This is a genomic window from Clostridium moutaii, assembly GCF_041205085.1.
GTDB classification, from domain to species: Bacteria; Bacillota; Clostridia; order Clostridiales; family Clostridiaceae; genus Clostridium_B; species Clostridium_B moutaii.
In genome coordinates this window covers 1-57,671 of the sequence record NZ_JBGEWD010000015.1, presented here as the reverse complement: position 1 = coordinate 57,671, position 57,671 = coordinate 1, and the positions used below count along the sequence as shown (strand labels likewise).

Genomic DNA, 57,671 nt, shown 5'->3' with positions numbered 1-57,671 from the left:
TGGCTTTGTCAGATTGCTAAAAACACTTACTTCTCGCTTTCCAAAAAACGAAATCAGGTGTCTCTGGAAATAGATACAGATTTTACATATACACCATCAGATTTAGAAAGAGATTATCTTGATAAAGATGCGGCAAGACGATTGCACGTTTTGATCCATAATCTAAATGAGCCATACAAAGAGGTTTTTATTTTACGGGTGTTTGGAGAAATGTCATTTCTCCTAATCGGTGAGTTATTCGGGAAAACCGACAACTGGGTGGGGGTGAAATTTATGGATCGGTTGGTAAAAACGGATCTGGTAAAACAACCCTGTATCGTGTTTGAAGATAAAAAAGATAATTTCTATTCTATTGTTAGATAAAAACTAGTTGACACAAGTATGAAGCAATGTTACTATAAACGTGAATGAATATAAAATTTAATTCATTCATAGCAAAGTAAGGAGGTTTACCTGTGAATGATAAAAAAATGGATTTAGATAAGGCTGCATATGAAGTGTTTTTAGAAAATGGATATAAAAATACAAATATATCTGAAATCGCAAAGAAAGCGGGGATAGCTGTCGGTTCGTTTTATAAATATTATCAATCAAAAGAAGAAATATTTTTAGAAACGTATATAAAGGAGAATGAAAGGGTAAGGAAGCAACTGATTGATAAAGTTCATTGGAATGGAAAGCCTGTAGATGTAATTGATGAACTTTTTACCTATACTCTGGAATCTGTCTTAAACAATAAGATTCTTGCAGAATGGAATAATCCTACAATATCAGAAGTATTACACAAGTATTACTATTCGGAATTAGGAACAACTAATTACACATTTCATCAATTTTTGTTCAATATTTTTAAGGAACGTTTAAATCAAGAAGGATATGACGCAGACGTAACAAATAAAATATTAAAAGTATATGAATTCATTTATTATATTGACTGCCATATCACAGACAAAGATTTTGAGGACTATAATGAAACACTAAGGATACTTGTCAAATATTTTATAAAAGGAGTATTTTCCTAAAAATATGTATTCAGGGAGGGAATTTGAATGGTTCCCTTTAATTTAACCCAATCTATGAATGAATTATAATTTTAATTCATTCATAGATTATATAGATAGTGTTATTGCAAAAAATATGGTGTATGGAGGAGAATATAATGAACAGAAAAGGAGAATTCAGGATGAACGGTCTCACAATTTTGGGAATATGTTTAATCGTAGTATCCATATTTTCAATTGTTTATGGGGCAACGTTATATCCATTTAATTTTTTGAACTCTAATTTTATGAGTTTTGTTGTTGGAGGGGTACTCTCTATTACGATTGGAATGTGTATCATCTCTGGAATGCCAAATGAGTCCAAACTAGTTGCTGTTTGGATTTCAGCATTGAGTTTAATGGTGTATGTATACGGATTTGAAATGGAGTTAATTCTTACGTTGATGAGCTTTGTTCCTATTGTTGGATTAGCCTTATGGATTACCACTAAGTTATTTAAATAAAGGAGATTAGTCATGAGAAAAGTAAAAGTGTGCAAGCATTGTTCTAATTTTGATGTAAATGAAATAAAGGCATATGCAGAGGAGGCGTGTTATGTTAAAAATAATTTTAATAAATACTATAACATTGTTGCGGATTCCTCTTTCTGTTACATTTTGTGCCATATTATTTTCGGATAATTATAAAATTACATTGGGTAGTATATTATTTGCAATTATTGCAATGACAGATTTTTTTGATGGGAAGATGGCTCGTAAGTTTAAAGCCCAGACCAAATTGGGAGCAGTTTTTGATGTAGTATCTGATTTTTTCTTTATTATTACTACAAGTTGTTCGTTGTATTTTCAAGGGTTATTTCCCTTTGGAATGTTGGTAATTATTATACTTAAATTTCTGGAATTTTGGATTACATCTTTTCTTTCAGCAAGCAACGAAAAAAACGAAAAGGTTTTTATATTTGATACAATAGGGCGGGCTGTGGCAATATCATTTTATTTGTTGCCAATGATAATATTGATATTTCAAGTTTTACTTTCTAATGGTCAGCTTAGAGTTGTTACTACTACCATTTATATAGTAATTACTACGTTTGCGTTTATCTCGTCCCTACTTAGAATTTTAATGAAAAGAATAAAAACAGAAAGCCACTGAATGTTCTACAATTAGAAGCAGTCTTGTTGATAAGATACATAAACAACACCCCTTATCATGAGTAAGCGTAAGGAAGATTAACGACTGCTTGTTTCTTGATGACGAACAAACGCCAATTTATCTAGATGAACGGTACAATCTACTTGTTGAAAAATTGAAAGGGAAATTAGGTGAGACAGATGAATGCCATAAATATAGAAAGTCTTAAAAAATCCTATGATGGAAAGGTCAATGCTTTAAGCAGTGTAAGCCTGAGCATACCAAAAGGTGAGATATTCGGCTTTCTCGGTCCCAATGGCTCGGGGAAAACCACCACAGTTAGAATCCTAAATGGGATTCTTTCAGCATCATCAGGACATGCTGAAATTCTGGGGATACCTGTAGGGAAAAATAATATCGAGATTCATAGATTGTGTGGAGTTATGACAGAAAGCGCTTCCTGCTATGAAAATCTTACTGCCAGACAGAATCTGATGTTCTTTGGAAAAATGCATGAGATGGAAGAAAAACTTCTTGATGAACGGGTGGACTTTATATTAAAAAGACTGGAGCTGTCAGATGTAAAAAACAAAAAGGTGAAATCTTTCAGTACAGGAATGAGAAAGAGGGTTTCACTGGCTGTAGCATTAGTTCACAATCCTCAGATTTTATTTNTGGAGCTGTCAGATGTAAAAAACAAAAAGGTGAAATCTTTCAGTACAGGAATGAGAAAGAGGGTTTCACTGGCTGTAGCATTAGTTCACAATCCTCAGATTTTATTTCTTGACGAACCTACTTCTGGTTTGGATCCGGAAAATGCACTGAATGTTACAAGACTCATAAAAGAACTTGCAGAGGAAAATCAGGTTACAATATTTCTCTGCACACATCAGTTAAAATATGCTGAGGATATTTGTACGCTATACGGCTTTATAAATAATGGATATGTCCTTGGTCTGGGTACATTCGAGGAGCTTGCCTCAAGGAAAAATGCAGCTCTTCAATTGAAGATAAGAGGAAAGAATATTCTGAAAAGATTTGGATTCATTTATGAAGGCAATGGAACATACAGCAAGTCTATTTCGGGAGACAAAGATGCGAATACTCTAATACAAAATATACTGGCAGGCGGCGGGGAAATCTATGAGGCAATACAGCAGAAATGGTCTCTGGAACAGCTGTACTTTAAATATATCAAGGGTATATATGATGATATAACACTATAAGTTTGAGGTGACTTGAAAAATGATTAATAAAAGTGAAAAAGCGTTGATATATAAAGATGTAAATGAAATAACAAGTTCAAAACGGGTTATTGTTCCCATGGCTATTGTGCCCATTGTCCTGATTGTAATTATACCTCTGGCAGTACTTGTAGGTGCGAATTTCATTGGAAATGATTCAAGTACGTTTACAAAAATGGCTCCTCTTTTAAAAAAGCTGCCTTCAGAATATAATGCATATACCCCTGCCCAGCTTTTAATAAAAGTATCGCTGAACTTTATGTTTCCGTCATATTTTCTTATAATTCCAATAATGTGTTCAGGAGTTATCGGAGCCAGCAGTTTTGTGGGAGAAAAGGAACACAATACCATGGAATCTCTGCTTTATACCCCGATATCTATGGAACAGCTGCTAAGGGCCAAGATTTTAGGTGTCTTTATACCATCTTATATAATTACCTTTATTTCATTTATAATCTTCGGCATTATATTTGACATTGGCGGTTTCATATATTTTGGAAAACTTATTTTCCCGGATATAAAATGGCTCATAATCATATTTTGGATTGCACCTGCAGTCAATTTATTATCGCTGACATTTACTGTTATGGTATCTGCAAAATCAGAAACTTTTCAGGAAGCACAGCAGGTAAGCGGATTTCTTCTCATTCCAGTAATTCTTTTACTGGTGGGCCAGATGACAGGCGTACTTTTACTCAGCAAGTCTGTAATGCTTATAGGAGGCACCATTCTGCTGATACTTGATTATATATTGATAAAGAGAATTTCCTCCAGGTTTATTCCTGAAAAGCTGATTTGAATGTTTCAAGCCGATTTAAAATACTGAATTTCAAATCAAATTGTATTACTGTGCCCAACCAGGCAGAAGTAGTTTCTTGTTTACAATCTTCTTTTGTATAAATTAAGGTTGTACAAGAAAACAAAGATAATTCTCTTATAGTAGAGGAGCAAAAAAAGACAGGATTTACGTTGGTGACTGGTATATAATATAGAAAAGCTCAGAAGAAGGAGTTGATCTTGGATGAATTATAATGTCTGTATTAGAAAATCCATTGAATATATAAATGATAATTTGGATAAAAAAACAGGGCTTGAAGATATTGCAGGGAAAGTGTTTCTGTCGAAGTTTCATTTTCATAGAATCTTTCATGCTGTTACAGGGGAATTCGTAGCCGAATATATAAGAAAAAGAAGACTTGAAGAAGCTGCAAAGGATCTTGTAAATACGGATAGCAAAATTGTGGATATAGCATTGAAATATCAATTTAGTTCACAGGAAGCTTTTACAAAAGCGTTTAAAAAGCTTTATGGAACACCTCCCAGAAAATTCAGGAAAAATCCAGACAATGGTATTGCTTTTATGGCAGCATAAATACAGTAAAGTGGTGGTTTGATGAGATATGTGCCAGTTGTTGTTGACCATACAAATTCAGGACAGCGTTCTTATGATATATATTCCAGACTTCTAAAGGACAGGATAGTGATGTTGAATGACGATGTGACGGATGCAACGGCAAGTGTCATTGTGGCAAAGCTTTTGTATCTTGAATCCGTTTTCCAAAACCCGTTATTGCATGATTAGATAAAAAACATAGGCACTATCGGCATTGTAAAAATAGGATACAGTGATGACAGTGCCTGTATTTTATTCAAGTATATATATCTTTATTATCTTCTATGATCCAATCCTTAAAATACTGAAGTAGATTAATAACATATATGAAATCAGCATAATTGGCAGCATTAGAAAAGATACTATTCACTGAATCCTCATTATTTACCGCTGGCACCATAATTTGTTAATACTCTAGCACTGGGATCATCTACGTCACAGCCTTCCCACTCTTTGTTCGGCATCCAAAAGTCTACTATCATTTCTGCTTGTCCTGGATAGTATTTTTCAAAAATTTCCCTGTATAACAAGGATTCTTTTGTGAATGGTTTAACGTGATATTCATAGTTCCTGCATAGTTTTTCAAAGTCTTCATCAGAATAATATGTTTCTGCATATTCTTTTAAATAATCTACCATGGAATGCCCTACAGCATCACTAAATGCTGCTTTTTCGCGATATAAAATATCATGCGGCAGATAATCGCCTTCAAATGCGTGTCTCAAAAGATACTTACCCTTGTTGTATTTGTTCAATTTCTTTTCAGGGTCGATGGCCATGACGTATTTTACAAAATCCAAATCTCCGAATGGTACCCTTGCTTCTATAGAATTTGAGCTGATACAACGGTCTGCACGAAGTACATCATACATATAAAGCTCTCGGATTCTCTTTTGCGATTCCTTTTGAAATTCTTCTGCATTTGGAGCAAAATCAGTATATTTATAACCAAATAATTCATCAGAAATTTCACCGGTCAGAAGCACTCTGACATCAGAAATCTCGTGTATCTTCTTGCAAAGCAAATACATTCCCATACTTGCCCTTATCGTGGTAATATCGTATGTTCCAAGAATTTTGACAACCTCATCAAGTGATTCAATCACTTCCTCTTTTGTCATATAAACAACGGTATGATCACTGTGAATGTAATCTGCAACTTCCTGTGCATATTTTAAGTCAATTGCATCTTCAGTCATACCTATGGCAAATGTTTTAATTGGTTTTTCAGGATTCATTTTTTGGGCAACTGCACATACCAATGAACTGTCTAGACCGCCACTTAACAAGAAACCTACAGGAGCATCGGCATCCATACGTTTTTCTATAGCAGCTACCAATTTATCATGAATTTTATTGCAAATAACTTCTAAGTCATCCTTGCAATATTCACCTTCTGTTGCTGCAATATCACAATAGCATGTAAATTTACCGTCAGCATAATAATGTCCTGGTGGAAATGGCATAATCTTGTCTGTAAGACCAATTAAATTTTTCGCTTCACTTGCAAATATGATTTTACCTGACTTAGAATAACCATAGAATAGAGGACGAATTCCAATTGGATCTCGTGCTGCAATGTAACTGTTCTTTTTCCCATCGTAGATAATAGTTGCGAATTCTGCATCTAATTTTGAAAACATATCTAGTCCATATTCATAATACATGGGAAGTAATATTTCACAATCACTATCAGAAATAAATTTGTGTCCCTTTTTTATTAGTTCCCTTTTGATTTTACGAAAACCGTAAATTTCGCCATTACAGATAGCTGCATCCATCTTCCTTGTGAATGGCTGCATTCCGCTAAAGCTTAAATCCATAATAGAAAGTCTTTGAAACCCCAAAATACCAGATGGCAAAGTAAGAATCTCCATCATATCTGGCCCTCTCGACTCGGTTCTCTGCAATGCTTTTGCAAATTTTTCATATTTCATGTCTGTTCCCGTATAGCACATAATTGTACACATATTAATAGTCCTCCTTAGATATAAAAACAGCGTCAACTCGTCTTAATAATAGGACGAATTAACGCTTATCCGTGGTGCCACCTAATTTACCATATCATATTGGTCTCTTTCCAGCTACTACTGGTATCCAAATAACGCATGGAATACGACGCCCCTACTTTATCTGAAACTGTCTTAAACCTTTGGTTTAAAGTACAGTTCACAAACATTTCAGTTTGCAACTCCGGAGTGTTATTCAAAAAAAATCTGCCACCGGGTTCACACTATCCCCAGCTCACTGTCGGTGAAATATTTTTTTACTTGTCTCCATTATCGCTTTTATTTGATGAGTTTAATTTTAAACTGTGTATATTTTTTTGTCAACACCTTTTACTCTAATACGACAAAATTATGTATTTAAGTAATTGTGGATAACCACGATAAATTAATTAGAAATACAGAAAATAAAAGCAGGATGCGGCAAACATCCTGTAGTATACAATATATTTCAAAAAAATATATTGATACGTTAGTTACCTGTATTTTCAGTTGTTCCACCTGTATTTCCAGTTGATCCACCAGTTGATGAATTTGAATTTGTATTTCCAGTTGATCCACCAGTTGATGAATTTGAATTTGTATTTCCAGTTGTTTCACCAGTTGATGATTTTGAATCTGTATTTCCGGTGGTTCCACCAGTTGATGATTTTGAATCTGTATTTCCAGTTGCTCCACTAGTTGATGAATTTGAACCTGTATTTCCAGTTGATTCTCCAGTTGATGATTTTGAATCTGTATTTCCAGTGGTTCCATCTGTTGATGATTTTGAATCTGTATTTCCGGTGGTTCCATCTGTTGATGTATTTGTATCTGTATTTTTATTCGTTCCACCTGTTGATCCTGTTGTATCAGTGGATTGTTTGTGAACGGTAGTTTTTACAGCGGGAGTTATTGTATTAGTAGATTTCCCTTTTAAATAAGATTTCCCTAAAACTCCAACAATCATAACTAAAATAATTGATACAATAATTATCATCGCACGTTTATTTTTGCTAGATTTCTTATTTTTATGGATAATTTCTCTACTTTCCTTATTTGTTGTTTTTTCAGCGCCTGATGCCTTATTTATAACCTTTGTAAGATCATCTTTTTTATTGGGAACTGTTGCTTCGTTTTTTTTCATTATTTTCGATATTGCCTGATTTATATTTTTAGGTATATTAAACAATAAGGATAGGATTCCATTTTGTTCTATAGAGTTTATCCTCTTAAAATTTTCAGGTGATCTAATTATAATAACAGGCTTGCTAGGTACCGCATATTGATTTTCTACATATAATGTAACTGAAAATTTATCACCATTACTTAAAAAAGGTATATAGACATCTAAAATATTATCTTTTATTGAAGAATCAAATTTTAAACCTTTTGTTATCTTGGCATCTGTAATTTTTAAGTTATTTTGCGAGCTTTGTATATTTAGATTTAACTCATGAATTATTTTATTCGATACGTTGCTAACAGTAATAATATATGCAAAAATTCTTTTGTTATTTATTGCCATAGGTATACCATTTCCTATAGTACATAATATTCTAGGTGCTAAATTTTTATAATAATCTAACAGTAACCCAGATATAAATGATATTACTATAGTTATAATTGCAGTTTTGATAATATTTATCATATTAATTTTCGCTTCCTTATTCTCTCTGATTGTGTAACTAAATTATAAAGTAGATAAATATTTGTGTCAAACTTAAAAATTAAGTATAATGGACTAAAAAATTCAGAATCAAAGCACCCATTAATGTAAAGCATTGGCAAAATGGGTATATGAGAATAACATGTATCTTGAATGAATCATTCATTTGGTACTGTAAAAAATAGGATACAGATGTTGATAATGCCTGTTTTTATTCAAGTCTATATATTGTCTTTAGTATTTCTAATGATTTTTAGCTTTCAGATAATATAACAGTTCTTTTAGTGAAAGCCCGGTAGGTAAATAGTAAGACATTGTATAAGATGATATAATCACTTATAAGTTAATGCATAATAGTAATAAAATGTGAAGTAATATAGTTTATTAGGTAGGTGTGTTTGTGTGAAAATTATAAAGCCGGGGAAAAATAATATTAGAAAGACTCTTGAGTTAGTGTGGACAGTATTTCAAGAATTTGAAGCACCAGATTATTCAAAGCAAGGTATTGAGGAGTTCAGAAAATTTGTATCATACAATTCTATCATTGAAAAATTTGATAAAGGAGAAATATGCTTTTGGGAATGTATAGATAATGATAATTTAACAGGGGTAATTGCAACAAGAGGAATTAATCATATATGTATGCTGTTTGTAAATAAGGAGTACCATAGGCAAGGTATAGCAAGAAGTTTATTTGAAACAGTTGAAAAGGTATGTGAAAGTAAGAATAATATTACCAAGATTACAGTAAATTCTTCTCCGTATGCAGTAGAAGTTTACCATCGTCTTGGTTTTTTTGATACAGACAAAGAGCAAACTGTAGATGGTATTAGATTTACCCCTATGGTATATTTATTAAAGTAAAAAAGCAATATTTGTAATTGAAGCTAAGACAGAATTAATTTAATAATTTGTATGCAGGCTGATTTATCTATAGGAAAAAGTGGAATACTAAAAGGCAGAAATGCCTTTTTAACTTCAAAATAATTATTTAGGAACAAGTGGCATAAAAATATCATCAACGATCTCTTTAATTGTCTTATCAGATATTGGCTTATGAGTAGTAAAAAGTTCATACCGTAACAAGTCCATAGGCAATGAAATAACTCTGGGACTAATTTTTTCAAGGTTGATTTCACCGCGCATTTCAGCATTCTTTAGAATCAAAATCATGGCTTTTGTCGTTTTACATTCATTTCTTGGATGCATTATTTGAGGAATTGAAGAGATAAAATTTTTACCATTATTGTTAATGGAGCTATGCTGGTACTTCCACTATACTATCAGCAAGTACGCGGAAAAAGTGTTTTATTTACCGGATTTTTATTGATTCCACAGGGAGTTGGTATGTTATTGACAAGAAGTTGGATTGGAAGACTAATTGACAGTATTGGTTCACGTATAATTGTTGTAACAAGTCTTGTCATCACAATTGCTGGCACGATTCCATTTGCTTTTGCAGACGCTAATACCAACCAAATTTTGCTGGCAGTGGCACTTGTCATACGAGGAGCAGGACTTGGCGGATTATTTATTCCAATTATGGCTTCTGCGTATATAGAGGGCTAAATAGAGAACAAATACCTCAGGCCAGCATTGCAACAAGAATTTTTCAAACTATAGGTGGAGCATTTGGATCGGCAGTACTTGTAACAATCATTGAACATCAGTTGTCTGCTAACTCAGTATTAAGTGCTCAAGCAGTGGCAAGTGCATATGATGTTGCATTTTGGTGGTCCATTGGATTTATGGTGATTTCTATTATACCAGCATTATTACTGTCAATGAACAAAGATAGATTAGTTGGATAGTCTACAATAAAATTTGCGGAACGCATTCAAAAGCTTCCCGAATCGAAAGTTTTCTATAAAAACCAATATCGCTTGTTAAATTTACTTGATAAATAAATACCCCTGGGCAAAATTTATTGTTGTACTGGCATCACGATATGGCAAATATAAGATACCCGGGATTTTTTATTTGAGAATAAATTATAATGTTCTATAAAATCATGAAAAATCATATTCCTTTTATAGAAGATATAAATAATTGAAAGTCTGATGAGAGGTATGATATGATTAGTAAGTTTTTTTACAGATTGATTAATTGTTATGATGAAGTAAAAAAGAAGTATTTTCCACAAGTATCAGGAACATTTATTCAACCGGATATGGTGATGAACTGGAACGATTTAAAATGGCAGAGAGAGCTTTTCTATTTAAAAGAAGTCAAAATGAAATATATTGTTATGAATACTTTTATTGTCCAAAATCAAAACATTAGGAGAATATATAAAACTTCAATAAAAGATGAAAGTGAGATAGGATCATACGATGTAGTAGATATGTGTCTAAGAAACTGCGAAAAAGCCGGGTTTAAAGTATTCCTGGGAATTGATTATAACAGCATGTGGTGGAAAATAGGACCTAGAAAACCAGAATGGTTATATAACCAGATGAAAAAAGGAAACCTGGTAGTACAGGAATTATATGAAAAATATCATGAAAAATATAAAAACGCTTTTTATGGGTGGTATTGGGTATATGAAGTGGATAATCTTAATTTTAAAAATCGAAGGGATTTTAAGATATTAGCCAATGCTGTTAATATAAATTTAAATTATATGGACAATAATAGTACAAGGCTCCCACTTATGATATCGCCTTTTATGAACTCAAAATATTCAATTCCACAAACTCATGCAAATAATTGGAAGCATTTTTTTAAACTGGTTAATTTAAAAAAAGGAGATATCTTCTGTCCACAGGACTCAGTTGGTGGAGGTGGTCTCGATATAACAGAGGTAAAAGATTGGTTTAATGCTCTTAATAAAGCTGTAAAGTCAAAAAAAGGGATTTTATTCTGGGCCAACGTGGAAACCTTTGATCATACTGATTGGTCTAGTGCCCCCATAAAGAGATTTATAAATCAGATGAGATTTGAGAATCCATTTGTAGATGACATGATAACTTTTGCCTATAGCCATTATTATAGTCCAAACAATATAAATAGCGGTTTTCATAGAGCATATAAAAGATATTTGTATCAACATGAAATTTATAATAAAAAACCTGATGTACCTCAATGGATTAAAATTAATAAAGTGAATAATAAAACTTTGATTCAATGGGAAATAGCTAAAAATGCGGCAGGGTATAAATTATATTGTAATGGAAAAGAAATATATTCTCCTTCAGTTCAGAGAAAGTATGGTGGAAATAAAGAACAATCATTAGGAGAATTTATATGCAGGAATAGTTCAAAAAAATCCAAGTATGAAATAGAAACTGTTGATTTTTGGGGAAATGTATCAAGAAAAATCACAGTTAAAAAAAATGGCGATGTTAGCTCATAAGTTCTGTATGCCAGGGAAGTTACAATTTATACTGCGCTTACAGCAGTAATTTACATCTATAAATTAATTATGTATAAATATAACATTAATATAGGAAAGGTATATAAAAATTGTGGCAAAGTCTTAAAACTAGTGCCACAATTTCAATTAATATTTTGTGCCTAAATTATTGACATGGATTTATTTGTTCTTGCTATCGTAGTATTGTCTTGTTTTCGATCTGATAATTCGGATACTGGATTTGGATGTGATTCTGAACGATAATCTTCATCTTTCTGCTTCTGATGTTGATGGATTACCACATGACTAGCTACTGCGGAAACGTCATGGTTTACTTTGTTTTGATAATAGAAGAATTTATGATCTGAAGGAAGATCATGAACATTTTTGAAATCTTCTTTATCCGCGGTCAGTTCAATTTGATTTGCAAGAACGTTTCGTACATAGTCCCTAGTGTCATGAAATTTAAGCAATTCTGGAAAAGCACCAGGAACAACCTGCTCCCACTGTTTGTTTTCATATTTGGCGAGAAGATCGGATGCTTTGTGTAAATGAGATATTTCCTGCTGTAGATGCATCTCCCAAATGGATTTTACATTCATATCCACTTCATCCTGATAGAAGGAATAATAAAGATAGCATTCCATATATTCATGCAGCAATAAACTTTCCAGCCATGTGCAGTTCGGGTCAATAAGTGATCCGTATTGGCTTACATGCTGTTCTTCTATCATAGCAATTTCCATATAAAGCTGGCGTCCTACATCGTTGTAGTATGTATTGCCTAGGTTCATGTAAAAATTCATTGTCTGCTGTTCTCCTGCCGTAATTATCATGGTACTTAACTTTGTACGGATATCTGCCATTTTAAAATCAACAAATCGCTTGGCTTCCTCTTCCGGATAACGGTGTTCTGCAATGGTTGGACGTCCCGGAGTAATATCCACATATTTTTTTACCAATTGCTGTGAAGGAATGTTTTCATCTAAATCCAATAGATTTGAATAACGGTAAAGATGATCGAAATCCTCTAGCAATGCAAAATCAAGTGCCTGTTTCACATAAGAATTAGGTTCATTTTGTGCTAGCCAGGCGGTCAGGTCCACAGCAACATGCTCGTATCCGATAGTTGTTTCAAGCTGTGTTTCATCAATGGGTTTGAGCCAGTTAATGTGCTTTTGCTGCTGCTGTTCAACTCGGCGCAACATCGCCAATTCTCGGCGCAGGTCATTGTTGTTGCAATGACGATGAAATTGATGAGAGAAAAGAGCTGCTTCCACTTCAATTCCATTCATCAAAATGATACGAACTCTTGTATAGGGATCAACATTTTGTTTTGAATATGACTTTGGATACATGGTTTTCCAGTCCATGATACCATCTTCTAGGGGTATGGGCTTTTGGTCAAACGGATTAAACATTATTATCACTCCTTTTTTCTCTATTATGCTCATTAGGTTATCTAAATATGTATAAGTCTTTATTCTTTAAACATATGGAATTTGAAATAAGATTCACTGATCCTAAAACAGGAGATTTATACCAATATGGAAAAAATAAAAAAATTCTATTATTAAATTGGTTTTTTGTGATATTATTATAATAAGGGTATTTTATATTTTAAGGAGGAATTTTTAATGGAATTGCAACCTGAGCCCGCGTCACACCATAATATAAGGGTGACAGGAAAGGGAAACTGCTAAATTATGATTACTTTAATAAATATTATTGTCATATGTTTGCTTGTATTCATGAATGCTTTTTTTGTTGCTACAGAATTTTCCATTGTAAAGGTTAGGAAGTCTAGAATAGAAACATTAGTGCTTGATGGAAATAAAAGTGCAAAATTTACTTTAAAGATAATACAGGATTTGAACTCATATTTATCTGCATGTCAGCTGGGAATAACTTTGGCATCTTTAGGTTTGGGGTGGGTGGGAGAACCTGCAGTTTCAGACATGATGATGCCGCTATTTAATTTGCTCCATGTTCCTGAAACTGTTATACACTCAGTCTGTTTTGTAATTGGATTTGCAATTATAACTGCCGTTCATATTGTGTTGGGGGAGCTTGCACCTAAATCATTGGCAATTGTGAGTACAGAAAAAATAGCCATGTATACGGCGCTTCCTCTTATTATATTTTATAAAGCAACTTACCCAGTAATGTGGACTTTTAATCACAGTACAGATCTTGTTTTAAAAATATTTGGAATTTCACAAGTTAATGAAAATGATGATGCTTATACAGATGAAGAAATAAAACTACTGCTTGAAGAAAGCTACAGACATGGGCTCATAGATAAAACGGAGCTGACTTTTGTGGATAATATATTTGATTTTTCTGATAAAACTGTAAAGAATATAATGATACCACGTACTGACATGTCCTGTATTTATGTAGATGACTCTTTTGAAGAAATTGTAGCTTTTGCGTTGGAACATCAACATACAAGATATCCAATATGCATGAACAGTAAAGATAATATTATTGGGTTCGTGCACATTAAAGATTTATACAAGCAAAAAATTGAAGGCAAAATAGAAAGTATAAAAAATATTATCCGTCAAGTTAAGTTTATTCCAAGATGGATTTCCATAAGTGAGCTGCTTAAAGTGTTCAAGAAAGAAAAAACTCAGATGGCAATAATTATAGACGAATATGGAGGAACTCTTGGACTTGTGACTGTTCAAGATATTTTGGAGGAAATTGTTGGTGAGATCCAGGATGAGTTTCATGAAGAAAGCAGTGAAATAAGTAAGACTGAAGATGGAAATTATATTTTAGATGGTAAAATTCTTCTTGAGGATGTAAATGATCTGCTTAAAATTAGTATTGAAAGTGAAAATATTGATACTTTAGGTGGATGGATTTATTCACAGCTGCTTTCATATCCACATGTTAATGATAAAATAACTTATGAAAACTATGAATTTATTGTGCTACAGTGTGATAGAAAGAGAATAAGCAAGGTATTGGTTATGATTGCTAAAACTTAGCTGGTTGCCAAGGGCTAAAGATTAAAATAGCTTGCTTTATATAATAAACAATGTTATTCTTATTAAGAACTTAAATTAATAGCTAATAATGAAATACAAATCATTTAGAGAAGGTCAAAAAGATATTAAGCAGGAAATATTTCTAGTATATAATTAATGAATATTTTGCCCTTTAAATAGTTAACCTATTTGAGGGCTTTTTAGTTGTCTATAATTAGATTTTAAGACAAGATGGAATATTAGCTAAAATAAAAAATATGTAGAAAATAATAAGCAGGGCCGTCAGTTTGATTGAATTCAATAAGATATAAAAAATTGGCAGTTACTTACAAAGGAGAAAAATGTTATTTCAGAAATTAAATATTATTGACCCTATTTTAAGGGCTCTAAAAAACCAGGGATATACCGGTTCTACTCCTATACAGGAACAATCTATTCCAGCTATACTTGAAGGAAATGATTTTGAGGGGTGTGCCCAGACGGGTACTGGAAAAACAGCAGCTTTTGCTGTTCCTATATTACAACTTATTTATAATAGTCAAATAGTTCAAAAAGAATCTTCGAATATTAAGGCATTGGTGTTAGCTCCCACCAGGGAATTAGCTATGCAGATTGGAGAAAGCTTTACTTCATATGGAAAATATACAAGACTAAAAAATACTGTTATTTTTGGTGGAGTTTCACAAAAATCGCAGACGGATGCATTAAAGTCAGGAGTAGATATTTTAATTGCAACACCCGGTAGGCTGCTGGATTTAATGCAGCAAAAATATATAAATCTACAACATATAAAGTTTTTCGTACTTGATGAGGCAGACCGAATGCTTGATATGGGGCTCGGACATGATGTGAAAAGAATTATAGTAAAACTTCCTAAAGATAGACAAACCATGGTATTTTCGGCCACTATGCCTCAGAAAATTTCAAAATTAATAGATTCCATTCTAATAAAACCAGTAAAGGTAGAAGTTACTCCTGTTTCATCTACTATTGATACTATTAGGCAGGCGGTATATTTTGTTGAGAAAAGAAATAAAAGGTCTTTGCTTATTCACCTCCTAAGGGATAAATCTTTTGAATCTGTTCTTGTATTTTCTCGAACGAAACATGGTGCAAATAAAATAACAGGAGATCTTGTTAAAGCTGGGATAAAGGCTCAAGCTATTCATGGGAATAAGTCACAAAATGCGAGACAACTTGCATTAAGTAACTTTAAGGAAAAGAAAATACGAGTGTTGGTAGCAACTGACATAGCTGCAAGGGGTATTGATGTAGAAAAAATATCTCATGTAATAAATTTTGATTTACCGGACGTACCAGAAACCTATGTTCATAGAATCGGACGTACTGGAAGGGCAGGATCAAAAGGAATTGCGCTTTCATTTTGTGATGCGGAAGAAAGACAATATCTCATGGATATTGAAAAAATTATATCAAAGTCAATACCGGTCATTGCAGAACATCCATATACTGTGAATAGTTCAAGTGTGGCTATAGGCACTTCAGGTGTAGTGAAAAATAAGGACATAAGAAAGAAAACATCTGGTGGTAAAAATAGCAAAAACAGCTATTTTAGAAAAAACAAAAAAATAATAGCAGAATTTAAATAACCTTAAATTTAGTCTATGGAACTTGTTTGTTCAAGTATAAATAGAAAATCAAAACAGCACTGATATCGCAAATGAGAATAAGTGCAGCCATTGGTACATAAGTGTAACTTCCACCAACACCTACCAATGGAGAGAGCAATCCGCCAATTAAGTTCATACCAAGCCCTAGTATTGCAGAAGCACTTCCAGCTGATTTTTTTTGATTTTGCATTGCTAAAGAAAAGGAAGATGTGCTTACCATACCCACCATTGATACAATAAAGAACAGTGGAACAGTTACCATTAATAAATGCCTTGGTAAAAATAAGCTGCCAAATAAAGCGATACTTCCTAAGCCAGCAACGGAAATACCTGTTTGCAATAATAAATTTTCTCCGAATCTACTAGCTAATCTACCTGTAATTTGGGACATTAAGACAATACCTAGACCATTAATTGCAAATACCAAACTGAAGCCCTGGGAAGATAAACCAAACATATTTTGCAATACAAAAGAAGAACCAGAAATATAACAGAACATTGCGCCCATAACCAATCCCTGTATTAAGGCATAACTGATAAAGACCTTGTCACTAACTAAAGACTTAATTATGGTAAGCGGATGTTGAGATTCGCTTTCTGGGGAATTATCAATTGTCAATGTTTCTTTAAAACAGAGAAGTGTTGCTAAAAATAAAATTGTGCCGATAATGCCTAAAACAATGAAGATACCTTTCCAGGTAGTAAATTTTAAGATTATACCTCCAAAAATAGGAGATAAAACTGGGAATACACCATTTACTGCCATCAATAATGAAAAGAATTTTGTCAATTCTGTACCATCGTATAAATCTTTGGCAATTGCTCTAGAAATTACTAAGCCCGCTGAACCAGATAATCCTTGAATAAATCTTAACACAATTAATATCCAAATTGAAGTGACAAAAGAACATAGGAATGAGATGACTGTAAAAATAATTAGTCCAACTACCAGAGGTTTTTTTCGCCCGTGCTTGTCACTATAAGGTCCGATTAACAATTGACCTACTGCAAGTCCGATTAAACAAGTTGTAATACTCATTTGTGTCAAGGAGGCACTGGTGTGCATTTGCTCTTCAATTAATGGCAGTGATGGTAGGTACATATCCATTGAAAGTGGACCAAAGGCACTTAAAGTTCCTAATAGTATAATGAGTCCCACAGGTAATTTTTTTTGATTGTTTTTTATTTTAAATACCAACTAATTTTCCTCCCAAGTAAAAGCTCTAATTGATCATGAAATTCAAATTATTTGCATATACAAATAACTTGAATTATAACACCAGCTGGTTAGATGTGCAAGTCTTCTTGATAATTTTTTTAAGCTGAGGCTGAGGACCAATCGATTATAATATAATTTTTATGAGATAAAACACAATCCTAAAAATGAAAAGCATAATCCTTTTTGAAATGGGTTCTGTTAGTTGATTTAAAATAATAAAATGTGATATAATATAAAATATAAAATGAAGAATAACAGGGTGCTGCTAACATCCTGTAAGTATAATATAATCTAGTTGCTTAGGCAACTAATATTACTATTAATTATTTAGATAAACTAGTAGCCAACCATTTGCACAGGGGGCTATTATTTTTTTGAGATTTTTTCTATAATTAACATTATCAATGGTTAATTATAGAAAATTAAAAAATATTTTTAGATCCTAAATATAACTATAAAAAATTAATATACTAGAAGGTGAAAAAATTGAATAATACAAACAATAAAACATATGACAAGAGATGGATAATTTTATTTACTGTTGTCTCAGCTACATTTATGTCAACGCTTGATGGAAGTATTGTAAATGTAGCTTTGCCGGATATGTCTGCTAAATTACATGTTGCTATGGCAGGTATAGAATGGGTTGTTACCGGATTTTTGATAACAATTTTAGCCACTATTTTGATATTCGGAAGGCTGGGTGATATAAAGGGAAAGACCAAAGTATTTAGATTTGGCGTTATATTATTTACTGTAGGATCACTTTTATGTGGGTTGACAAATTCACTGCCATTTTTAATAGCAGCAAGATCTATACAGGCAGTAGGGGCGGCTGCCACTATGGCAACCAATCAGGGAATTATAACTCAAGTTTTTCCAGCAAATGAGAGAGGAAGTGCACTTGGAATAATAGGAACATCTGTTGCATTAGGTGGAATGACAGGTCCTCCATTAGGTGGATTTATCGTTTCGGCTGCTAGCTGGAAATATATATTTTTAATAAATGTGCCAATAGGAATAATTGTGTTTATAATGTCCATAAAAATATTTCCAAAGTCAGATAAAGTACTTGATGAAAAACTTGATGGTAAAGGTTCATTTTTATTTATGATATCTATTATATTGATGTTTGGAGCGTTGGTTCAAGGTCAGAGCATAGGATACAATAACCCAATTATGATTTCTTCATTTATAGTTTCACTTATAGCTTTTGTAATATTTATTATTGTAGAAACTAAAATAAAATTACCACTGCTTCAATTGGGAATTTTTAAAAATAGCTTATTCTCCATAAGTATAATTTGTGGATTTATTTCTTTTGTTGCAATAAGTGCGTCTAATATAATATTGCCATTTTATTTCCAAGATACCATGAAGCTTTCTCCGGCCTCCACTGGATTGTATATGATGGTATCTCCCGTTGTATTATCTATAGTGGCTCCTTTAAGTGGACATCTATCAGACAAAATTGGTTCAGAGGTGCTTACATTGATTGGGTTGTTTTTCACAAGCTTGGGATTATTTTTTATATCCAGTTTGAGTGAAAAGTCCCCATTAATTATGATAGTGATTTATATAGTGATTATGACCATAGGAAATGGGATGTTTCAATCACCTAATAATTCATTAATTATGTCTACTGTGCCAAGAAATAAGTTAGGTATTGCGGGAAGCGTGAATGCACTTGTCAGAAATTTGGGATTTGTTGTGGGAACTTCTTTTTCAACTCTTCTCCTGTATAATAGAATGAGTTACAAAATGGGGTATAGAGTAATTGATTATGTAAAAGGAAGAGATAATGTATTTATGTATGGAATGAGATGGGTATACATATCCGCTGCCATATTGTGTTTGATAGGTGCTTTAATAACTGCATTTAGACTATACACCAGCGAGAAAGATAAGAAATGTTACCTTGCCTGATTCTTAAAATTATTTTATTATAAACGGACAGTATAGATCATAATTCCTCTATGATAATTATTTTTAGAGCATGAAGGTGAATGAGAAACCTTCATGCCCTTTTTAATAACTAGTTTATTTGTACTTTACGTAATTCCTTTCAAATTTATTTGCACAATTATCACTGCAAAAATAATACGCCTTGCCATTTATATATCTTGATATAGAATTTCTTTTTGATACCTTCATGCCACATACAGGATCCTTCACGATATCTGCGTTAGCAATTTCTGAATTTTCAATATATCTTTGATGATCCATATGCCCACCATTACTATGAGAATCATTGTGTTTGTTGTGATTCCCATGATCACCTCCACAGCAACCTCCTCCCCGAAACATCATGTATACCATTGTCACAAATATTAAAATATAGAACCAGTTTTCTATTAAGAATCTCATTATAAAAACCTCTTTTCAACTAAAAAATATTAAAATTTAATTATATTATTTACGGATAATATATAACAAAGTTATGCAGATAAAATGAAGAAGTTAAACAAGTATAATTGTTCTTTCGTCTACACTTATATTTATAAAGAATCTAATAAGCTCTTCATATCTTCTTCATAGGAAGTCTATATAATAAAACTTAAAACTAGCAGTATTGAAGATTAATTTATAAGATACTATGTAGTTTTAAAAGAAAAATTATATAAAAATAAACAACTTACCTATAACAAAAATTTTTATAAATAAGGAGTTGGTGGTAATTTGCATAGTTTAGTTTGTGTAAAACAAGTACCAGATACTACAGAAATTAAAATGGATCCGAAGACTAATACTCTGGATAGATCAAGTGCACCTACAATTTTTAATCCCTATGATGCGCATGCACTTGAGGAAGCTGTTAGAATTAAAAAGAAATTTGGTGGTAAGATTTCCGTTATTTCAATGGGTCCACCTCAAGCACAAGAAGTAATTAAAAAATGTATTGAAATGGGAGCAGATGAAGGCTATCTGCTTTCAGATCGTTCCTTTGCTGGTTCAGATACATTAGCAACAAGCTATATACTTGCAATGGGTATAAAAAAAATAATGGAAAAGGAAACTATTGATATGGTATTTTGCGGTAAGCAAGCTATAGATGGAGACACTGCTCAGGTTGGACCTGGTATTGCTTCCAGACTTCGTATACCTCAGTTAACTTACGTTGAGCATATACAAAATTTAGATTTAAAAGAAAATGTTGTTATAATACACAGGAAAATTGACAATGGATATGAAGTTGTACAGTCAAAGCTCCCTTGTCTGATTACCGTAGAAAAAAGTATTAACGAGTTAAGTTTTTCCCCATTACCAAATATGATTAGAGGAGCACGTTATAAAGCAAAAATTTTTGGAATTAATGATTTTCATGCTGATTTAAGTCAATTAGGACTAAAGGGATCTCCAACATCAGTTCGGCGTATTTTTCCACCAGCACAAAGAGCTGGTGGAAAATTGCTGCAGGGCAGTACTGATGAAGTTGTAAAAATGCTTGTAGATAAATTAAAGGGAGGAATAATTAAATGTCAATCATAATTGGAGACTCTTGTATAGGCTGTCAATCCTGTATTCCAAATTGTCCAGTTGAAGCTTTAGAAATGAATGACGAGGATAAGTTAACAGTTAACGGTGAAAGATGCGTTGATTGTGGAAAATGTGTTTCTATATGTCCAGTGTCAGCTTTAAGCACTCCTGCTGGTAAAAAAAATAATAAAGTTGATTCACATGAAGAAATAAAAAATAATAGTAACAAAAAATATGCTTTAAAATCAAAGCCTGAGTTATGTGATAATACTGCAGGTGTGTGGGTTTTCGCGGAACAATTAGAGGGAGAGCTTGTTTCTGTTACCCTTGAGCTAATTGGAGAAGCAAAAAAACTTGCTTCAAAATTAAATGTATCGGTATGTACTATTTTGTTCGGAGATAAAGTGGAAGATATAATTCCCATACTTTTTGAGTATGGTGCTGATAAAGTATATATAATAGATAATCCAGCATTTCACTTCTACAGAGCTGAGACCTATAATAAGGCATTCTGTTATCTAATAGATAAGTATAAACCAGAAATATTACTGATAGGTGCTACTACAACAGGAAGAGATCTAGCTGGTGCAGTTGCTACTGCTATGAAAACAGGGCTTACAGCTGATTGTACTAGACTTGATATTGATTTGGATAAAAGAATATTACTTGCCAGTAGACCTGCTTTTGGTGGAAATATTATGGCTACTATAGTATGTAAAGATCGTAGACCTCAAATGGCTACGGTTCGTCCAAGAGTTATGCAGATGCCGGAACCAGAGTCAAATAGAACAGGTCTTATAGTGAAAGAAAATTTTAATATTGATAAAGATTCTTTACGAACTAAAGTTTTAGAAATCATTAAAGAAAAATCAGAAAATGCAAGACTGGAGGATGCTAAAATTATAGTTTGTGGAGGACGAGGAGTACAGAATGAGGAAGGGTTTATACTTCTAGAAAAATTAGCGAAATTACTTGGAGGAGTTGTAGCAGGAAGCCGCGGTGCTGTGGATAAAGGTTTAATAGATTACAAACGCCAAATTGGACAAACAGGTCAGACGGTATCACCAAAACTATATTTTGCAATAGGAATTTCTGGTGCAATTCAACATATTATTGGAATGCAAGGAGCTGAAACTATAGTAGCAATTAATACAGATAAAGAATGCCCAATGATGAAACTTGCTACATATAGTATAGCTGGGGATTTATTTGAAATACTACCAAAAATGATTGAAGGATTTAAACAAGTATTGCCAAATATTTCTAAAACAAATACCGATAATTTACATATTGCTGTAAAGGGGGTAGACAAAATTGACTGAAAAATTTGACGCCATTGTCGTTGGTGCAGGTGTTGCAGGTCTTGCATCAGCATATATAATGGCAAAGGAAGGCCTTAATGTAATTGTTATTGAAAAGGGGAAATATCCTGGATCAAAAAATGTTATGGGAGGAGTATTATATTGTCACATGATGGAAGAAATTATTCCTGATTTTTGGAAGGATGCTCCACTGGAACGCCCTATTGTTGAACAAAATTTTTGGCTTTTAGGGAAAAAATCTGTAGTTAAGACAGGATATAGAGGTATGGAATGGGAAAAATCCCCCTATAATAATTTTACAGTATTCAGGGGAAAATTCGATCATTGGTTTGCTAAAAAATGTATTGAAGTTGGGGCATTAATTATTAACGAAACCGTGGTAAAAGAATGTATAGTAGAAAATAATAAAGTAATTGGTGTTAGAACGGATAGGCCGGATGGTGATATTTATGCTGAAGTAGTAATTCTTGCTGATGGTGTAAATTCACTTTTGGCTAAAAATCTTGGATTCCACAATGAATGGCGTAAAGATCAGGTAGCTCTTGCTGTTATGGAGGAATTAAAAATGCCTTCAGAAAAAATTGAAGAACGTTTTAATCTTGATAAAGGTATGGGAGCAACTATAGAGATATTTGGAGATGGAACATTAGGTATGGTGGGTACTGCATTTATTTATACAAACAAAGAGCATATATCTATTGGCTGTGGAACTTTACTTTCACAGATGTGCAACAGAAATGTAAAGCCCTATGAATTATTAGAATATATAAAGCATCATCCTATTATTAAACCTTTAATTGAAGAGGGAGAGTCATGCGAATATTATGCTCATTTAATTCCAGAAGGTGGATATAATAGCATACCGAAGCTTGTGGGTGATGGGGTTATAGTAGTAGGAGATGCTGCCCAATTTGTAAATGGCATTCATCGTGAAGGTTCAAATCTTGGAATGACATCAGGGCGTTTTGCCGCAGAAACCATGATACGTGCTAAAAGGATGGATAAATTTGATGCGAAAACACTTTCATACTATCAAGATCTTGTGAAAAATAGTTATATTATGAAAGATCTGAGAAAATATAAAAATGCTTCTAATACCATGGAAAGTAATCCACAATTCTTTAATCACTATATACCAGCAGCTAATAAAGTTATGAGCGAAATGTTTACGGTTGATGGCATATCTAAATCTAAGAAGCAGAAACTAGCTATTAAACATGTAACTTCTGGTAGATCAATATTTAGTTTGGCAAGGGACGGATTAAAGATATGGAGGGCTATGAAATGATGGATGATATTAAAAATAAAGTGAATATTGATGATAAATTATTTTTGAATAGCTATAATGTTGATACAGCTTCACATCTGGCTATTAAAGATACTGCAGTGTGTTTAGATTGTAATGAAAAAATTTGTACTTTTATCTGCCCAGCTCATGTTTATGAATGGAAGGATGGTCATTTAACAGTTGATTATGAAGGATGTCTTGAATGTGGAGCATGCCGCATCGGATGCAGTCATGACAATATCGACTGGACATACCCAAGAGGTGGCTTTGGTATACAATTTAGATTGGGATAATTGAGATTAAATTTAAATAAAATTAGGGGGTGGGGATAGATTCGTGTAAAAATCTATCTCCATTATTTTAGTATAATGAGATAAAAGATTTGGAAATATGTTTATAAAATAATAGAAAACAGCAGGCTGGATAACCTGCTGTTTTCTATTATTTAATTACTAATTTTTTTAATATTTGTATTTATTTTGTCCTTTATATTATTATGGGGTTTATCCTTTTTAGAATGCATAAACATCATTGGTATCATCAGAAACATCATTATAGGACATATAAAAGGTGCTACTGATGCGAGCATGATTTTAAGTCTTGGTGATACTCCTAAAAAAGGTAAAGATGCAACTAGAAGTATTGGAATAGCGCAGCAAAGAACCATCATAAGCATATGACCTATTCCACTATGTCTTCCTTTATTCTCTTCATTTGAATTATTTCCATGACAATTCATATAAATGCTCCTCACTAATTTTATTTACTTGATAATATCTTATTATTGTGCAGATATTATGAAGAAATTAAAATACAATATAATTATTTAATTTCAATAGGCTTTGTACCATAGTGTATAGAGGCTATACCTCCAGACAGAGATTTATAGTTAACTTCATGGAAACCTATGGATTCAAAGGTATATTTTAATTCAGCTTTCGTCATAAAGTTATTTACGGAGTCTCTAAGATAGGAATAGGCGATTTTATTACCGCTTCCTATATATCCAATGATCGGCAGAATATTATTAAAATATAATCCATATATCTGTCTAAATATAGGCATTTGCGGAGTTGATAATTCTAAACAAATCACCCTTCCACCTGGTTTTAGTACTCTGTAAATTTCAGATAATGCTTTTGTCTTATTGGGAATATTTCTTAACCCAAAAGCGATAGTTACACAATCAAAGCTGTAATTTTCAAATGGAAGTTCTTGAACATCACCTTTAAGTAATTTGTATTTATAATTATTCATATTTTTATTAAGACGTTTATAACCTACGTCAAGCATAGCTTTATTGAAATCTAGACCTATAACTTCAGTGTCTCTACCAACTCTTTTGCAGGCATAATATATCATTTTGCCAGTACCACAGCATAAATCTAAAACTCTGCTGTTTTTTTTCATATTTGAAATATTGACAGCTTTTTTTCTCCAAAAACTGTCAATATTAAGAGTTAGTATTGTATTTAAAATATCATATTTTTCAGCAATAGATGAAAAAATACTTTCAACATTAGATTTTTCACTTTTCATATTTTGACCTCCATTTTATATTAGTGGGAATAAAACAAATATTGTAAAATCCCAAAGCGCATGTGATATAATTACTGGTATAAGAGATTGTCTTTTCTTATAAAGCCATCCCCAGTATAATCCACATACCAAAGCTGCTAAAACTAACATAAAGTTTCCAGTAATAACGTGTACTAATGAATATAGTAATGCTGATAGAACATACCCTTTATTTTCTCCTAATATTTTAGCTAAAGTGGATTGAATAAAACCCCTCCAGTAGATTTCTTCTCCAGGACCAATCAAGAAAAGAAGTAGTGCGCTTATAAGTTTTAAGTCTCCTTGTGCCTTATTATTGTAAACTGATAATATTTCTGTGTCTTTGAATGAAAATAAATATCCGGATATTATATTTCCAAAATAAAATATAGCATATAATACAATGGCCGAAAGAATACCTAGAAGTATGTCACTAGGTGTTATTTTTTTGAATTTAAAAACAATATTTTTTGAAAATGACGAAATGATTATCAGAATAAGTATAGAAACGCTCATTTGTATCCAAAAATTAAAGGGCTTAACAATAAACAATAAATACCATAGAACTGATGCTAAAATTAATGTAAAGAAAACATAAGTTAAACTTTTCTTATCTTTAGTCAAAATGCTACCTCCTTTAAATGTTAAAAATTAATATTAGCTAGTTTAAATAAAATACTATTTGTTATATGAAATTAGTGTTAAATTATATAAGAAAGAACAATAGAAACTATAAGTATTGTTCCAAATTGAGCTTGAAGTTTAGCAGTTTCTTGATCAATAGTTTTCAGCCATGCGGTAGATATTTTTGACATATGTATTGATCGTATATTTTTAAGAGCATTTGGTAATGTTATAAGACAAATCAAACTTAATAATGGAATAAACTTAAATAATGTCAGAATTAAAATTATAATATATGGAGACAATATTAAAATAAAATATATTTTTTCTGAATTGCGTCTTCCAACTATAATAGATAAAGTTTTTATTCCTGCTTTTTTATCGTGATATATATCTCTTAAATCATTTGCGTGTAATATAGCAGTTGTTAACAGTCCAAGAGGAATAGATATCAAAATTGAGATACTGTTTATTTGTTGAGTTTGTATGTAGAAAGATACTAATACCAATAAGGGACCAAAAAGTAAAAATACTAAAGGTGCACCTAATCCTCTGTATTTTAGTGTAAGTGGTTTTCCAGTATACGAATAACCACCTAGGGCACCTATAATTCCTAAAAAAAGGATAAATTCTCCTTTTTTAAAAGCCAAGAATAGTCCTATAAAGCATCCTAAGATTAAAAATATTAAGCCGGCTTTTTTTATCTGTTTAGCATCTAATAATTTTTCAGTGATAACACCACTGGATCCATAGGAATCAGGTGTATCTATATTATTTACAAAATCATCATGATCACTAAGTAAGTTTATTGATGTGTGTAAAAATAATACATCTAGTAATGCAATCATAAAATATTCTAAATTAAAATTGGTATATTTACTTGCCAAAACTGCACCAATTGTGACTGGAATTACAGATCCAGTTAATGAAAAGGGCCTAATTGCCCTAAGCCATATTTTAAGTTTATTATTTGTCATTCTTAATCCTCCCATTAATGAATCTTATTTAAGTTATAATTATAAATATAGTATAATAAATCAGCATGAAAATTTTATAAAGAGAGACCATATCATTATTTATGAAAGATATGGTCTTGGAATTCTAATTACATACGCATTTCCATTGGAAGAGCAAATAATATAAGATTCACAACTGCTAAAAATACTATCAAGATTGTATAAACAACAGAGGTTTTTATAGAGCCTTTGTCTCCATAAGTATGTTTTGCAATCCTATGTATAGTATATATTGAACCTAAAGCCCCAATAATAATCAATATATATTGAAGTATTCGTATAGTTTCATTGCCTAAGATAGCCGTTGATCCACTCATGTTTATTCCAAAGAGTTCCATAAAAGTGAAAATTACAGATTTACCTTCTGCTAGTAGATGAAATAAGTTATGAGCTATATGACCTGACAAATCTAATGGTATAATAGCATATCCAAATCTGGTAAAGTTTTGTTTAACTGAATCTCCATTAAATTTCTTCGCAATTAATCCTGCTGTAGAAAGTAAAATAATAGGAATTAGCATTGCAATAATAAAAGTTATGGTGAAGGTTACATAATAGCTTGTAGTCCCAGTTGCACGTTCAAGCCAATTTAAGATATCTTTCCATATAGCTATCATAGTAATATTTTGGACAAATACAATACCCATAATTACAATAGCGAGAAATGATTCTGCAAGCTTTGGTCTGCGAATAAACCATAATTCTTTAGTAGGTACACGTGGATACACTTTAATAGAATCATTAGGGCAATTCTTTACACAGTTACCACAAAAATTACATTCGGCATTGGTTTCCATGGCTCTTGGAAATTCAAACATTGGGCATCCGGCAGCTTTTTCACCACCTTTATAGCAGGCAAGCACTTTACATTTAGCACACTTTTCTGGAGTTGCTCTTAATTCCATTATTCCTACTCTTGTGTAGTTACTGGATACACCACCAAGGAAGCATAGATATCTGCACCAGGTTCTGCGTTCAAAGAATGCACCTGAAAGAATAACTCCAGCAGTAATAATTAGCAGTACAACTGCTGAACCACGAGGTGATTCAACAATTCCCCAGACATGGTCACTCCAGGTTATCATTATAAACATTGCGTCTATAATCCATATTCCATATTTTCTTAAAAATTTGGGAACTGGACGATTGTTACCAACAAACTTTTGAACAAGGTCATTTATTAAGCCAAAAGGACATATAGCACACCAAAACCTGCCAAGGAGAAATAAGATAATTGGAAGTATAGGCCACCATAATACCCATGTCCCAGCTGTACCAAAGTTATCATGGGCAGTAGATGGACCAACTAATAATTCATAGACGATAAAAGAAAAAACTATTAAAACCGGCCACTGGAATATACCAGGATACCATTTACTTTTTATAAATTTCTTAAATGTTTTGTTTCTAAGTAAATTTACATTATTTGTATTAGATGAACAATTGGGATTTTTTTTATCTTTATATTTATTTTTTTGTTCCATGAAAACAACTTCCTCACTTTCTATGCTGCTGAAGCTTTTTTCTTATTTTTCGATATTCCAGCAACAATAATAATTAAAACGACTGCTCCTAAAAATCCACCTATGATAAACCAATTAGGACCGGAGCTAACTACTTTTACATCAAAATCAGCCATTTTTTCTTGGCTTTTCACAGTAAAGTCTGTTTTGATTTTCCAATTACCCTTGTCTGAAAAATTTATGTTTCCTGTATATTCGCCCTTTTCATGTCCTGCTTTAAAGTCAAAAGTTTCAGGTTTAGAATCTTTCATATTCATAGAATCCATATTATTGCCCGGCATATCAGCAGTTACTTTAACATTTGCATTTTCTAATGGTTGTCCTTTTTCATCATAAAGTTTAATTGTCAACATATTATCACCGGTTTTGACTGTATCACCGCTTAAAATTAAATCCACTTTTATTCCATTCACATCTTTTTCAATTTTAGTACCACCACCGCTGTCCGCCAGTGCAGTTGTGAATGATATAAGTGTAAAAAGTAATGTTATAGCCAAATTTTTAATCATCTTTTTTCCCATGTTATAAATTCCTCCCAAATATAATTAGTTTAATAAATTAGGTTATGTACAAATTCCATTAAGATTTTAACTGGTGACTTTCAAGGTTTAAAACTTATTATGCATATTCATCACATTTTTAATTGTAGGTTTATAGGAATCCAATACATAATCTACCAGACTAACTAGGCTTTCAACATAAATAGAATCTTTAAGATTTTTAATGGAATCTTTGGCATTAGATGCAAATTTAAAGGCCTCTTCAATGCTTATATTTTTTATAGCAATTGGATCTTTATCAATATAATCATCTAATATTTGATATGCAATACCCAAGTTATGACCGTAATTCGATAGTATGTTAAATTCTTCTTCGTTTCCACCAGCTAGAGTGACTCCAAGACCGCAACATACACCCATAAAAAATGCTGTTTTTCCTTCAACTATTTTTAAATATGTTTCACGATTTACAGTTGAGAGTTTAGCATTTAATATTTCAGATATAGACATAACTTCTGTAACTTTTCCAATAGCTTTCGAGAAACTTTTGGGTAGTATAGCTGAAAAAATAAAAAAGGCCCTGGAATATAATGTATCTCCAGTCAGTATAGCTATTTTATTTCCATAAATTTTATTTAGTGTTTTTTGATTACGCCTCATTGGATCTCCATCAATGATGTCATCATGGATTAGACTTGCACTATGAATGAGTTCAATACCCACACATAACTGTGTTAATTCCTCCTCTACACTTTCAGGCAGTTGATTATTTATGGCTTTGGCTGATAATAACGTTAATATGGGACGCAGATATTTTCCTGTACTTGAGAAAAAGTATCTGAAAATTTCTCTTGTTGAAATATCACCTAGATCTTTAGTAACAGTTTTTAATTCAACGTCTACTTTATAAAGTTCTTTGGTTATTGGCAAATAAATTTCACTAAATTCCATTTGGTATACACCTCTTTCTATATAATTTGTCAATCTAGCTATATTGAACAGAATGGCATAAGTATATAAATTTTATATGAAGATACTATGAAGGTGTAAGATAAAATTAGTAAACTATAGTCTTCATAAAATCAACATATCAAATTGATAAAATAATTAAGAAATTTATAATAAAATTAATAGTAATAGAGCCTGTGTGTATGTTCGGAGATGATATTTTTGCAGAGTATTAGGAAAAGATTGAGTATAATAATTATTTAAGGAAGATCTGCCTTATATTTTTGAAAGATTATACAGAGGGGATAAGAGCCGGCGTGAGACAGAAGGAAGTGGAATAGGATTAACTATTGTAAAGAAAATACTTGCTCTTCATTCTGCGGCTATTGATGTTGAAAGCATTACTGGCATAGGAACATCTAAAGTAACAACACTTTCATATGATAACGGAAAACTTAAGATTGATAAAGAAAAAAGAAGTGTGCAGGTAAAAGGAGAAGATACAATTTTGACTCCAAATGAATTTGATATCTTATATACTCTTGCATCAAATGGAGGTAAGGTTCTATCACGGGAACAGCTTATTCAAAATATATATGGTATTGATTTTGAAGGATATGATAGAACTATAGATGCTCATATTAAAAATTTAAGAAAAAAAATAGAGGATAACAGTAAGTCACCTAAATATATAATTACTGTTATTAAAGCAGGTTATAAATTTGGTGTTGAGGAAGATACATAGGCGATTAAAGTATTTTATGAAAGAAGATTAAAAGGATTTTACAGAATGGAGGGAATAAAATGTTTAATTCAATTAGGAAGAAATTAATTGGTGGATTTCTTGTAATTATATCTTTAATTTTTTTAAGTACAATTTTTAATGCATATTCATTTATTGGAGATAGGGAGCATATTACAAATATTAAAAATAAGACAATGGTAAGCCTGGAACTTTCTAATAAAATGAAGAATGATATATTGCAGGTAAGGCTATATATAACTAACGCAAGTGCTATGAGAAATACAGGAGAGCTAAAAATGACCGATAAATATGCTAATGATTTTAATAAAAATGCTTCTGCGTTATTAGCACTAAATCCAAAATATAACAGTAGTGTTAAAAGTTTAACTGGTAACTTCAATAGATTTTACGATAATGGAAAAGAAATGGTTAATTATTATGTTAATGGATCAATGCAAGCTGGTGAAATGATGAATAATTTTGACAGTTTAGCTGATGAAGTTATGAAAAGTGTTGATGATATTCAGAAGGATAATCAAAAAGATGTGAATAATAACTTATCGACTATAGAAGAACATATATCAATGGAATTAGATATAGGAATTATTATAACTATTTTTGCAAGTTTATTATCAATAATAATAGTACTAGTATTAACCAAAGGTATAAGAAGACCAATAAATTATCTTCTAGAAACATTTATAGAACTTGAAAGTGGAGAAGGAGACCTAACTAAAAGGATAGATATAAATACTAAAGATGAAATTGGTAAAATGGCACAAGCTTTTAATAGATTTATGGATAGTCTAGAAATACTAGTTAAAAATATAAAGAAAAATTCATATGTAGTATCCAACACTGCTGAGTCTTTGAGCTCTAGTGGTATAAAGGCAACTAAAAAAATATCATTGATAAATAATCATATGGGTAAAGTTACTGAAGATACGCAGTCCATCTCAGAATCTATAAACCAGATTACATCAAGTGTATCAGAAATAGCAAGTATTTCTCAAAATAATGCTTATGATGCACAGGATATAAATGGTAAAACTGAAGAAGTAAACAAGCTTATAATTAACAGCAAAAAGTATTCTCAGAATGTAAAGCTTGAAATGGAGAATATAGAAAAGATTTCAACTGATACAGTAGAAATTACGAAAAAATTAGGAAATGAAGCTGACGAAATCGGTAAAATTGTAGATACAATTAAATCTATTACTGAGCAAACTAATTTATTAGCACTAAATGCATCAATAGAAGCAGCAAGAGCTGGAGAGCAGGGTAAAGGCTTTGGAGTAGTTGCTAATGAAATAAGAACACTTGCTGAAAATAATAATAATTCTACAGTGATGATAGAGAATATTATAAAAAGGATTCAAACTATGATAGAGCAGACTGTTATATCAACTGCCGCAGTTGGTAAAAATATAAATAACGGCAGAAAAATGGTTGAAGGAACTTATGACCAACTTCAAATTATAACAGATAATATTGGAAAAATAAATGAAGGAATTCAGAATATAGCTGCTAGTACAGAAGAGCAAGGGGCATCAACAGAGAAATTAACATCTATAATGGATTCAATTAATGTTAGTAATAATGAAATATCTGGGGCAATACAAGAAATTGCGAGTGGGATATCTACTCAAGCAGAAACGGTCAAGGAATTAAGTTTAGTTGCTCAAGATTTAAATGTTTCTTCTTCAAACTTAATCGGATTTGTCAATAAATTTAAAATTTAAGAATAAATATGATATGTATCTTCATAATTACTACATAATTAGATACTAAAATAAACATATTAAACGCAGTAATTATAGACAAGCTAGTAATATTCAATAAAAATTTAGATAGTTTTTTATTGAATATTATAACTACATTATATAAGGAGAGATAAAAAAAATGAAAAAGAAAATATTAATAGAAGGTATGAGCTGTTCGCATTGTGCAAATCATGTAACAGAGGCACTAAAAGAGGTAGGGGCAAAAGATGTTTCAGTAAGTCTGGATAAAAAGTTTGCCACTGCTGAGATAGGGGATAATGTCTCTGATGAAAAAATTAAAGCAGCTATAACAGAGGCAGGCTATGATGTTGAGGGAATAGAATTAGAATAGATAAAAATTCCAAGTATTATAAAAAATAGTACTTGGAATTTTTTATTGTATTTAAAGAAATTTTTAATCATATATACACTTTCATAGTATCTTCATCACTTTGTATCATAATAATAATGAATAATGTATTTGATTAATAATGTTAAATAAAAAATATAAATATAGAGAAGATATTATGGATGGTGTTAATATGAATACTTTCGGGGAGCAGTACATTGAGTATGTAAAGTGACACGAATCTTGAGTTAAATATACAAAATAAGAGAAAAATTTAAATGTGAGAGCTTTTTAGAACAGGATATTTTTAGCACTAACATTTTTGATGCAGTGATAGCCATAAGAATGATAATTGGAATACTGAGAAGAAAAAGAATGCAAGATATAAATGACATAATCATAGAAGTTCAGCTATTATAAATTTAATATTATGTACCTTCATAACAGCTTCATAAGTAAAAAGTATAATAAGCGTATAAATAAGAAACAATTAAGGGAGTGATATTAAATGAAAAATAAAATTATAGTTTTAATAATATCAACTGTAGCTGTAGCAGCTAGTATTTCAGTTGTATATGCAAAAGAAAAAAATAATGCAGATTTCAATAATTTTAATACATCAGTGTTAAATATACAAAATGTAAAATCTCAATCAAATGATAATTTTAATAATATGATAAAAGTGATGAAAAATAATGGCTTCAACGATGCAGCAGAAGCTATGAAAAATAGAGATTATAATGCCATGAATAAGTTTATGGATAATTTAAATGATGAGGATTATAAAAAGATGATTGATATAATGCAGAGCAATGGTTATGGGTCTATGTCTAGGATGATGGAATCTGTTAGTAGAGACAATATGATAGAAATGCATCAGAGTATGATGGAAAGATAAGATTGATGGCTGGTGTGAGGAGGTTTATTATGGAAAGCAAAATACTTAAAATTGAAGGAATGACCTGTGCAGCTTGTGCAAAGACTATTGAAAAGGCTGCTGGAAAGCTTCCTGGTGTTGTTGAAGCAAATGTAAACTTTGCTACTGAAAAGTTAATTATTACTTTTGATCCCTCTTTAGTAAAAACTTTGGATATAAAAAGGTCAATTGAAAAGGCTGGCTATAAGGCTTCAGAGGAAGAAAGTAATGTTGATATGGATAAAGAAAAAAAGGAAAGAGAGATAAAAGCTCTGTGGAATAGATTCTTAATATCTGCAATTTTTGGAATTCCATTATTATTGATTGCAATGATACCGATGATTACGGGAAAATTTAATATTATGTTACCTGAAGTTATTGATCCTATGCAGCATGTGAAAAGTTTTGCTATTTTACAATTGATGCTTGTATTGCCGATAATGGCAGTGGGTAGAAAATATTTCATTGTTGGATTTAAGTCATTATTTAGATTAAGTCCAAATATGGATTCATTGATTTCAATTGGAACTTCAGCGGCATTTTTATATAGTATATTTGCAGTAATTGAAATACTTTCTGGTAATACTGGATATCATATGTATTTTGAATCAGCAGGTGTAATTTTGACTCTTATTACTCTTGGCAAGTATTTAGAAGCAGTAACCAAAGGTAAAACTTCTGAAGCTATTAAAAAGCTTATGGGATTAGCTCCTAAAACTGCTGTCATAATAAGAGATAATAGAGAAACCGAAATATCAATTGATGAAGTTGAAGTAGGAGATATTGTAGTTGTCAAGCCAGGTGAGAAGATGCCTGTAGATGGTGAAGTTATTGAAGGAAGCACATCTGTGGATGAGTCAATGCTCACAGGGGAGAGTATGCCGGTGGAAAAAAACATAGGTCATAAAATAATTGGGGCAAGTATAAATAAAAATGGATCTATTAAGTATAAGGCAACTAAGGTTGGTAAAGATACAGCACTCGCACAGATAATAGAATTGGTTGAAAATGCACAGGGTTCTAAGGCTCCTATAGCTAAAATGGCTGATGTCATATCAGGCTATTTTGTACCTGTGGTTATAGGACTTGCATTGGTTTCATCATTAGCATGGTTTTTAGCAGGACAGTCGGGAGTTTTTTCATTGACAATATTCATCTCAGTGCTTGTTATAGCATGTCCTTGTGCTCTTGGTCTGGCAACACCAACGGCAATAATGGTAGGAACCGGCAAGGGTGCAGAGTATGGAGTTCTTATAAAGAGTGGTACCGCATTGGAAACTGCTCATAAAATTAAAACTATAGTATTTGATAAAACTGGAACACTTACAGAGGGAAAACCAAAGGTTACAGACATAATTACAACTAAAGGTATAAGTGAGGAATATTTGCTTCAAATAGCAGCCACTGCAGAAAAAGGCTCTGAGCATCCACTTGGTGAGGCTATTGTAAAAGAAGCCGAGAAAAGACTTCTTGAGTTAAAAAAGCCAATGGATTTCAAGGCAATTCCAGGTCATGGCATAAAGGTAGTCATTGATGATAATGTAATATTGTTGGGTAATAAAAAACTTATGGATGAAAATCATATTGTTTTGCAAAGCTTAGAGAAGGAATCGGATAAACTTGCACAGGAAGGTAAGACACCTATGTTTATTGCTATAAATAATAGGTTAAGCGGTATAGTTGCTGTAGCAGATACAGTTAAGCAAAATAGCAGAAAAGCAATAGAAAGACTTCATGATATTGGAATTGAAGTTGCAATGATAACTGGCGATAATAAAAAAACGGCAGCGGCTATCGCCAGACAAGTAGGTATCGATAGAGTGCTGGCAGAAGTTTTGCCTCAGGACAAAGCAAATGAAGTAAAAAAACTTCAGTCAGAAGGAAAAAAAGTTGCTATGGTTGGAGATGGGATAAATGATGCTCCAGCATTGGCTCAAGCCAATATAGGAATAGCTATTGGTTCAGGGACTGACGTTGCTATAGAGTCAGCAGATATTGTTCTTATGAGAAGTGATTTAATGGATGTACCTACAGCTATTGAACTCAGCAAAAAGACTATAAAAAATATAAAAGAAAATTTATTTTGGGCTTTTGGTTACAATACTTTAGGAATACCGGTAGCCATGGGTATACTGTATTTATTTGGTGGACCACTGTTAAATCCTATTATTGCAGCATTGGCAATGAGCTTTAGTTCTGTTTCTGTTTTAACAAATGCCTTGCGATTAAAGGGCTTTAGGCCAGCAAGATAAAAGTTAAATAAAAAGGATATTTTTGATATTTAAGCCTGTATTTATACAGACTTTTTTCACAGGCCCTTTCATACGGACCATATATACTATGTAGTTTATTTCTTCTTAGGTGCTAATTTTTGTAAGGAAAATAACATTTGTTGCGGCAAGGAAATTTGTCTTGCCGCTATCAAAACAAGCTATTGACAAGCCTATTGCATTATGTTAAGCTAACTTTATTATATAACTGGCGGAAGTGGAAATAACCACAGGGAATATAATTTTATTAAGTCGACCGTCTGGGCAATAACCCCGGATTGTAGGCTTTTTTTATTTGTTTCCATTATCATTTACTTTTAGAAAAGGAGTGTGTTTTATGAAAGAGTTAAATTTGAAATATGGATGTAATCCAAATCAGAAGCCTTCAAGAATTTTTATATCTGAAGGCGAATTACCTATTAAAATTTTAAATGGAAATCCAGGTTATATTAATTTACTTGATGCTCTAAATGGATGGCAATTAGTTAAAGAATTAAAAGAATTGACAAATTTGGAATCAGCGGCATCTTTTAAACATGTCAGTCCAGCAGGGGTTGGAATAGCAACTCCCATGAACAATGATCTGAAAAGAGCTTATTTTGTTGATGATTTGCAGCTATCACCGATGGCTGTAGCATATTCTAGAGCACGGGGAGCTGACAGAATGTCTTCTTATGGAGACTTTATTGCGCTGTCAGATATATGTGATAGTGATACTGCAAATTTAATTTCCAGAGAAGTTTCTGATGGAATCATTGCTCCTGGATATGATACAGAGGCATTGAATATATTGAAAAATAAACGCAAAGGTAAATATAATATAATTGAAATGAACCCTGACTTTATTCCCAATGTGATTGAAAGAAAAGATGTATTTGGAATTACTTTTGAACAAAAAAGAAATAATATAAAAATTACTGAACAGTGTCTAGAAAATATTCCGACAAAAAATAAAAGCTTTTCAGATAAAATAAAAAGAGATCTTCTTATTTCTTTGATCACACTAAAATATACCCAATCGAATTCTGTATGCTATGTAAAAGATGGACAAGCTATAGGTATAGGTGCCGGGCAGCAGTCGAGAATTCATTGTACACGTTTAGCAGGAAATAAAGCTAAAATATGGTTTTTAAGGCAAAACCCTAGAGTTTTAAATTTACCTTTTAAAAATAATATACGAAGAGCTGAGAGAGATAATGCTATAGATGTATATCTATCAGATGATTATTTAGATGTGTTAAAAGATGGAATTTGGGAAGAATTTTTTGTAAAAAAACCAGAACCTCTTACTAAAAAAGATAGGGAAAAGTGGTTAATAGGATTAACCGATGTTTCTTTAGGATCTGATGGATTTTTTCCTTTTGGGGATAATATAGAATATGCCCATAAATGTGGTGTAAAGTATGTTGCTCAGCCAGGAGGTTCAATTAGAGATGATAATGTAATTAATACATGTAATAAGTACAATATGTCAATGGTATTTACGGGAATTCGTTTATTTCACCATTAGATAGATTCTAAAATTTATAAATTAACTTATTGTTTTTAATTTTTTAAGAAATATTAAGCATATTACAATGAGCAAAAAAAGACAGAAAAAAGAATTAATTAAATTTGGGCTACCTATTTTTGGTATAGCTCATTTTTTATTATTAATACCATAATTTCAGAAACTAATTTTATTATAAATGATATATTATATTTATTTAAATGATATCTCATGATATAAAGCTGTCATTTGAGCTATGATTTTGCAGCGTTATTTGTTCTATTTTTGCAATATTCCGCTTTTTATTAATTTATAAACTGTGTATTTTATAATAAAATGATACATAACAAATGATAATATAATAAAACAATGTATAACGTATATAAAAATCTTCATTAGTATATGTATAAATTAATATAAATAAACATAAATAAAACTACTTCCGGATAAGTTACACTGACAAATATCAGTGGATAATTATTAAAACAATAAATTTAAATATAATTATTTTTAATGTTATCATTTACAGTATATTTATTTTAATAAATCGACAATTTTAGCTGTTGCCTTTTTAAAAAAGTTGTGTTATATTTTTATAAATTACAAAACACACAAGTGCTACACCAAAATTTATAAGTGAGGAGATATGTAAAATGAGACAAGTAGCTATTTATGGAAAAGGCGGTATTGGAAAATCCACTACTACTCAAAATTTAACCGCAGGACTTGCAGAAATGGGAAAGAAAATAATGGTAGTAGGCTGCGACCCTAAGGCAGATTCAACAAGATTACTTTTAGGAGGTCTTGCGCAAAAGACAGTTCTTGATACGCTGAGAGAAGAAGGGGAAGATGTAGACTTAGATACAATATTGAAAAAGGGTTTTGAAGGAATAAAATGTGTTGAATCAGGTGGTCCGGAACCTGGAGTTGGATGTGCTGGAAGAGGTATCATAACTTCAATTAATATGCTTGAACAATTAGGAGCATATACTGATGATTTAGACTATGTTTTCTATGATGTATTAGGTGATGTTGTCTGTGGTGGTTTTGCAATGCCTATACGTGAAGGAAAAGCTCGGGAAATATATATAGTAGCCAGTGGTGAAATGATGGCAATGTATGCAGCAAACAATATATCAAAAGGTATAAGCAAATTTGCAAATTCAGGTGGAGTTAGGTTAGGTGGGGTTATATGCAACAGCAGAAAAGTTGAAAATGAAAAAGAACTACTTGAAGCTTTTGCAAAAAAACTTGGAACTCAACTTATTTATTTTGTACCAAGGAGCCATGATGTTCAAAAGGCAGAAATAAATAAACAGACTGTTATACAGTTCAGTCCGGAAGTTGAACAAGCTAATGAATACAGGGCACTTGCTAAAGCCATAGATGGCAATGATATGTTTGTGATACCAAAGCCAATGGCACAGGATGACTTAGAAGCTATATTGATGGAACATGGTCTTATGGAATAATGGAAAAGTGCATCTCTCAACTTTTAGGCTTGTTTGAGAGATACACCGAAAAAAATTAGAATCGGCTAAATTCTAACACAATGTATAGTTTAACATAAAAAAGGGGAGTGTTCAATAATGTTAATGGTAAAAGCTATTATAAGGCCGGAAAGATCTGCAACTGTGCTCTCAGAATTATGTGATGCTGGTTTCCCAGCAGTTACTAAGCTTGATGTTGCAGGGCGAGGCAAGCAAAGAGGAGTAAAAGTCGGAGAAATATTTTATGATGAAATACCAAAACAGATGTTAATAATAGTAATAAAAGATGAAGATAAGGATGATATTATAAAGATAATCACCAAAAATGCAAAAACTGGGACTAAGGGAGCCTTTGGAGATGGAAAAATATTTATAACTCCTGTAGAAGAAGCTTATACAATAAGTTCAAATACGAAGGAATTATAAGGGGGCAGTTAATATGAAAGAGATTATGGCTATTATTAGAATGGATATGGTAGGTAAGACAAAAGATGCTCTTGTTAAAATTGGATTTCCCTCTATTACATGTAAAAAGGTCCTTGGACGAGGCAGGAAAAAAGTTGATTTTTCTATGATTCAAGATTATATATCCGAAAAAGACATATTGAGCGTATCAGATAAGAAAGTTGCAGAACAAATATCAGAAATACACAGGCTTATTTCCAAAAGATTAATAATTATATTGGCCAAAGATGAAGACGTAAAAAGAGTCATAGATACTGTCATAGAAACAAATAGAACCGGAAATCCTGGAGATGGAAAAATATTTGTAACAAAAGTAACGGATGCTGTAAGGATAAGAACAGAAGAAATGGGAGATGCGGCTATTTAATCTTTATGAAAGGATGGGATTTTATGAGAAAAAAATTAAATAGGGTAGTGGATGAAGTTTTAGAACCATATCCAGCTAAAACGTACAAGAAAAGAAAACAGCATATTGTCATAAAGACAAAAGAAGAACCAAATCCAGTTATTACTGCTAATGTAAGAACTGTACCAGGTGTAATCACAGCTAGAGGATGTTGTTATGCTGGTTGTAAAGGTGTTGTCATGGGACCTATTAAAGACATGGTACACATAACCCACGGACCAGTAGGATGTTCTTTCTATACCTGGGGTGGAAGAAGATTTAAATCAAAACCTGAAAAAGGCGGACAAAATTTTAATGAGTATGTTTTTGGTACTGATATGGAGGAAAAAAATATAGTTTTCGGCGGGGTAGGTAAATTGAGACAGGCAATAAAAGAAGCAGTTGAAATTTTTCATCCCAAAGCTATAGGTATATATGCAACATGCCCTGTTGGACTTATAGGTGATGATATAAACGCAGTAGCACAGGAGTCCAGGGAGCTTTATGGAATTGATGTACTCTCCTTCAACTGTGAAGGTTATAAGGGTGTAACTCAATCGGCAGGTCATCATATAGCAAACAACACTGTTATGAGTGAAATGATTGGAAAAGGAAAGGGTCAGCACAGGAAGTATTCGGTAAATATACTGGGAGAATACAATATAGGTGGAGACTCCTGGGAAATTGAAAGAATTCTTAAAAAGATAGGTTATAATGTTATAACGGCCCTTACCGGCGATGCAAGTTATGAGCACATTCAAAATGCTCATCTGGCAGATGTAAACCTGGTGCAGTGTTATAGATCCATTAACTATATAGCAGGTATGATGGAAACAAAATATGGCATACCATGGATTAAGTGTAATTTTATAGGAATCGGGGGAACGGTTGATACACTGAGAGAACTTGCCAAGGTTTTTGATGATCCATATTTGTATAAAAAAACAGAAGAGGTTATTGCAGAAGAACTAGGTGAGATCGAAGACGATATAGAGTACTATAAGGAGAAATTAGAAGGCAGATTGGCTTGTTTATATGTGGGTGGGTCAAGGGCTCAGACATATCAAGTGCTTTTAAAGGATCTTGGAATAAAAACCATTCTTGCAGGTCATGAGTTTGGACATCGTGATGATTATGAAGGAAGCGAAGTCATCCCCACAATAAAAATAGATGCGGATAGTAAAAATATTCCGGAGATAACTGTTCAGCCGGATAAAGAAAAATATCGCATTATTCTGCCGAAAGAAAGAGCTGAAGCTCTCAGAAAAGAAGGTGTGCCAATATCCTATTATGGTGGACTGGAAAAAGAAATGGATAAGGATACAGTGATAATAGACGATATAAATGCTCATGAAATGGAGAAGTTTATAAAAGAATTGCATCCTGATATGTTTTTGACAGGAATAAAAGAAAAATATGTTATTGAAAAAATGGGAATTTTATCAAGACAGCTGCATTCCTATGACTACACAGGACCATATGCAGGATTTAAAGGCGCAGTGATATTTGCAAGGGAGCTGGCAAGAGGAGTTTATACTCCGGCATGGAAGTATCTCACTCCACCCTGGAAAAAACAGCCGTTAATAGATGGAAAATTATCAGATGAAGCAGCAGCTTCAGGAGGTGAAAAATAATGTTAGATGCAACGCCAAAACAATTAGCAGAAAGGAAAGCTTTGAGAATAAATCCCGCTAAAACCTGTCAACCAGTTGGAGCTATGTATGCAGCTCTTGGAATCCACAATTGTCTGCCACATAGTCATGGATCACAGGGATGTTGTTCCTACCACAGAACAGTGCTTTCAAGGCACTTTAAGGAACCGGCAATGGCTTCCTCCAGTTCATTTACTGAAGGTGCCAGTGTATTTGGTGGTGGATCAAATGTGAAGACAGCTGTTAAAAATATATTTGCAATGTATAATCCGGATATAATAGCCATCCATACCACATGTCTATCCGAGACCATAGGAGATGACCTGCCTACTTATATAAGGGAAATGGAAATACCTGAAGGAAAACTTGTTATTCATACCAATACACCGAGCTATGTAGGATCACATGTCACTGGATTTTCAAACATGGTGAAGAGCATGGTGGATTATCTTTCAGTAAACAGTGGAAAGAAGAATGGTAAATTCAATATAATACCTGGATTTGTCGGACCTGCAGACATGAAGGAGATGAAGAGAATATTCAAGCTTATGGATATTCCATATATAATATTTCCTGATACAAATGGTGTATTTGATATTCCGAATACAGGGGATTATAAAATGTTTCCTAAAGGCGGAACTAAAATCGAGGATATAGTAGATGCAGGAAATTCAGATATGACTGTAGCTTTTGGAAGTTATGCATCAGAGGATGCAGCTAAAAAGTTGGAAACTAAATGTAAAGTTTCTTTTAAAACATTGGAAACTCCTATTGGAATTGATGCCATGGATGATTTACTGATGACATTGGTTAAACTCACTGGAAAATCTGTGCCTGAAGAGATTGAAGAGGAAAGAGGCCAGTTGCTTGACCTAATGCTTGATTGTGCCCAGTATTTTAATGGTAAAAAAGTAGCTATAGTTGGTGATCCTGATGTGGTTATTTCCCTTACTCAGTTTGTAATAACATTGGGCATGACACCGAAATACGTAATAACAGGTACTCCTGGAGCATTATTTCAAAAGAAAATAAAGGCCATTATGGATGAATCGGGTGTTGAAGGGATTGCTAAAGCCAACAGTGATTTCTTTGAAATGCATCAGCTTATAAAAAATGAGGGTGTGGATCTCTTGATATCAAATACCTATGGCAAATTTATTGCCAGGGCCGAGGATATTCCATTTGTGAGATTCGGATTTCCTGTAATGGACAGGTATGGACATCAATATACTCCTAAAGTTGGATATTCCGGTGCCATAGATCTTGTCAGGAGAATGTGTGATGCCATGCTGGATAAAGTTGAAAGAGAGTGTGCGGAGGAAGACTTTGAAGTAGTAAGATAATATTAATATAAATTTTCAAATTTGTTTGGATTCAGGCAAGCATCACCTTGAATCCAAACTTAATATTAGAAGCAGCTTTTATTTTATGGGAGGGATCTTTATGGAAAATCAATTGAAATTAGAGGCTCGAAAAGCCGAAATTATAGAAGATAGAAGAGAATTTGTATGTTATAATTCCAAAAATAAAGATGCAAAAATAAAATGTGAGGAAAACAGTGTTTCCGGTGCAGTCAGCCAGAGAGCCTGCGTTTACTGTGGAGCTAGAGTGGTTCTCAATCCTATAACAGATGCCTTTCATTTAATACATGGACCTATAGGATGTGCAGCTTATACCTGGGATCTCAGGGGAAGTTTGTCCAGCGGATCTGAGTTGTTTAGAAACAGTTTTTCCACGGATTTAAGTGAGACAGATGTCATATTTGGAGGAGAAAAAAAGTTAAGGGAAGCTGTTGATGAAATAGTTAAAAAATTTCATCCCAAAGTTATTTTCATATATGCTACCTGCATAGTGGGAGTTATAGGTGATGATATAGATGCAGTCTGTAGGAGTGCGGAAGAAAAATATAAAATAAGGGTGATACCTGTAAAATCACCTGGATTTTCCGGAAGCAAGTCCACAGGTTACAGAGCTGCCTGTAATGCCATATTGAAGCTTATAGGAGATAAGAAAAGTGATAAAAAGGTAAATGGTATAAATTATCTTGGAGATTTTAATCTGGCAGGAGAAGTCTGGGTGGTGGAAAATTATCTAAAGAGGATAGGTATTGACATTGTTTCAAAGCTCACAGGAGACGGAAAAGTTGATGAGATAATGAAAGCCCCTCAGGCAAAACTCAACATAGTTCAATGTGCAGGTTCCATGGGGTATCTTGCAAAAAAAATGGAGGAAACATATGATATTCCTTTTATAAAAACAAGTTTTGTGGGACTTGAAGATACGGAAAATTCACTGCTTCATATTGCAAATATTCTAGGAGACGAAGATACTGTAAAAAAAGCTGAGAAGCTTATAATGATAGAAAGCGGGAAAATACAGCCGGAGCTTGATTATTACAGGGGAAGGCTTAAAGGCAAAAAAGCTGCCATATACGTAGGAGGAGGTTACAAGGCCATATCGCTTATAAAACAGTTCAGAGATCTTGGAATGGAAACCGTAATGGTTGGAACTCAGACCGGAAAACCTGAGGATTATGACATAATAAGGCAGATTACAAAAGAGGGAACTGTAATACTTGATGATGCAAATCCATATGAACTTGAAAAATTCATGGTGGAAAAAGGAGCGGACGTACTTGTAGGCGGCGTAAAAGAAAGACCTCTTGCGTACAAACTCGGAGTTGCATTTTGTGATCACAATCATGAGAGAAAACACATACTTGGAGGGTTCCAGGGTGCAATAAACTTTGCAAAAGAAATAGATCTTACTGTCAACAGTCCTGTTTGGGATTATGTATAAAACTTTGGGGAGATGATTAGAATGAGCAATAAAAAACTTGTAAATGTAGATATAAACCCGTGTAAAATGTGCATGCCCATGGGAGGAGTCATGGCTTTTAAGGGAATAGAAAACAACATGGTCATTTTACACGGATCTCAGGGATGCAGTACTTATATAAGAAGACATATGGCAACTCACTACAACGAGCCTGTTGACATAGCATCATCTGCTCTTACCGAACAGGGCACTGTATATGGTGGTACGAAAAATCTTAAAAAAGGTCTCAAGAATATGATGAAGATGTACAATCCAACTACTATAGGAGTAATGACAACCTGTCTTGCAGAGACCATAGGAGAAGATACAAAAAGGATAATAGAAGAATTTTATGAAGAGGAAAAGGACAATAAAAAGATCAGGGGAGTAAAGATAATAACTGCTTCTACGCCGGGTTACGGGGCAACACAGGCGGAAGGATATTATACAGTGCTCAGAAGTATTGTGGAGCAGGTCTGTGAGAAATCTGAAAAAACAGATAAGCTCAACATAATATGTGCCAACTCGAATCCAGGAGATGTGAGGAATATAAAGAGGATGCTTGATGATTTTAAAGTTGGATATACCATTTTGCCGGATGTGTCAAATACCCTCGATTCAGCACATAATGATAAATACAGAAGGATACCTAAAGGTGGTACAAAAATAGAGGATATCAGAAAAATGTCTGGGGCAGCAGCTACCATTGAAATGGGAGTTACTGTGGATGATGACAAATCGCCTGGAATTTATCTTGAAAAAGAGTATAATGTGCCTCTTTATAAGTGTCCTATACCTATTGGATTTAGAAATACGAATCAGTTTGTGGATTTGATATCTAAATTGGCCCAAAAGCCCATACCTGAAGAATATATACTTCAAAGGGGAAGGTTTTTGGATGCAATGATTGACAATCATAAGTATACAGGGGAAGCCAGAATACTTCTCTATGGAGAACCGGAACTTGTGTATTCATTTTCAAGATTGTGTCTTGAAAATGGAATACTCATAAAGATGGCTGCAATGGGATCTAAAAATCTTGAACTCCGTCGAAGACTAAAAGAAGAACTCAAAGTTCAAAAAGAGGACTCCGTTGTTTTGGACGATACGGATTTTGGTACAATGGAAAGTTATGCGAAAAAACTGAAGATAAATTTGATGATTGGAAATTCTGACGGAAGAAGAATGGCGGGAAATCTTGGGCTGAAATTAATAAGGATAGGATTTCCTATACACGACAGGGTAGGGGGACAGAGGCAGGTCATAACTGGATACAATGGATCATCTTTTTTGATAGATTCTGTAGCAAATGCAGTTCTTGAACACACGCAAAACACTTACAGGCAGAAGGCATATGATGATTTTTATGCACCTATGGCAGAGCTGAAGAAGAAAGAAAAGCCTGCAGAGGACAAGACATGTACCCACCCTTGTTTTGGAGACAATGCACACAAATTTGCGAGAATGCATATACCCGTGGCACCGAAATGCAATATAAGCTGTAATTATTGCAGCAGGAAATATGACTGTGCAAATGAAAGCAGACCGGGAGTTACAAGCGGAGTGCTGAGTCCTGAAGAAGCCCTTGAAAAATTCAAGGTCGTAAAGAGCAGGATGAAGAATTTGACTGTAGTCGGTATAGCCGGTCCCGGAGATGCCCTTGCAAATTTTGATGAAGTGAAAAAATCTCTTGAATTGATAAGGAAGTATTCACCTGAAACCACTTTTTGTATGTCAACAAATGGACTTATGCTTCCCTTTTATGCAAATCAGTTGGTAGATCTTGGAGTGTCCCATGTTACAGTTACAATAAATGCTGTGGATGAGAAAATAGGTGCAAAAATATACAGGGAAGTAAATTATCTGGGGCAGAAATATACAGGAGAAGAAGGTGCGAAGATACTTCTTGACAATCAGCTGACAGGACTTAGGTATCTTTGTTCCAAAGGTATAATATGTAAAGTGAACACTGTTATGTTAAAAGGAATAAATGACAGTCATATAAAAGAGATTGTGAAAAAAGTCAAGGAATGTGGAGCATATATGACCAATATAATGCAGATGATACCGGTACAGGGAAGTGGATTTGAAGATCTGCCTCTTGTTTCAAATGCAGAGTTGAATGAAATGAGAAAAAAATGCGAAGTGGATATAAAACAGATGTATCACTGCAGACAGTGCAGGGCAGATGCTATAGGAACCCTGTCAGAGGATCGTTCTATAGATTTTAGAAATGTAGGATGTGAAAGCTGCAAAAGCATGTGCTCCGATAGAATTGAAAAAAATGAACCTGAAAAACTTGTTTCTAAAGGTGGAAGGTATAAATTTGCGATTTCATCAAAGTCAGGAATTAATATAGATCAGCATTTTGGACACGCTGATGAATTTTATATATATTCCTATGATGAAGGGACAATAAGGCTTTTGGAAAAAAGAAATGTGGATAAGTACTGTACAGGCATTTATGATTGTTTAGATCAGGAAGATAAAATATTCAAAATAATAAGAACCATAGAAGACTGTGACGGAGTAATTGTATTGAGAATTGGAGACGAGCCCAGAGAAAAATTGGAGGCAAAAAATATAAAAGTAATGGAAATGTACGATTCCATAAACAAGGCAATAGTGAAAGCTGCAAAAGAATTTGAAAAAGATACTGAACTTCAAGTATCATCTAGTACTCAAACTGATAACTGATAACTTTCAATTGTGAATTGTGAATTGTGCACTGTGAATTGAATGAGGAGGGTGCAAAATGTCCATTATAATAAAAAAGCATAGGAAAATTATCATAGACAGAACATTGAATGAAATTGTGAAAGAAAGTAAAAACATTGATCTCAAATTGACATCAGAATTTCTTGCACTTCTTAAGGATATAGGAGTTGACTTTATAGAGATAAATCAGGAGGTACTTAGAAAAATTAAAGAACTTCCTGAAGGCACAGGGTATATATACAGATTTGAAAATGTATTCGATGCACAAAAATTTGAATACATTGTTTTAAGTTATGAAAAATTTAAATCCATGAGTGAAAATTCTTTACAAAAATTAAAAAGCAAGAAAATAATGTTTGAAGTCAGTATTAAAGATTTAGATAAAATCGCTATAGAAGAATGTGATAGGATATTCAATAATATAAACGTAGTGTGTATTAGAGTAAAAGATGTAGTAAAGTACAATTTATCAGGCTGGAGCAGATTTATAGAAAGTATAAAAGATAGATTTTCCGTTTATGTTGATTTTTGTGCAAGCAACAAATATTATATGGCTACTTCTATTAGCTTGGAAACCTGTGTTGACGGGGCTGATTCTATAACTACAGCTTTTAATGGACAAATTTACAATCTAGCACCTCTGGAAGAAGTTATTTTAGCACTTAAAATTATAAAAAATGGAGAATTTCACGGTAATTTAAAATCATTGGCAAAAGCAGCATATGTTTATGTTAAGCTTACAGGCCAAAAAGTATCTCCCATGAAGGCTGTAATAGGAGAAGACATTTTTAAGTATGAATCGGGCATTCATGTGGATGGAATAGAAAAAAATCCTGACAATTACGAGCCTTATAATCCCTGTGATGTAGGTGAAACAAGGACTATGTATATAGGTAAACATTCGGGGAAAAAGGCTGTTATGGTTAAATTGAAGGAGCTCAATGTAGATTATGAAGGTATGGATATGGAAAAATTTTTGAACAAAGTCAGAAAAATGAGTACTGAGCTCAAGAGAAATATTCTGGATGATGAATTGATCAAAATGTTCAATGATTTTAAAAATACCTGCTTGAAATAAAGTTTATTTGAAGGAAGGTGTAATTATGGATGTAAAGATAGTTGATACTACTTTAAGAGAAGGTGAGCAAAAAGCCTGTATAGCCCTTGGAATAAATGAAAAAGTGAGAATTGCAAAGCTGATAAATGATATGGGAATTTATCAAATAGAAGCAGGCTCCGCAGCTATGGGTGGATATGAAAAGGAAAGTATTAAAAAAATTGCAGGACTGGGGTTAAAAAGCAGGATATCTTCATGGAACAGAGCAAACATTAAAGATATAGATGCATCCATAGATTGCGGTGTTGACATAATTCATATATCCATTCCAACATCTGATTTGCAGATTAGTTCCAAACTGGGGAAAGATAAAAAATGGGTTTTGAACAGTATAAAAAAGTGTGCTGCTTATGCACTTCACAAGGGTTTTGAGGTAACAATAGGAATGGAAGATGCCACCAGATCAGATATAAATTTTTTAATTGAACTCTGTGGTACTGTTTCTGAAATGGGAATTAAAAGAGTAAGGTATTCCGATACGGTAGGAATATCTTATCCAAGGAAAATATTTTATAATATAAAAAAATTGATGCAGGAAGTGCCTGTAGAAATTGAAATACACACCCATAATGATTTTGGAATGGCGCTCGCAAATTCCCTTGGAGCAGCTGAGGCTGGAGCTAAATTTGTAGATTGTACTGTAACTGGTATAGGTGAAAGGGCCGGGAACTGTGATTTCCTGAAATTTATGCAGGTATTAAATGTAATTGAGAGAGATAAACTGTTTTCTGAAAATTTTAGCAAAATGCTTAGCATGGAGAATGAAATAAGAAAAATGATATAGGCAGAGAATAAAAAGCAGTAAAGATAATATGGGAACCTACAGGAGTGAGCGTAGATTCTGTAAAAATCAAATCTATGTTCATTTCCGTACTATAATGGAAATTACTACAGGAACGTAATCCTATAGTAATTTCAAAATAAATTGTAACATATAATCTACTTTACTAGGCCATCAACATTACATTTGAGGCTTTAATTACTGCTGTAGCTTCAGATCCAACCTTAAGTCCTAGACTTGCTATTGAATCCATTGTTATAATAGAACATATTTTGTTTCCATTTCCTATGTCTATTATAACCTCACCGTTAACAGCCCCATCTTTGATTTCAATTATTTTTCCCTTTAATTGATTCCTTGCACTGAGTTTCATAGTTCTACCTCCTTTATTTTTATTTTATATTTATGAGTTTTTCTTATTATGACTTAATTATACATAAAATTCAGATAGAATTAAACATTTATTTAATTCTATATCTGCCTAGCAAGTTGTAAAATAGTCTAATTAGCTGATTGGGAATTCCATTTTGGTGCAGGGCCTCTCAAATAGGATATAAAAGCTGCAAATAAGCTGAAGAAAAAAGAAATTGTAAAAGCCATTCTAAGTCCGCTTATAAATTGGGTGGAGGCAATGCTGGCTGAAGAAACATGGGAATGCACAAAAAGTGCCTGCATGGCAGCAGGTGATATACTCGAGGAAATTATAGCCATTGATATAGCTATACTAAGTACCATTCCCGCATTGTTGAACATAGTTCTTACGCCTGCTGCTATTCCTCTTTTATCAGCTGGTACATTTGCCATTATAGCACTGGTATTTGGAGAAAAGAACATTCCAGATCCAATTCCCGTAATTACCATACAGATTATTAAAGTGGACATGGAGGAGGTTGTGCTTATTTTCATAAAACCAATCAAACCTAAACCAGAAACAAGAAGACCTGCTGAACTCAATATTCTCGCACCATATTTATCACAAACCCACCCGCTTATAGGAGACATGGCCATCATGGCAATTGCAAAGGGTGATAGAAATATACCAGCTGCAATGGGATCAATTCCCTTGTCACCTTCAAAATAAAATATGAGAAGAAAAGTTACAGCACCTCTTGCGATACCATTTAAAAGTGTACTTGCATAGGCAAAAGCAAGAAGTCTTGTCTTTAAAAGTCTCATATCCAGCATAGGATATTTTGTGTGATTTTCAATGTAGGTAAATGAACTGATTAGCAATATTGCAATTGAAAATAATATTATTACAGATTTGCTGAGCCACTGTGTAAATCCTCCTATAGTAAGGGCAAGAAGTAATGAGAACAATCCAAAAGTGAAGGTAAATGTACCTCTAAAATCGAATTTCTCATGATTAGAAGTTTCTTTCATCTCTTTAAGAGATACCGCAGCCCAGATAGTTCCTATAATTCCTATAGGAATATTTATATAAAATATATTTCTCCAGCCGAAATTTATTAAAAATCCTCCAAGAATTGGACCTATAACAGCTGCTACACTTACCACCATGGAATTTACTCCAAGTGCCTTTCCAAGTTCTCCCTTTGGGAAAGCATCTGCTATGATTGCAGTGCTATTTGCAATCATAAAGGAGGCACCTATAGATTGTATCATCCTAAATATTAAAAGCTGAACTCCATTTGAAGATAATGCACAAAATAATGATGCTGCTGTAAATAAGGCAAACCCTGAAACATATAATTTTTTCCGCCCAAACATATCTGCTATTCTGCCAATAGAAGGTACTAAAATAGTCAGTGAAAACATATATCCCATTATTGTCCACATTATTATACCTATACCTGAATTTAGGTCTTTCATAATTACAGGCAACGCAATCATGAGTGTACTTGCGCTTAACACAGAAAAAAGAGCTCCTATAGTTGTACACGAAAGAGCAATCCATTTATAACCTGGCTTTTTCATTTTATTTCATCCCCCATTTTATAATTGAAAATAGAGTAATATTTCTAAAAACTCTATGGATATAGATTATATGTTGTATGTATTGTCATTCAATTTCTTCAATTTATTTAGCAGATCATAACATCGCTTTTTTATTCTTTCTAAAGATTTTTCTTTTTCATTTATAGAATTTATCTGTGATCTTATACTTTCAATATATTTATGTATTTTATCAGTATTTCTATTGCTGCCGCCCTCAATCATGTCAGCTACTGAAATTTTAATCATCATTAAGTTTTTTATCTCTTTTAGAGAAAAACCCAGACTGTTTTTTAAATCTTTAATTCTTTCAATTTTTCCTATATCTTCATCAGTATATAATCTGTAGCCGCATTCAGTTCTTTTGGGAATTACTAAACCTACATCTTCGTAATATCTGAGAGTTCTTTTTGTCAGCTTGGTTTTTAAAGCTACTTCCTCTATTTTATAATTATCATGATTCATAATATCGCCTTCTTCAATTTTAAGTCAAATATATTTATGTAATAAAAATAAATTATACTACTTCTAGACGTTAACGTCAAGGTAATGGAATCCTTGGAGCTTTTGTTAAAGAAAAATATAAAAATTATTTTAAAATGTAATTAAAGATGTATTTTAATGATATTTTAATAAATATTTAATAAAATATAATAAAATATAATAATAATAATAAGGAGTTTTAAATATCACAATATTAAAGGGGAAAAACAAATGATATTCTATGAGAGATTTAATAACATTATATTAAAAATAAAAATGTTTAACAAAAAAAACAACACATTCCATAAAAGTTTTAAAATTGGAATATTGCTAAAGGGAATTGATGGAGTACTAGAAATCATAGGTGGAATATTATTAGTATTTTTAAATCCCAATAGGCTGAATAGAATAATTGTTATATTAACACAGCATGAATTATCAGAAGATCCTAAAGATGCTATTGCGAATTTTGCTATGAGTATGGCATCTAACTTTTCTATAAATAATCAACATTTTGGTATTTACTATTTAATGTCACATGGAATAATAAAATTAATTCTTGTTATCATGCTTTGGAAAAGGAAGATTTGGGCATATCCTCTGACTGTAGGTTCTTTACTGTTATTCATTTTTTATCAGGTATATCGTTGTATAGTTAGTTATTCTGCAGGGCTTATAGTGCTGACTGTTTTTGATATTATAATGATAATATTGACATTGATTGAGTACAGTAATGTGAGAAATAATACTAGATGATATTTAAATGTAAAGAAACTAGAATTTTAAGCCTAGGGTGAGAAATTGCCCTAGGCTTTATAATTTGTTTAATCTTTATAATCATTTTGTTAATAACAAATTGTATAGGCTTTCAAGGCAAATATGGATTAAATACTGTAACAGCAGCAGGTATAGCTTGCAGTAAAAAAGAAATATATCTAACTTTTGATGATGGACCAAGTTCAATGACTGATAAAGTTCTTGATATATTAAAAGAAAAAGATGTCAAGGCAACATTTTTTTTAATAGGGAATCAGATTAAAGAAAATGAATTTACTGTAAAAAGAATATATGATGAAGGGCATAGTATAGGGCTTCATACTTATACTCATAAAAGAAAAAAAATATATTCTAGTCAGAATGCTTTTATAAAAGAAATGGATAATACACGTGAAGAGGTAAATAGAGTTGTGGGAATAGAACCTAATATAATAAGGTTTCCTGAAGGCAGTAGAAAACATTTAAATAAAGATATGCTTCAGAAATTACATGGATATAATTACAAAATATATGACTGGAATATAGTAACTTCTGATGGGATAAATGCGAAGACTCCGCCAGAAAAGCTTTTTAGGCAGGCTACAAAAGGCAAAAATAAGCCTGACGCTATTATATTGCTTATGCATTGCGATTATATGCATAAAAATACTTGTAAAGCTCTTCCCAGAATAATAAATTTTTATAAACAAGAGGGTTATGAATTTAAAATTATTACCAATAATACTCCAGAACTGTATTTCCCTATATCAAAGAAATAATATTATTTCTTTGATATAGGGAAATACACATAAAATAACATATTATGAAGTTAAATCCCAATATAAAAGAAAAACCTCAGCAATTCAACTGGAGTTTTTCTTTGCCGTCAAAAATTCGAACAATCGTAATAATTTCAGATAACAAATGCTTTTAGCTTATATCAACCATTTTCCATGCAGTTTTATCCAGTAAATGATTTCCTATAGAAGTTGATGCATTTATAAACATATGGTCAAAATTTCCTGTGTTTTTATAAGAAATAATGATATGAATAAGTCCATGGTATACGAAATATTTTATTCCCTTTACATTTGTTATTGGAATACTTGAAGTATGCCTTAATATTAATTTTTTATTTTTAATTTCAATATTGAATTTGGAAGCTTTCCCTTTTTGGAACAATATCATATTGACGCCATATGTGGTAAACTTGTCAATGCCTAAGTCTGTTCGTAAAAAAACATGCAGATTATTTTCTTTGGATATTTCTGCATACACATGAGAAATATCTGCATCTCTGTTTATTTCTAAACTTAAAGTATCTTGTATTGGGTCGGTGATTATTTCATTATTCTTTTGAGGACTTATTCCAATATCACTTTTTTTATGTTTTTGAATCTTTGAATCTGGACATTCACCTAGAAGTTCGGTTTTCCTTTCAAAAGCATCTATAAGTGGTTTCAATGTCTTAAATTGAGTTTTATAATTTTGAAGTGCTTTAGATTTTTCGTTTATATCATCATTGCTTAGATTTAGTTTGTACCAATTAGTACCTATTCCGGTCAATTTTTTTGGCGGCAATAAATAAAGAGAGGTATTCTTTTTTAGTGGCGTTGGCCAATCTCCCATATGTACAAGATATAACCACAGTTTTTTAGGAGTATAATTCATAGAAGCTAGGCTATATTGAACAAATGCATTAACGGCCCAGTGATCAGGATGCCTGTCGTTTGGATGAGGCATAACTATATAATCAGGCTTGTACTCTTTTACTATATTTATTATATCAGAAGATAAGTTTTCTCCTGAATAGATGGTATTTTTTGTATAGCTGTTATTATAGGGGGATCTAGTAGATTGAGTAAAATTGCTTTTGTACGGATTATTGTTATCCCAATTAGAATTCCACAGCTGTGAAATTCCACCATCTGGATATCCTAAAAATATTATATCTTTTTTAAATAAACCGAGTTGATGCAGTGCATTAATGCTTTCTTGCTGCCTTGTATAACCGAATTTTATAAAATCTTTCTGATTGGGAAATAAATTAAAATAATCTAATTGCAGAGCACTTTTAAAGCCGTCCCCATTAGTGACCAATACAACTTTTACTTTAGCGCCATTCTTTATAGATTTTTTTATGAATTCCCCAACTCCCAATACTTCGTCATCATTATGCGGTGAGAATATTAATACCCTTGATCCTTTTGGTGGTAATTGTAAATTATTCATGTTAAATCTAAGAAAGTAATTTAGAATAAATTCTTTAGAAAAGAAAATAATAATAAAAGCTGTAATAATAGTTAGTATAATTATAATTTGTTTTTTTACTAACTTTAATATTCTCATATAGGTTGCCTTTCTATAACATATAAATTTAAGAGTATTTTTATTATAAGAAATTAAAAGCAGAGAAAATAAATTTTCTCAATTGCCATAATAATTATCAATTATATATTATATTATTTAAGATAAAAATTAAAATCAGGTTAAAATTAACTTCAGATCTTTGCTTTTAATAAATATTTAATATAAATAAAATAGTTTTTTAATAATATAAGGTTAATATGATAGCTGTCAGTAAGTGATAGATATTAATTTTAATATAACTTCAAATAAATTTAATAAGAGCAATTATATAATATGATTAAATACTTAATATAGGTTGACAAGGAGAAAAAACAATGATGTATTATAGTAATTCTAATAAGGGAAATAACATAGTTCATAAAAGCTTTGAAATTGGGATGTTGTTAAAGGCGATTAATGGAATACTGGAAATCACAGGTGGAATATTATTGGTATTCTTAAATCCTAATAGACTGAATGATGTGGTTATTCCATTAGTACAGCATGAATTATTAGAAAATCCTAAAGATATTATTGTAAATTTTGCTATGAATATGGTATCTAATTTTTCTCTAAGCAGTCAACATTTTGTCATCTTTTATTTAATGTCACATGGAATCATAAAATTATTTCTTATTATTATGATTTGGAGAAAAAAGATGTGGTCTTATCCACTTACAATAGTTTCTCTTATTTTATTTATTTTTTATCAAACATATCGTTATATGATTGACTATTCAATATGGCTTATGTTATTAACTGCTTTTGACATTATAATGATAATATTAACATTTCTAGAATATAAGAATAGAAGAAATAATGTAGTATATAAAAGGCTAACCAAGGAATAGTTAAGAAATAGAATTGTAAAATATTAAAAGTTGTTTATCAGTATAGGCAAATTATGTTGCTACACTTGCAAACGGTGGTACACGGTATAAAGTACATCTTGTAAATAGGATTTTGGATCCTAACGGAAAAGTTATAGAACAGACAAAGCCTGAAGTTGTAGAAAATACTGGAATTGGTGTTTCGAATCTGGCAGCAGTTAATGAAAAGGGTACTGCATAAGCAACATTTGCTAAATTCCCTATAAAGACAGCAGGAAAGACTGGTACTGCAAGTCTGGGAAACCAGGATCAAATTGAAAGAATTGACTATGCTGAATATGTAGGATATGCGCCTCTTGATAATCCACGGATATCTGTTTGTGTAGTTGTATTTGATGGAGGTCAGGGATCAGGCTGACCAGATAGCAAAAAATATATATACTTCCTATTTTAATTCAAATAAAAACACTGGTAACCAGAACCTCAATAAGTAATATCAAATTAACCAAAAATAATTGATAAAATATTTGTTTAAAAAATGATTTTAAGGTTTTTTGTAGAATTATAAATATGTAGACTAATTGAGAAATTTGAAGTTTCCTAGAGGTCTTAGTTATATTCAACGAAATAATATTACAACAGGAGGTGGTTTTATGAATTTTAAATTGACTGGGGAGCAGGAATCCATTAAAAATACTATTCGAAAATTTGCTGAAACAAAAATTGAACCAATTGCATTTCAACTAGATGAAAAAAATATGTTCCCAGAAGAAATCGTAAGGGAAATGGGCCAATTATCCTTTATGGGGCTTCCATATCCATTAAAATATGGAGGAGCTGCCAAAGATGTATTGAGTTATATCATTGCAGTGGAAGAATTGTCTCGGGTAGATGCAGGGGTAGGTGTTATTTTATCGGCACATGTGTCATTGGCATCATGGCCCATTATGGAATTTGGAACAGAAAATCAAAAAGAAAAATACCTCACTCCATTAGCTTCCGGAAAGAAAATTGGTGCATTCGGTTTGACAGAAGAAAATGCTGGCAGTGATGCTGGCGGAACAGAGACTACAGCCGTTTTAAATGGCGATTATTATATTCTTAATGGTGCTAAGGTGTTCATTACAAATGCAGGCTATGCTGATACTTATGTAATATTTGCAGTCACAACGCCGGGAATTGGAACCAAAGGTATAAGTGCTTTTATTGTGGAGAAGGAATGGAAAGGGTTTACTTTTGGTACACACTATAATAAAATGGGTATTCGCTCCTCTGCTACAGCTGAACTGCTCTTTCATAATGTAAAAGTACCTAAGGAAAACCTTCTTGGAAAAGAAGGAGAAGGTTTTAAAATTGCCATGATGACTTTAGAGGGTGGGCGTATAGGAATTGCTGCACAGGCGCTTGGGATTGCCCAGGGAGCTTATGAAAAAGCACTGAATTACGCTAAAGAGAGAATTCAATTTGGCAAACCTATTTCAAGACAGCAATCTATTGCATTTAAACTTGCTGATATGACTACCAAAATTCGTGCAGCAAGATTCATGGTATACAGTGCAGCTGTATTGAAACAGGAGCATGAGTCCTACGGAACTGAATCAGCCATGGCAAAACTATATGCTTCTGATATTTGTCTGGAAGTTGTCAATGATGCAGTCCAAATTTATGGAGGTTCTGGATATATAAAGGGATTTGCCGTGGAACGTATGTATCGTGATGCTAAAATATGTACAATATATGAGGGTACAAATGAAATCCAAAAACTGGTTATTTCCAATTCTATTTTGGGAAAACCTAAAAAAACTTCTTCAGAAAATACTGCTGGCAATACCGCTGATGTAGCAGCAAAAAAATCAGCATCAAAAGCAATAACGGGAAATCGCAAGAGAGTTATTATAAAAGAAGGAACCGCAGAAGAAAAAGTACACAAATTTTTAAGCTATCTTGACAGTGAGAATATGAAAATTGAAAGCAATTCCGCTGTACATCTGGGTGATAATATTGGAGAGGCGGATAGAGTATGCAGCATAGGACTTGGACTGGCTTCCAAAGATGATTTGCCCATAATACAGGAACTGGCTCAAAGTATGGGAGCACAACTTGGTTGTTCGAGACCTTTTGCTGAAGAAAGGGAATGGCTGCCGTTGAATAGGTTTGTAGGAATATCCGGCCAGAAATTCAAGGGATCGTTTTATATGGCTATAGGAATATCCGGTCAGATTCAGCATCTGGGCGGTATCCGTGATGCAAAGATCATAACTGCCATTAATATTGATGAAAATGCACCTATATTCTCAAATGCCGATTATGGTATTGTGGGTGATTTGTACGAAATTGTGCCTGTTCTTAATAGAATTTTAAAAGAAAAAGGTCTGTAGAAATTTAAATATAAAGGAGCTGTTACACAATTAAGTAATGATATGACCCCAATAAGTTAGACTTTATTGCGTAGTAGTTT

53 protein-coding genes, 2 pseudogenes, 1 riboswitch and 1 other annotated feature (1 of these 57 running past the window's edge) are annotated in these 57,671 nt (G+C 32.5%); of the genes and pseudogenes, 38 read left to right on the top strand and 17 right to left on the bottom strand.

Annotated features, from left to right (window positions below; genetic code table 11):
* The 8 genes and pseudogenes from AB8U03_RS13955 to AB8U03_RS13920 form a co-directional block, all read left to right on the top strand.
* A pseudogene (locus tag AB8U03_RS13955) lies at positions 1-363 on the top strand (RNA polymerase sigma factor) (it extends 163 nt beyond the left edge of the window).
* 92 nt (positions 364-455) lie between these two features.
* The gene (locus AB8U03_RS13950; protein ID WP_369705163.1) at positions 456-1,022 is read left to right on the top strand and encodes a TetR/AcrR family transcriptional regulator; all 567 of its coding nucleotides are present in this window, start codon (positions 456-458) and stop codon (positions 1,020-1,022) included.
* Positions 1,023-1,159: 137 nt separating this feature from the next.
* Positions 1,160-1,504, top strand: coding sequence for a hypothetical protein (locus tag AB8U03_RS13945; protein ID WP_369705162.1), 345 nt, complete (start codon positions 1,160-1,162; stop codon positions 1,502-1,504).
* A gap of 91 nt (positions 1,505-1,595) precedes the next feature.
* Positions 1,596-2,153, top strand: a complete 558-nt coding sequence (locus tag AB8U03_RS13940) for a CDP-alcohol phosphatidyltransferase family protein (protein ID WP_369705161.1) — start codon at positions 1,596-1,598, stop codon at positions 2,151-2,153.
* Positions 2,154-2,332: 179 nt separating this feature from the next.
* Complete coding sequence (locus AB8U03_RS13935) at positions 2,333-3,358, top strand: ABC transporter ATP-binding protein (RefSeq protein WP_369705180.1); 1,026 nt, start codon at positions 2,333-2,335, stop codon at positions 3,356-3,358.
* A gap of 22 nt (positions 3,359-3,380) precedes the next feature.
* On the top strand, positions 3,381-4,175 hold the full coding sequence (locus tag AB8U03_RS13930; protein WP_369705179.1) for an ABC transporter permease subunit: 795 nt from the start codon (positions 3,381-3,383) through the stop codon (positions 4,173-4,175).
* A gap of 222 nt (positions 4,176-4,397) precedes the next feature.
* A complete protein-coding gene (locus AB8U03_RS13925; RefSeq protein WP_369705160.1) occupies positions 4,398-4,748 on the top strand; it encodes a helix-turn-helix transcriptional regulator in 351 nt (116 codons plus the stop codon).
* Positions 4,749-4,769: 21 nt separating this feature from the next.
* Positions 4,770-4,943, top strand: a pseudogene (locus AB8U03_RS13920) (ATP-dependent Clp protease proteolytic subunit); the annotation flags it as partial.
* A gap of 206 nt (positions 4,944-5,149) precedes the next feature.
* Here AB8U03_RS13920 and asnB read toward each other — a convergent pair.
* Both asnB and AB8U03_RS13910 read right to left on the bottom strand, forming a co-directional pair.
* Positions 5,150-6,739 carry an asparagine synthase B gene (gene asnB / locus AB8U03_RS13915; protein ID WP_369705159.1) on the bottom strand — a complete coding sequence of 530 codons (1,590 nt, stop codon included), beginning with the start codon at positions 6,737-6,739 and terminating at the stop codon, positions 5,150-5,152.
* Between the two features lie 46 nt (positions 6,740-6,785).
* Positions 6,786-7,061 (bottom strand) — a binding site (T-box leader).
* 186 nt (positions 7,062-7,247) lie between these two features.
* On the bottom strand, positions 7,248-8,405 hold the full coding sequence (locus tag AB8U03_RS13910; RefSeq protein ID WP_369705158.1) for a hypothetical protein: 1,158 nt from the start codon (positions 8,403-8,405) through the stop codon (positions 7,248-7,250).
* A 420-nt stretch (positions 8,406-8,825) separates the two neighbouring features.
* On the opposite strand from AB8U03_RS13910, the gene AB8U03_RS13905 reads away from it, so the two are divergent.
* Both AB8U03_RS13905 and AB8U03_RS13900 read left to right on the top strand, forming a co-directional pair.
* Positions 8,826-9,287, top strand: a complete 462-nt coding sequence (locus AB8U03_RS13905; RefSeq protein ID WP_369705157.1) for a GNAT family N-acetyltransferase — start codon at positions 8,826-8,828, stop codon at positions 9,285-9,287.
* 396 nt (positions 9,288-9,683) lie between these two features.
* Entirely contained in the window at positions 9,684-9,992 is a 309-nt protein-coding gene (locus AB8U03_RS13900; protein ID WP_369705156.1) for an MFS transporter, read from the top strand.
* Positions 9,993-10,119: 127 nt separating this feature from the next.
* Here the strand turns inward: AB8U03_RS13900 and AB8U03_RS13895 are convergent, their stop codons facing one another.
* Positions 10,120-10,260 (bottom strand): hypothetical protein, encoded by a 141-nt coding sequence (locus AB8U03_RS13895; RefSeq protein ID WP_369705155.1) that lies wholly within the window; start codon positions 10,258-10,260, stop codon positions 10,120-10,122.
* 237 nt (positions 10,261-10,497) lie between these two features.
* Here AB8U03_RS13895 and AB8U03_RS13890 point away from each other — a divergent pair, with 237 nt between their 5' ends.
* Positions 10,498-11,778: a DUF4434 domain-containing protein gene (locus AB8U03_RS13890; RefSeq protein ID WP_369705154.1), complete on the top strand. Its 1,281-nt coding sequence runs from the start codon at positions 10,498-10,500 to the stop codon at positions 11,776-11,778.
* A gap of 161 nt (positions 11,779-11,939) precedes the next feature.
* On the opposite strand, the gene AB8U03_RS13885 is transcribed toward AB8U03_RS13890, so the two are convergent.
* Positions 11,940-13,199: a hypothetical protein gene (locus tag AB8U03_RS13885; RefSeq protein ID WP_369705153.1), complete on the bottom strand. Its 1,260-nt coding sequence runs from the start codon at positions 13,197-13,199 to the stop codon at positions 11,940-11,942.
* Between the two features lie 285 nt (positions 13,200-13,484).
* On the opposite strand from AB8U03_RS13885, the gene AB8U03_RS13880 reads away from it, so the two are divergent.
* Both AB8U03_RS13880 and AB8U03_RS13875 read left to right on the top strand, forming a co-directional pair.
* Positions 13,485-14,777, top strand: coding sequence for a hemolysin family protein (locus tag AB8U03_RS13880; protein ID WP_369705152.1), 1,293 nt, complete (start codon positions 13,485-13,487; stop codon positions 14,775-14,777).
* A 341-nt stretch (positions 14,778-15,118) separates the two neighbouring features.
* Complete coding sequence (locus AB8U03_RS13875) at positions 15,119-16,387, top strand: DEAD/DEAH box helicase (RefSeq protein WP_369705151.1); 1,269 nt, start codon at positions 15,119-15,121, stop codon at positions 16,385-16,387.
* Between the two features lie 13 nt (positions 16,388-16,400).
* Here AB8U03_RS13875 and AB8U03_RS13870 read toward each other — a convergent pair whose 3' ends face one another.
* Entirely contained in the window at positions 16,401-17,606 is a 1,206-nt protein-coding gene (locus AB8U03_RS13870; protein WP_369705150.1) for a multidrug effflux MFS transporter, read from the bottom strand.
* A gap of 507 nt (positions 17,607-18,113) precedes the next feature.
* On the opposite strand from AB8U03_RS13870, the gene AB8U03_RS13865 reads away from it, so the two are divergent.
* Positions 18,114-19,553, top strand: a complete 1,440-nt coding sequence (locus tag AB8U03_RS13865; RefSeq protein ID WP_369705149.1) for an MFS transporter — start codon at positions 18,114-18,116, stop codon at positions 19,551-19,553.
* A 114-nt stretch (positions 19,554-19,667) separates the two neighbouring features.
* Here AB8U03_RS13865 and AB8U03_RS13860 read toward each other — a convergent pair whose 3' ends face one another.
* Entirely contained in the window at positions 19,668-19,994 is a 327-nt protein-coding gene (locus AB8U03_RS13860; RefSeq protein WP_369705148.1) for a YHS domain-containing protein, read from the bottom strand.
* Positions 19,995-20,306: 312 nt separating this feature from the next.
* Here AB8U03_RS13860 and AB8U03_RS13855 point away from each other — a divergent pair, with 312 nt between their 5' ends.
* Genes AB8U03_RS13855 through AB8U03_RS13840 form a run of 4 tightly spaced genes read left to right on the top strand, consistent with a single transcriptional unit; the run spans position 20,307 to position 24,007 of the window.
* Complete coding sequence (locus tag AB8U03_RS13855) at positions 20,307-21,116, top strand: electron transfer flavoprotein subunit beta/FixA family protein (protein ID WP_369705147.1); 810 nt, start codon at positions 20,307-20,309, stop codon at positions 21,114-21,116.
* On the top strand, positions 21,104-22,426 hold the full coding sequence (locus AB8U03_RS13850) for an FAD-binding protein (protein ID WP_369705146.1): 1,323 nt from the start codon (positions 21,104-21,106) through the stop codon (positions 22,424-22,426). Before AB8U03_RS13855 ends, AB8U03_RS13850 begins: the two co-directional genes overlap by 13 nt.
* Positions 22,419-23,714, top strand: coding sequence for an FAD-dependent oxidoreductase (locus AB8U03_RS13845; RefSeq protein ID WP_369705145.1), 1,296 nt, complete (start codon positions 22,419-22,421; stop codon positions 23,712-23,714). The genes AB8U03_RS13850 and AB8U03_RS13845 overlap by 8 nt, the downstream gene beginning before the upstream one ends.
* The gene (locus tag AB8U03_RS13840; RefSeq protein ID WP_369705178.1) at positions 23,714-24,007 is read left to right on the top strand and encodes a ferredoxin family protein; all 294 of its coding nucleotides are present in this window, start codon (positions 23,714-23,716) and stop codon (positions 24,005-24,007) included. Before AB8U03_RS13845 ends, AB8U03_RS13840 begins: the two co-directional genes overlap by 1 nt.
* 152 nt (positions 24,008-24,159) lie before the next feature.
* Here AB8U03_RS13840 and AB8U03_RS13835 read toward each other — a convergent pair whose 3' ends face one another.
* The 7 genes from AB8U03_RS13835 to AB8U03_RS13805 form a co-directional block, all read right to left on the bottom strand.
* Positions 24,160-24,453 (bottom strand): hypothetical protein, encoded by a 294-nt coding sequence (locus AB8U03_RS13835; RefSeq protein WP_369705144.1) that lies wholly within the window; start codon positions 24,451-24,453, stop codon positions 24,160-24,162.
* A gap of 83 nt (positions 24,454-24,536) precedes the next feature.
* Positions 24,537-25,253, bottom strand: a complete 717-nt coding sequence (ubiE, locus tag AB8U03_RS13830; protein ID WP_369705143.1) for a bifunctional demethylmenaquinone methyltransferase/2-methoxy-6-polyprenyl-1,4-benzoquinol methylase UbiE — start codon at positions 25,251-25,253, stop codon at positions 24,537-24,539.
* Positions 25,254-25,268: 15 nt separating this feature from the next.
* Positions 25,269-25,895 (bottom strand): CPBP family intramembrane glutamic endopeptidase, encoded by a 627-nt coding sequence (locus tag AB8U03_RS13825; RefSeq protein ID WP_369705142.1) that lies wholly within the window; start codon positions 25,893-25,895, stop codon positions 25,269-25,271.
* Positions 25,896-25,972: 77 nt separating this feature from the next.
* Positions 25,973-26,872 carry a 1,4-dihydroxy-2-naphthoate octaprenyltransferase gene (gene menA, locus AB8U03_RS13820; RefSeq protein ID WP_369705141.1) on the bottom strand — a complete coding sequence of 300 codons (900 nt, stop codon included), beginning with the start codon at positions 26,870-26,872 and terminating at the stop codon, positions 25,973-25,975.
* 128 nt (positions 26,873-27,000) lie between these two features.
* Complete coding sequence (locus AB8U03_RS13815; protein ID WP_369705140.1) at positions 27,001-28,395, bottom strand: 4Fe-4S binding protein; 1,395 nt, start codon at positions 28,393-28,395, stop codon at positions 27,001-27,003.
* Positions 28,396-28,415: 20 nt separating this feature from the next.
* The gene (locus tag AB8U03_RS13810) at positions 28,416-28,955 is read right to left on the bottom strand and encodes a FixH family protein (protein ID WP_369705139.1); all 540 of its coding nucleotides are present in this window, start codon (positions 28,953-28,955) and stop codon (positions 28,416-28,418) included.
* A gap of 87 nt (positions 28,956-29,042) precedes the next feature.
* The gene (locus tag AB8U03_RS13805; RefSeq protein WP_369705138.1) at positions 29,043-29,885 is read right to left on the bottom strand and encodes a polyprenyl synthetase family protein; all 843 of its coding nucleotides are present in this window, start codon (positions 29,883-29,885) and stop codon (positions 29,043-29,045) included.
* Positions 29,886-30,153: 268 nt separating this feature from the next.
* Between AB8U03_RS13805 and AB8U03_RS13800 the strand changes: the two genes are divergently transcribed.
* The 15 genes from AB8U03_RS13800 to AB8U03_RS13730 all read left to right on the top strand — a co-directional run bounded on the left by AB8U03_RS13800 (position 30,154) and on the right by AB8U03_RS13730 (position 48,842).
* The gene (locus AB8U03_RS13800; RefSeq protein ID WP_369705177.1) at positions 30,154-30,627 is read left to right on the top strand and encodes a winged helix-turn-helix domain-containing protein; all 474 of its coding nucleotides are present in this window, start codon (positions 30,154-30,156) and stop codon (positions 30,625-30,627) included.
* A gap of 59 nt (positions 30,628-30,686) precedes the next feature.
* Complete coding sequence (locus tag AB8U03_RS13795; protein ID WP_369705137.1) at positions 30,687-32,369, top strand: methyl-accepting chemotaxis protein; 1,683 nt, start codon at positions 30,687-30,689, stop codon at positions 32,367-32,369.
* A gap of 160 nt (positions 32,370-32,529) precedes the next feature.
* Positions 32,530-32,742 (top strand): heavy-metal-associated domain-containing protein, encoded by a 213-nt coding sequence (locus tag AB8U03_RS13790; protein WP_369705136.1) that lies wholly within the window; start codon positions 32,530-32,532, stop codon positions 32,740-32,742.
* Between the two features lie 505 nt (positions 32,743-33,247).
* Positions 33,248-33,637: a hypothetical protein gene (locus tag AB8U03_RS13785; protein WP_369705135.1), complete on the top strand. Its 390-nt coding sequence runs from the start codon at positions 33,248-33,250 to the stop codon at positions 33,635-33,637.
* 29 nt (positions 33,638-33,666) lie between these two features.
* Positions 33,667-35,907: a heavy metal translocating P-type ATPase gene (locus AB8U03_RS13780; protein WP_369705134.1), complete on the top strand. Its 2,241-nt coding sequence runs from the start codon at positions 33,667-33,669 to the stop codon at positions 35,905-35,907.
* Between the two features lie 212 nt (positions 35,908-36,119).
* A riboswitch (ZMP/ZTP riboswitch) is annotated at positions 36,120-36,198 on the top strand.
* Between the two features lie 64 nt (positions 36,199-36,262).
* Positions 36,263-37,435: a phosphoribosylaminoimidazolecarboxamide formyltransferase gene (locus AB8U03_RS13775; RefSeq protein ID WP_369705133.1), complete on the top strand. Its 1,173-nt coding sequence runs from the start codon at positions 36,263-36,265 to the stop codon at positions 37,433-37,435.
* A gap of 623 nt (positions 37,436-38,058) precedes the next feature.
* Entirely contained in the window at positions 38,059-38,886 is an 828-nt protein-coding gene (gene nifH / locus AB8U03_RS13770; protein ID WP_369705176.1) for a nitrogenase iron protein, read from the top strand.
* Between the two features lie 117 nt (positions 38,887-39,003).
* Positions 39,004-39,330, top strand: coding sequence for a P-II family nitrogen regulator (locus AB8U03_RS13765; RefSeq protein WP_369705132.1), 327 nt, complete (start codon positions 39,004-39,006; stop codon positions 39,328-39,330).
* Positions 39,331-39,343: 13 nt separating this feature from the next.
* On the top strand, positions 39,344-39,736 hold the full coding sequence (locus AB8U03_RS13760) for a P-II family nitrogen regulator (protein WP_369705131.1): 393 nt from the start codon (positions 39,344-39,346) through the stop codon (positions 39,734-39,736).
* Between the two features lie 23 nt (positions 39,737-39,759).
* Positions 39,760-41,388, top strand: coding sequence for a nitrogenase molybdenum-iron protein alpha chain (gene nifD / locus AB8U03_RS13755; RefSeq protein WP_369705130.1), 1,629 nt, complete (start codon positions 39,760-39,762; stop codon positions 41,386-41,388).
* Complete coding sequence (gene nifK / locus AB8U03_RS13750) at positions 41,388-42,749, top strand: nitrogenase molybdenum-iron protein subunit beta (RefSeq protein WP_369705129.1); 1,362 nt, start codon at positions 41,388-41,390, stop codon at positions 42,747-42,749. Before nifD ends, nifK begins: the two co-directional genes overlap by 1 nt.
* A gap of 100 nt (positions 42,750-42,849) precedes the next feature.
* The gene (gene nifE / locus AB8U03_RS13745) at positions 42,850-44,205 is read left to right on the top strand and encodes a nitrogenase iron-molybdenum cofactor biosynthesis protein NifE (RefSeq protein WP_369705128.1); all 1,356 of its coding nucleotides are present in this window, start codon (positions 42,850-42,852) and stop codon (positions 44,203-44,205) included.
* Positions 44,206-44,226: 21 nt separating this feature from the next.
* Positions 44,227-46,920 (top strand): nitrogenase cofactor biosynthesis protein NifB, encoded by a 2,694-nt coding sequence (gene nifB, locus AB8U03_RS13740; RefSeq protein WP_369705127.1) that lies wholly within the window; start codon positions 44,227-44,229, stop codon positions 46,918-46,920.
* Between the two features lie 58 nt (positions 46,921-46,978).
* Complete coding sequence (locus tag AB8U03_RS13735) at positions 46,979-48,019, top strand: homocitrate synthase/isopropylmalate synthase family protein (RefSeq protein ID WP_369705126.1); 1,041 nt, start codon at positions 46,979-46,981, stop codon at positions 48,017-48,019.
* A 25-nt stretch (positions 48,020-48,044) separates the two neighbouring features.
* Positions 48,045-48,842 carry a homocitrate synthase gene (locus AB8U03_RS13730; protein ID WP_369705125.1) on the top strand — a complete coding sequence of 266 codons (798 nt, stop codon included), beginning with the start codon at positions 48,045-48,047 and terminating at the stop codon, positions 48,840-48,842.
* A 163-nt stretch (positions 48,843-49,005) separates the two neighbouring features.
* Here the strand turns inward: AB8U03_RS13730 and AB8U03_RS13725 are convergent, their stop codons facing one another.
* The 3 genes from AB8U03_RS13725 to AB8U03_RS13715 form a co-directional block, all read right to left on the bottom strand.
* Positions 49,006-49,212, bottom strand: coding sequence for a TOBE domain-containing protein (locus AB8U03_RS13725; protein WP_369705124.1), 207 nt, complete (start codon positions 49,210-49,212; stop codon positions 49,006-49,008).
* A gap of 128 nt (positions 49,213-49,340) precedes the next feature.
* A complete protein-coding gene (locus AB8U03_RS13720) occupies positions 49,341-50,777 on the bottom strand; it encodes an MFS transporter (RefSeq protein WP_369705123.1) in 1,437 nt (478 codons plus the stop codon).
* Between the two features lie 66 nt (positions 50,778-50,843).
* Positions 50,844-51,260, bottom strand: coding sequence for a MerR family transcriptional regulator (locus tag AB8U03_RS13715; RefSeq protein WP_369705122.1), 417 nt, complete (start codon positions 51,258-51,260; stop codon positions 50,844-50,846).
* Positions 51,261-51,509: 249 nt separating this feature from the next.
* On the opposite strand from AB8U03_RS13715, the gene AB8U03_RS13710 reads away from it, so the two are divergent.
* Complete coding sequence (locus tag AB8U03_RS13710) at positions 51,510-52,034, top strand: DUF2127 domain-containing protein (protein WP_369705121.1); 525 nt, start codon at positions 51,510-51,512, stop codon at positions 52,032-52,034.
* 104 nt (positions 52,035-52,138) lie between these two features.
* Entirely contained in the window at positions 52,139-52,813 is a 675-nt protein-coding gene (locus AB8U03_RS13705) for a polysaccharide deacetylase family protein (RefSeq protein WP_369705175.1), read from the top strand.
* A gap of 151 nt (positions 52,814-52,964) precedes the next feature.
* Here AB8U03_RS13705 and AB8U03_RS13700 read toward each other — a convergent pair whose 3' ends face one another.
* On the bottom strand, positions 52,965-54,266 hold the full coding sequence (locus AB8U03_RS13700; RefSeq protein ID WP_369705120.1) for a PIG-L deacetylase family protein: 1,302 nt from the start codon (positions 54,264-54,266) through the stop codon (positions 52,965-52,967).
* Between the two features lie 455 nt (positions 54,267-54,721).
* Here AB8U03_RS13700 and AB8U03_RS13695 point away from each other — a divergent pair, with 455 nt between their 5' ends.
* From AB8U03_RS13695 to AB8U03_RS13685, 3 genes are all read left to right on the top strand, one after another.
* Entirely contained in the window at positions 54,722-55,234 is a 513-nt protein-coding gene (locus AB8U03_RS13695) for a DUF2127 domain-containing protein (protein ID WP_369705174.1), read from the top strand.
* Positions 55,235-55,475: 241 nt separating this feature from the next.
* Positions 55,476-55,631 carry a penicillin-binding transpeptidase domain-containing protein gene (locus tag AB8U03_RS13690; RefSeq protein WP_369705173.1) on the top strand — a complete coding sequence of 52 codons (156 nt, stop codon included), beginning with the start codon at positions 55,476-55,478 and terminating at the stop codon, positions 55,629-55,631.
* A gap of 235 nt (positions 55,632-55,866) precedes the next feature.
* Positions 55,867-57,591, top strand: a complete 1,725-nt coding sequence (locus AB8U03_RS13685; RefSeq protein WP_369705119.1) for an acyl-CoA dehydrogenase family protein — start codon at positions 55,867-55,869, stop codon at positions 57,589-57,591.
* Positions 57,592-57,671 lie beyond the last annotated feature (80 nt).

Excerpts from the sequence above, each read along its gene's own strand:
- AB8U03_RS13760 (WP_369705131.1), top strand. The coding sequence starts at position 39,344 with ATGAAAGAGATTATGGCTATTATTAGAATGGATATGGTAGGTAAGACA.
- AB8U03_RS13840 (WP_369705178.1), top strand. The coding sequence starts at position 23,714 with ATGGATGATATTAAAAATAAAGTGAATATTGATGATAAATTATTTTTG.
- AB8U03_RS13735 (WP_369705126.1), top strand. The coding sequence starts at position 46,979 with ATGTCCATTATAATAAAAAAGCATAGGAAAATTATCATAGACAGAACA.
- AB8U03_RS13695 (WP_369705174.1), top strand. The coding sequence starts at position 54,722 with ATGTATTATAGTAATTCTAATAAGGGAAATAACATAGTTCATAAAAGC.
- nifD (WP_369705130.1), top strand. The coding sequence starts at position 39,760 with ATGAGAAAAAAATTAAATAGGGTAGTGGATGAAGTTTTAGAACCATAT.
- AB8U03_RS13940 (WP_369705161.1), top strand. The coding sequence starts at position 1,596 with ATGTTAAAAATAATTTTAATAAATACTATAACATTGTTGCGGATTCCT.
- AB8U03_RS13880 (WP_369705152.1), top strand. The coding sequence starts at position 13,485 with ATGATTACTTTAATAAATATTATTGTCATATGTTTGCTTGTATTCATG.
- AB8U03_RS13720 (WP_369705123.1), bottom strand. The coding sequence starts at position 50,777 with ATGAAAAAGCCAGGTTATAAATGGATTGCTCTTTCGTGTACAACTATA.
- AB8U03_RS13790 (WP_369705136.1), top strand. The coding sequence starts at position 32,530 with ATGAAAAAGAAAATATTAATAGAAGGTATGAGCTGTTCGCATTGTGCA.
- nifB (WP_369705127.1), top strand. The coding sequence starts at position 44,227 with ATGAGCAATAAAAAACTTGTAAATGTAGATATAAACCCGTGTAAAATG.
- AB8U03_RS13895 (WP_369705155.1), bottom strand. The coding sequence starts at position 10,260 with ATGCGTTCCGCAAATTTTATTGTAGACTATCCAACTAATCTATCTTTG.
- AB8U03_RS13810 (WP_369705139.1), bottom strand. The coding sequence starts at position 28,955 with ATGGGAAAAAAGATGATTAAAAATTTGGCTATAACATTACTTTTTACA.
- AB8U03_RS13725 (WP_369705124.1), bottom strand. The coding sequence starts at position 49,212 with ATGAAACTCAGTGCAAGGAATCAATTAAAGGGAAAAATAATTGAAATC.
- AB8U03_RS13945 (WP_369705162.1), top strand. The coding sequence starts at position 1,160 with ATGAACAGAAAAGGAGAATTCAGGATGAACGGTCTCACAATTTTGGGA.
- AB8U03_RS13685 (WP_369705119.1), top strand. The coding sequence starts at position 55,867 with ATGAATTTTAAATTGACTGGGGAGCAGGAATCCATTAAAAATACTATT.
- AB8U03_RS13730 (WP_369705125.1), top strand. The coding sequence starts at position 48,045 with ATGGATGTAAAGATAGTTGATACTACTTTAAGAGAAGGTGAGCAAAAA.
- nifE (WP_369705128.1), top strand. The coding sequence starts at position 42,850 with ATGGAAAATCAATTGAAATTAGAGGCTCGAAAAGCCGAAATTATAGAA.
- AB8U03_RS13835 (WP_369705144.1), bottom strand. The coding sequence starts at position 24,453 with ATGAATTGTCATGGAAATAATTCAAATGAAGAGAATAAAGGAAGACAT.
- asnB (WP_369705159.1), bottom strand. The coding sequence starts at position 6,739 with ATGTGTACAATTATGTGCTATACGGGAACAGACATGAAATATGAAAAA.
- AB8U03_RS13860 (WP_369705148.1), bottom strand. The coding sequence starts at position 19,994 with ATGAGATTCTTAATAGAAAACTGGTTCTATATTTTAATATTTGTGACA.
- menA (WP_369705141.1), bottom strand. The coding sequence starts at position 26,872 with ATGACAAATAATAAACTTAAAATATGGCTTAGGGCAATTAGGCCCTTT.
- AB8U03_RS13815 (WP_369705140.1), bottom strand. The coding sequence starts at position 28,395 with ATGGAACAAAAAAATAAATATAAAGATAAAAAAAATCCCAATTGTTCA.
- AB8U03_RS13910 (WP_369705158.1), bottom strand. The coding sequence starts at position 8,405 with ATGATAAATATTATCAAAACTGCAATTATAACTATAGTAATATCATTT.
- AB8U03_RS13715 (WP_369705122.1), bottom strand. The coding sequence starts at position 51,260 with ATGAATCATGATAATTATAAAATAGAGGAAGTAGCTTTAAAAACCAAG.
- AB8U03_RS13925 (WP_369705160.1), top strand. The coding sequence starts at position 4,398 with ATGAATTATAATGTCTGTATTAGAAAATCCATTGAATATATAAATGAT.
- AB8U03_RS13875 (WP_369705151.1), top strand. The coding sequence starts at position 15,119 with ATGTTATTTCAGAAATTAAATATTATTGACCCTATTTTAAGGGCTCTA.
- AB8U03_RS13850 (WP_369705146.1), top strand. The coding sequence starts at position 21,104 with ATGTCAATCATAATTGGAGACTCTTGTATAGGCTGTCAATCCTGTATT.
- AB8U03_RS13885 (WP_369705153.1), bottom strand. The coding sequence starts at position 13,199 with ATGTTTAATCCGTTTGACCAAAAGCCCATACCCCTAGAAGATGGTATC.
- AB8U03_RS13795 (WP_369705137.1), top strand. The coding sequence starts at position 30,687 with ATGTTTAATTCAATTAGGAAGAAATTAATTGGTGGATTTCTTGTAATT.
- AB8U03_RS13890 (WP_369705154.1), top strand. The coding sequence starts at position 10,498 with ATGATTAGTAAGTTTTTTTACAGATTGATTAATTGTTATGATGAAGTA.
- AB8U03_RS13765 (WP_369705132.1), top strand. The coding sequence starts at position 39,004 with ATGTTAATGGTAAAAGCTATTATAAGGCCGGAAAGATCTGCAACTGTG.
- AB8U03_RS13900 (WP_369705156.1), top strand. The coding sequence starts at position 9,684 with ATGCTGGTACTTCCACTATACTATCAGCAAGTACGCGGAAAAAGTGTT.
- AB8U03_RS13710 (WP_369705121.1), top strand. The coding sequence starts at position 51,510 with ATGATATTCTATGAGAGATTTAATAACATTATATTAAAAATAAAAATG.
- AB8U03_RS13805 (WP_369705138.1), bottom strand. The coding sequence starts at position 29,885 with ATGGAATTTAGTGAAATTTATTTGCCAATAACCAAAGAACTTTATAAA.
- AB8U03_RS13785 (WP_369705135.1), top strand. The coding sequence starts at position 33,248 with ATGAAAAATAAAATTATAGTTTTAATAATATCAACTGTAGCTGTAGCA.
- ubiE (WP_369705143.1), bottom strand. The coding sequence starts at position 25,253 with ATGAAAAGTGAAAAATCTAATGTTGAAAGTATTTTTTCATCTATTGCT.
- AB8U03_RS13700 (WP_369705120.1), bottom strand. The coding sequence starts at position 54,266 with ATGAATAATTTACAATTACCACCAAAAGGATCAAGGGTATTAATATTC.
- AB8U03_RS13775 (WP_369705133.1), top strand. The coding sequence starts at position 36,263 with ATGAAAGAGTTAAATTTGAAATATGGATGTAATCCAAATCAGAAGCCT.
- nifK (WP_369705129.1), top strand. The coding sequence starts at position 41,388 with ATGTTAGATGCAACGCCAAAACAATTAGCAGAAAGGAAAGCTTTGAGA.
- AB8U03_RS13780 (WP_369705134.1), top strand. The coding sequence starts at position 33,667 with ATGGAAAGCAAAATACTTAAAATTGAAGGAATGACCTGTGCAGCTTGT.